The 45,363-nt window shown below is 60.1% G+C and carries 37 protein-coding genes; 22 read left to right on the top strand and 15 right to left on the bottom strand.

The window, feature by feature from the left end; all coding sequences use genetic code 11:
• Positions 1–467 precede the first annotated feature (467 nt).
• The 3 genes from DWV58_RS08155 to DWV58_RS08145 form a co-directional block, all read right to left on the bottom strand.
• On the bottom strand, positions 468–689 hold the full coding sequence (locus tag DWV58_RS08155; protein WP_117776781.1) for a hypothetical protein: 222 nt from the start codon (positions 687–689) through the stop codon (positions 468–470).
• A gap of 32 nt (positions 690–721) precedes the next feature.
• A complete protein-coding gene (locus DWV58_RS08150; RefSeq protein ID WP_117776780.1) occupies positions 722–1,504 on the bottom strand; it encodes an ADP-ribosylglycohydrolase family protein in 783 nt (260 codons plus the stop codon).
• Between the two features lie 63 nt (positions 1,505–1,567).
• On the bottom strand, positions 1,568–2,716 hold the full coding sequence (locus DWV58_RS08145) for a YhcG family protein (RefSeq protein WP_233540544.1): 1,149 nt from the start codon (positions 2,714–2,716) through the stop codon (positions 1,568–1,570).
• A gap of 68 nt (positions 2,717–2,784) precedes the next feature.
• Here DWV58_RS08145 and DWV58_RS08140 point away from each other — a divergent pair, with 68 nt between their 5' ends.
• A complete protein-coding gene (locus tag DWV58_RS08140; RefSeq protein WP_117773055.1) occupies positions 2,785–3,054 on the top strand; it encodes a hypothetical protein in 270 nt (89 codons plus the stop codon).
• Between the two features lie 92 nt (positions 3,055–3,146).
• Here DWV58_RS08140 and DWV58_RS08135 read toward each other — a convergent pair whose 3' ends face one another.
• The 4 genes from DWV58_RS08135 to DWV58_RS08125 form a co-directional block, all read right to left on the bottom strand.
• A complete protein-coding gene (locus DWV58_RS08135) occupies positions 3,147–4,997 on the bottom strand; it encodes a phosphatidylinositol-specific phospholipase C (protein ID WP_158564549.1) in 1,851 nt (616 codons plus the stop codon).
• Between the two features lie 100 nt (positions 4,998–5,097).
• The gene (locus tag DWV58_RS09890) at positions 5,098–5,682 is read right to left on the bottom strand and encodes a hypothetical protein (protein WP_158564548.1); all 585 of its coding nucleotides are present in this window, start codon (positions 5,680–5,682) and stop codon (positions 5,098–5,100) included.
• Positions 5,683–5,989: 307 nt separating this feature from the next.
• The gene (locus DWV58_RS08130) at positions 5,990–6,583 is read right to left on the bottom strand and encodes a hypothetical protein (protein WP_117757781.1); all 594 of its coding nucleotides are present in this window, start codon (positions 6,581–6,583) and stop codon (positions 5,990–5,992) included.
• 242 nt (positions 6,584–6,825) lie between these two features.
• Entirely contained in the window at positions 6,826–7,425 is a 600-nt protein-coding gene (locus DWV58_RS08125) for a hypothetical protein (RefSeq protein WP_117776777.1), read from the bottom strand.
• 377 nt (positions 7,426–7,802) lie between these two features.
• Here DWV58_RS08125 and DWV58_RS08120 point away from each other — a divergent pair, with 377 nt between their 5' ends.
• From DWV58_RS08120 to DWV58_RS08090, 7 genes are all read left to right on the top strand, one after another.
• Positions 7,803–8,435 carry a cyclodeaminase/cyclohydrolase family protein gene (locus DWV58_RS08120; protein WP_158551631.1) on the top strand — a complete coding sequence of 211 codons (633 nt, stop codon included), beginning with the start codon at positions 7,803–7,805 and terminating at the stop codon, positions 8,433–8,435.
• 2 nt (positions 8,436–8,437) lie between these two features.
• Positions 8,438–9,292 carry a bifunctional 5,10-methylenetetrahydrofolate dehydrogenase/5,10-methenyltetrahydrofolate cyclohydrolase gene (locus DWV58_RS08115; protein WP_117776776.1) on the top strand — a complete coding sequence of 285 codons (855 nt, stop codon included), beginning with the start codon at positions 8,438–8,440 and terminating at the stop codon, positions 9,290–9,292.
• Between the two features lie 354 nt (positions 9,293–9,646).
• Positions 9,647–11,170 (top strand): C69 family dipeptidase, encoded by a 1,524-nt coding sequence (locus tag DWV58_RS08110; protein WP_117776775.1) that lies wholly within the window; start codon positions 9,647–9,649, stop codon positions 11,168–11,170.
• A gap of 99 nt (positions 11,171–11,269) precedes the next feature.
• Entirely contained in the window at positions 11,270–11,686 is a 417-nt protein-coding gene (locus DWV58_RS08105; RefSeq protein WP_117583986.1) for a hypothetical protein, read from the top strand.
• 8 nt (positions 11,687–11,694) lie between these two features.
• Positions 11,695–13,458, top strand: a complete 1,764-nt coding sequence (locus DWV58_RS08100; protein WP_117776774.1) for an AarF/ABC1/UbiB kinase family protein — start codon at positions 11,695–11,697, stop codon at positions 13,456–13,458.
• Between the two features lie 583 nt (positions 13,459–14,041).
• Complete coding sequence (locus DWV58_RS08095; protein ID WP_117776773.1) at positions 14,042–19,402, top strand: InlB B-repeat-containing protein; 5,361 nt, start codon at positions 14,042–14,044, stop codon at positions 19,400–19,402.
• A 9-nt stretch (positions 19,403–19,411) separates the two neighbouring features.
• The gene (locus DWV58_RS08090) at positions 19,412–20,287 is read left to right on the top strand and encodes a DUF4430 domain-containing protein (protein WP_233540543.1); all 876 of its coding nucleotides are present in this window, start codon (positions 19,412–19,414) and stop codon (positions 20,285–20,287) included.
• Between the two features lie 159 nt (positions 20,288–20,446).
• On the opposite strand, the gene DWV58_RS08085 is transcribed toward DWV58_RS08090, so the two are convergent.
• The 3 genes from DWV58_RS08085 to DWV58_RS08075 all read right to left on the bottom strand — a co-directional run bounded on the left by DWV58_RS08085 (position 20,447) and on the right by DWV58_RS08075 (position 23,463).
• Positions 20,447–20,854 carry a GtrA family protein gene (locus DWV58_RS08085; RefSeq protein WP_055250894.1) on the bottom strand — a complete coding sequence of 136 codons (408 nt, stop codon included), beginning with the start codon at positions 20,852–20,854 and terminating at the stop codon, positions 20,447–20,449.
• A 218-nt stretch (positions 20,855–21,072) separates the two neighbouring features.
• Positions 21,073–21,468: a GtrA family protein gene (locus DWV58_RS08080; RefSeq protein WP_117776772.1), complete on the bottom strand. Its 396-nt coding sequence runs from the start codon at positions 21,466–21,468 to the stop codon at positions 21,073–21,075.
• 78 nt (positions 21,469–21,546) lie between these two features.
• On the bottom strand, positions 21,547–23,463 hold the full coding sequence (locus DWV58_RS08075; protein ID WP_117776771.1) for a fructose-1,6-bisphosphatase: 1,917 nt from the start codon (positions 23,461–23,463) through the stop codon (positions 21,547–21,549).
• Between the two features lie 320 nt (positions 23,464–23,783).
• Here DWV58_RS08075 and DWV58_RS08070 point away from each other — a divergent pair, with 320 nt between their 5' ends.
• Positions 23,784–24,674 (top strand): DegV family protein, encoded by an 891-nt coding sequence (locus tag DWV58_RS08070; RefSeq protein ID WP_117634925.1) that lies wholly within the window; start codon positions 23,784–23,786, stop codon positions 24,672–24,674.
• Between the two features lie 80 nt (positions 24,675–24,754).
• On the opposite strand, the gene DWV58_RS08065 is transcribed toward DWV58_RS08070, so the two are convergent.
• Positions 24,755–25,846: a hypothetical protein gene (locus DWV58_RS08065; protein ID WP_117583993.1), complete on the bottom strand. Its 1,092-nt coding sequence runs from the start codon at positions 25,844–25,846 to the stop codon at positions 24,755–24,757.
• 190 nt (positions 25,847–26,036) lie between these two features.
• Between DWV58_RS08065 and DWV58_RS09885 the strand changes: the two genes are divergently transcribed.
• Positions 26,037–26,207, top strand: coding sequence for a hypothetical protein (locus DWV58_RS09885; RefSeq protein ID WP_158550943.1), 171 nt, complete (start codon positions 26,037–26,039; stop codon positions 26,205–26,207).
• 24 nt (positions 26,208–26,231) lie between these two features.
• On the opposite strand, the gene DWV58_RS08060 is transcribed toward DWV58_RS09885, so the two are convergent.
• The gene (locus DWV58_RS08060) at positions 26,232–27,335 is read right to left on the bottom strand and encodes an RsmB/NOP family class I SAM-dependent RNA methyltransferase (RefSeq protein ID WP_117776770.1); all 1,104 of its coding nucleotides are present in this window, start codon (positions 27,333–27,335) and stop codon (positions 26,232–26,234) included.
• Between the two features lie 59 nt (positions 27,336–27,394).
• Positions 27,395–29,545 (bottom strand): methionine--tRNA ligase, encoded by a 2,151-nt coding sequence (locus DWV58_RS08055; protein ID WP_117776769.1) that lies wholly within the window; start codon positions 29,543–29,545, stop codon positions 27,395–27,397.
• Between the two features lie 133 nt (positions 29,546–29,678).
• On the opposite strand from DWV58_RS08055, the gene DWV58_RS08050 reads away from it, so the two are divergent.
• The 3 genes from DWV58_RS08050 to queA all read left to right on the top strand — a co-directional run bounded on the left by DWV58_RS08050 (position 29,679) and on the right by queA (position 32,113).
• Positions 29,679–30,245 carry a DUF3267 domain-containing protein gene (locus DWV58_RS08050; protein ID WP_117776768.1) on the top strand — a complete coding sequence of 189 codons (567 nt, stop codon included), beginning with the start codon at positions 29,679–29,681 and terminating at the stop codon, positions 30,243–30,245.
• 10 nt (positions 30,246–30,255) lie between these two features.
• A complete protein-coding gene (locus tag DWV58_RS08045; protein ID WP_117776767.1) occupies positions 30,256–30,831 on the top strand; it encodes an epoxyqueuosine reductase QueH in 576 nt (191 codons plus the stop codon).
• Positions 30,832–30,901: 70 nt separating this feature from the next.
• Entirely contained in the window at positions 30,902–32,113 is a 1,212-nt protein-coding gene (queA, locus tag DWV58_RS08040) for a tRNA preQ1(34) S-adenosylmethionine ribosyltransferase-isomerase QueA (protein WP_117776766.1), read from the top strand.
• A gap of 332 nt (positions 32,114–32,445) precedes the next feature.
• Here the strand turns inward: queA and DWV58_RS08035 are convergent, their stop codons facing one another.
• The gene (locus DWV58_RS08035) at positions 32,446–34,209 is read right to left on the bottom strand and encodes a hypothetical protein (RefSeq protein ID WP_117776765.1); all 1,764 of its coding nucleotides are present in this window, start codon (positions 34,207–34,209) and stop codon (positions 32,446–32,448) included.
• 294 nt (positions 34,210–34,503) lie between these two features.
• Here DWV58_RS08035 and DWV58_RS08030 point away from each other — a divergent pair, with 294 nt between their 5' ends.
• The 3 genes from DWV58_RS08030 to DWV58_RS08020 all read left to right on the top strand — a co-directional run bounded on the left by DWV58_RS08030 (position 34,504) and on the right by DWV58_RS08020 (position 37,851).
• On the top strand, positions 34,504–35,304 hold the full coding sequence (locus DWV58_RS08030; protein ID WP_006235414.1) for an SDR family NAD(P)-dependent oxidoreductase: 801 nt from the start codon (positions 34,504–34,506) through the stop codon (positions 35,302–35,304).
• Positions 35,305–35,740: 436 nt separating this feature from the next.
• Positions 35,741–36,880, top strand: coding sequence for a tRNA guanosine(34) transglycosylase Tgt (gene tgt / locus DWV58_RS08025; protein WP_055250876.1), 1,140 nt, complete (start codon positions 35,741–35,743; stop codon positions 36,878–36,880).
• A gap of 212 nt (positions 36,881–37,092) precedes the next feature.
• Positions 37,093–37,851 carry a TIGR00730 family Rossman fold protein gene (locus tag DWV58_RS08020; RefSeq protein WP_117776764.1) on the top strand — a complete coding sequence of 253 codons (759 nt, stop codon included), beginning with the start codon at positions 37,093–37,095 and terminating at the stop codon, positions 37,849–37,851.
• 168 nt (positions 37,852–38,019) lie between these two features.
• Here DWV58_RS08020 and DWV58_RS08015 read toward each other — a convergent pair whose 3' ends face one another.
• A complete protein-coding gene (locus DWV58_RS08015; protein WP_158564547.1) occupies positions 38,020–38,880 on the bottom strand; it encodes a DegV family protein in 861 nt (286 codons plus the stop codon).
• A gap of 156 nt (positions 38,881–39,036) precedes the next feature.
• Here DWV58_RS08015 and DWV58_RS08010 point away from each other — a divergent pair, with 156 nt between their 5' ends.
• The 6 genes from DWV58_RS08010 to pstB all read left to right on the top strand — a co-directional run bounded on the left by DWV58_RS08010 (position 39,037) and on the right by pstB (position 45,206).
• Complete coding sequence (locus DWV58_RS08010; protein ID WP_117776762.1) at positions 39,037–39,699, top strand: HAD hydrolase-like protein; 663 nt, start codon at positions 39,037–39,039, stop codon at positions 39,697–39,699.
• Positions 39,700–39,753: 54 nt separating this feature from the next.
• Complete coding sequence (locus DWV58_RS08005) at positions 39,754–41,190, top strand: M20 family metallopeptidase (protein WP_117776761.1); 1,437 nt, start codon at positions 39,754–39,756, stop codon at positions 41,188–41,190.
• A 355-nt stretch (positions 41,191–41,545) separates the two neighbouring features.
• Positions 41,546–42,484: a phosphate ABC transporter substrate-binding protein gene (locus DWV58_RS08000; RefSeq protein WP_117776760.1), complete on the top strand. Its 939-nt coding sequence runs from the start codon at positions 41,546–41,548 to the stop codon at positions 42,482–42,484.
• Positions 42,485–42,509: 25 nt separating this feature from the next.
• Entirely contained in the window at positions 42,510–43,418 is a 909-nt protein-coding gene (gene pstC / locus DWV58_RS07995) for a phosphate ABC transporter permease subunit PstC (RefSeq protein ID WP_117776759.1), read from the top strand.
• Positions 43,411–44,337, top strand: a complete 927-nt coding sequence (pstA, locus tag DWV58_RS07990) for a phosphate ABC transporter permease PstA (protein WP_199586050.1) — start codon at positions 43,411–43,413, stop codon at positions 44,335–44,337. The genes pstC and pstA overlap by 8 nt, the downstream gene beginning before the upstream one ends.
• Positions 44,334–45,206: a phosphate ABC transporter ATP-binding protein PstB gene (pstB, locus tag DWV58_RS07985; protein ID WP_199586048.1), complete on the top strand. Its 873-nt coding sequence runs from the start codon at positions 44,334–44,336 to the stop codon at positions 45,204–45,206. The genes pstA and pstB overlap by 4 nt, the downstream gene beginning before the upstream one ends.
• Positions 45,207–45,363 lie beyond the last annotated feature (157 nt).

Here is a 45,363-nt window from a genome sequence, read left to right as displayed (position 1 = left end):
GTGCGGATGAATGTGGGAAGTGTTCGGATGAAGTTGCCAATCAAGGTCTTGATTGGCGGATGTAAATAAACGGTGGAACGGCTGTAAAAGAGCCTTGCCACTGGGTAAAATCAGGATGTGCCGCGGAACCCGCTCCTCAGTCGGTCAACTTTGGAAGCGCGGGCAACGCAGGTACTATCGTCTAAAGGGCCGGGTGCGACCGGCCCTTTGCATGACTCCCTTCGCTATCCGTTACTGCTTATATTCCCGCCAGATCGAGTAGAGGTTCCGGACGATGCCGGTTACATACATCGAGAGGCGCAGGATTTCAAGAAACAAGTTCATAGGCTTCACCCCAATCGGAGATCGGAGCGTTGCCCGCAGGCGGATTCCGCGGCAGTCGTAATTCTACCTCACAGGCCGCGGCGGGAGACATCCTACCCGCCCCATGGCTTGGAGCAGTGTCGATCTAACGGGCAATCAAGCCTCTAGTTCTCTTTGAATTGAGCAAGCATCTGCCCGAAGAAGCTTAGTTCGGATGGCTCATAAATGATCGAACCGCCGTCCGCGGTCCTGTAGACCCCGCAGGGGAGGTAACGCCCGTCGGGGAGGACATAGAGGCTGGTTTCCTCCTTCAGTCCTACTGGAAATAGCGGAATTCCGTTTTCGTCCACTTGGAACTCGTCTATATTTGCGATCTTCCTCTCCATGATGCCTCCTGCCTTATTTCTTGAATGGCGCCTTAAAACAGGCAGCTCTCAATCAGCTCTTTGCCGCGCAGAGTGTCGATCCACTCCTGTGGGATGGCTTTGAGACCGTATGCCGTGCCGGCGAGGGCGCCGGCTGCGGTGGTGTCGGTGTCGTCGCCTAGGTTGACGGCGGCAAGCACGCAATCTTCGTAGCTGTTAGTGTTGACGAAACACCAGGTGGCTGCCTTAAGCGTGTCGCGCACGAAGCCACCCGACCTGATCTCCTGCTCAGGCACGCCTTTCAGATGGAGCGCCCACGAGGGGAGCACGTCGTTCATCACATCCCTCATCAGCTCGACAAATATGATGCATGCGTCGGTCGACGTTCTGTGGGCGTGCGTAATCGCGGAGACCTTGCTGACCTCTTCGTCTGTCGCATCGGTGAACGCCAGGGGAGCGATGCGCATGAGCGATCCGTTGCCGTTGTCGCGCTCGCCGGAGCCTCCTTTGCCGGTGCGCAGGGCGCGGGCGGTCGTACCGCCGTAATCGAAAACGCCGTCGATCGTATACTCGCCACGGGCAATCCAGCTTACGAACTTGTCGCGCATGTCCGCGGTGTCGATGTGCCCGAGCTCCCTAATCGAGTCGCAGGTAGCAAGCGTCATAGATGTGTCGTCGCTCCAGGTGCCGGCGGGTTGCCCATGCGTGCCGTAGCCGATCATGTCCGTGCATTCGAACGTACCGCGGGGCCTGAACTCGTAGGGAACGCCCAGCGCGTCACCGACGGCAAGCCCGTAGATGCAGTCGCGCAGTGTTGTTTTCGGTCTGTCTGTCATGGAAAGCTCCTCTTATCCCGGGTGATGTGGAGCGCCGTCGGGGGTATCGGTCGCAACGTGCCGCTACCCTTGCGCTTCGCCATTAGTCGCTTCGTTGATGGCGCGGTACTCGGCACTCAGCTCGCGCGCCAGCTCTTCCTTGCTTGGAAGATACGGCAGGTATTTGGCGGCAAACACTTGGTCGTTGTCTTCGGGCAGCGTGTACTCGACGATCGAATCGCTTTTGTCCGCGCAGAGCACGATGCCTATGGGCGGATTGTCGCCTTCGTTCATGAGCTCGCGCGTGTAGTAGTTCACATACATTTGCATCTGGCCCAGGTCCTGGTGCGTAAGATCGTCCGTCTTAAGGTCGATGAGCACGAAGCAGCGCATCAGATAGTTGTAAAACACAAGGTCAATATAGAAATGGCGCCCATCAAAGGTGATGCGCCTTTGGCGCGCCTCGAAAGCGAAACCACGGCCAAGCTCCAGCAGGAACTTCTGAAGATGCGTGATGAGCGCCTGCTCTAGATCGCTCTCGCGAAACGCAGTATCGTCCGAGAAACCTAAAAACTCCAGTACATATGGGTCGCGGATGATATCCTCGGGGCGACGAGCCGGGGCGCTCTTTTGGATTTCCTGGGTGACGGCCTCCTTGTCCTTGCTGGCAAGCAGGCGCTCGCGGAACATGGTGTTGATCTGGCGCTCGAGCTGACGCGTGCTCCAGCGAGAATCGGCACATTCGTTCATGTACCATGTTCGAGCATCAGGGTCGGTTATACGCGATAACCTGCGGTAATGTGTCCAATTCAATTCGGAACGCAGCGCGTTCCGAATTGGGAACGCAAGATAAAACTGACGCATGTATCTTAAGCTTCTGGCGTTGAAGCCTCTGCCAAAATCCTTAGTCAATCTAACGGCAAGTTCGTCGATCAGTGCATCGCCATACTTGGCGCGCTCCTCTCCGCCCTGTTCATCAACAATACTCTTGCCGATCTCCCAATATGCCTCAACCATCGCAAAGTTAACGGCGGTATAGGCCTTGTCGCGAGCGGCGTTGAGAATCGAGGAAACCTGCTTGTAAAAAACTTCTGGCACGATTGCCGATTCCCCGCGGTTTGCCAGTTCACTCATCAATATCGCCCGACTTTCCTCTTGAGGACGCATCTTTATTGCATTTAGTTTAAAGACTCGTACGGACACGAATCGCTGCGCTGTCTGGCAACTTCGCATGGAGGCCTTGCGGTGACTAAAATTTGGCAATAGAGACAGTTTTCACGAACCCCATGGGAGTGACATGCATGGACAACAACACCTTGCTGTTTCAGGACAAGGGCTCGGGTAGGTTTAAAGACGTCAAGATCTACCCCAACCGTATCGAGGTGCTCAGGAAGGGCACTTTCGGCGGCAAGCACACCGAGATTGTCTATCTTAAGGACATCACGGGCGTCAATAGAATCAAAGGCCGTGATGTTTTTCTGCGTAACAGGCTGTTGACCGCTTGCGTCTTTAGCCTGAGTAGCCGTGCGAAGGCCCAGGAATTTGTGAACGCGCTGAACATGGTGATGTAGCCGATAACGGCGTTCGGTCCAAGGTAAAAATCGGGGCGCAGAACGGTATTCTGCGCCCCGATTGAGTTGATGCGCCCAAAAAACTGGCTTGCCTATTCGTTAACGTCCTCGGTATTGTCGTGGTCACTGGCAAGCATTGCTGCGCCGGCGACCGTCGTCGCTACGGCGGCGGCAGCGAGCCCGGCGGCAACGCCAGAACCGTCGCCCGTGTTGGCGAGCTTTCCGCCCGAGCTCTTGCCCTGGTCTCTCTTGTTGCCCTTGCCGTTCTTGTCGGCGCTGCCTGCGTTGGAACCCGTGCCGCTGCCGTTGCCGCCCGCACTGCCCGAGGCCGCTACGGTAAAGCTTGCGGCTCCGTCGCTGGCGAGCGTGTAGTTCTGCGCCGCGTCGCCCAAGAGACCGTTCACGCGCACCCAGTACGTTCCTGCGGCAAATGTTTCGCCCTCGGCCATTGCCGTGCCCGGAGCGCCGTCCGCGTCGTGCACAAACTCGAGCTGGGCCGTGCAGGCATCGGTTTCGAGCTTGCCCTCGAGTGATGCCGCAATCTTGGCGCGCACGTCCTCGCCGGCCTTAAGGCCTTCGAGCCCCTCAAAGTGGGGTGTCAGCGCGCGTGGATTGATATCGATGGGCACGGAGCCCCGCAGCTCCGTAACGGTCTCGTTGCCCAAGGCGTCGACATCCACATATTCGATGGCAAACGCATGGCCCGAAGCCGTCACGTTGAGTACGTTGCTGCTGTCGACAAGGCGGAAATGGCCCTCGCCAACGGTCTTGCCATCCTGGAGCGAGGCATCGCTCAGCGAGTCGCCGTACGTCATGCGCATGCGGTTCGGGAGGTAGTACGAAGCTGTCTGCTTGTGCTGTGTATCGTAATCGTAATTGCGCTGGTAGATGCTCCGGGCCAGCGCCGCATCAACAAAGTCGGATGCGATGATGCCAATGTGCTTGAGGTAATCTGACTTTGTTTCCTCGTTGTCGCTGGGGTTGATGTACGGGCTCTTGTACAGATGCTCGTTGACTACTCGCGCTGCGGTAAATGGGTTGCTTCCTTGCTTGTGATTCGTGCAGCTGGTGTAGTTGATAGACCAGCAGCGCTCCAGGACTTGCTCCTTGGCCCCGTTATCGTCCTCGACATCTACCTCGTTGCGGGTGAGCTTAGCCGTCTCCTGCAGGGCCATATCGACCCAGCTGATCTTGTCGGTTCCGGTGCATTCGTAATGGTCCTGGGCATATACCTTGGTGCAATAGGCTTTTTTGTCGCCTGTTTCCCCTGCGGCTTCAAAGCCTTGCGCGTTTTGGACGAGACACATAGAGGAGCTGCTGGGGTGTGCTGCGATTTTGTTGTCCCATTCGGTTAGGTCGAGGCCCCACGTGTGGCCGCTTACGCTGTCGCCGGCGAGTCCAAATCGGCGCAGCAGGACGATCTTTCCGCGCACCTCGTTCAGTGTGGGAACGCGGCTCGACGTATAGAACAGTTTGGGGTTGTCGTCCAAAACCTTGGCGAAAGCCGTCGTAAGGCTCTCGTCAGTAGCCTCGTTGTTGCCTCGGGATACAAGCATGATGAGCGCTTCTGACGGATTTTCGTTCAAAAACTTTTTGAAGTAGCCAACGACATCGGAGAGATGCATGAAGTGCCCGTCTTTTTTGAGCAGGTAGCAACTTCCATGGTCGATGCCGGGGTCGTTGCCTTTTCCGAGTCGGATATCAAAATAGCGAATGCCTTCGAGCAACTGCGTGGGGATGTAGTCCTGCTGGCACTTTGCTTGCGAGGATTGGGGTTCGGTGTCGTTGTCCGCGCTGCAAGTTCCCGAATCGTGCGTGCCCGGGATGCTCAGCTCGTCGAGGTACTTGTTGCCTTCGACGTGGCTCATCCAACATGGTCCGTCGACGTAGCTGCTATACGTGGTCCAGTCGATGCTGCTAACTGTGGCATTGGTCTTGTCCATGCTGTAGCCGACAAGCTCGAGCTCCCACGGAATGGAATATTTCTTTTGGCAAATCTTGTTGTTGTCTTGGTCTTTGCCTTTCGATTCTATGGCCAGGTAGTTAATACCGTTTTTCGTGTATATGCGGTCTCGAATAATATATGCGGTCTCGAATAATATAAGTTCCGTCGAACTGGCTGCGGTCTCGAATAATATAAGTTCCGTCGAACTGGCGGTCGAACGTATAGGCGCGGCTGTCCTTATGGTCGTACTCGCCACTCCATACGTGGATGACCTTTCCATCTTTGTCCGAGTCGCCATCGACCGACCAAATGCTGTAGCCCGTCTTCTTGTGCTCTTCGAAATTGAGCAGGGTGCGGATGGCATACCAGTTTGTGCCGTCCGCATCGGTCCCTACGTGCTCAAGGATGAGCTTGCTGGACGTGCCGTCATTAAACAGGTGGCAGACGTTGCCGATGACGTTGCCGTCTTCGTTGACGCTCGCGGTGCGAAAATAGCCCGCGGGGCGAAGGCGAATGACGAAATTGTCGAGGGTGGCCGCTGACTCGGCCGTGCCGTCCGCAAAGGCTGTCCGCGGGCTAATGCCCAGCGTGGCGGTTTCGGGCAGGCTTGCAAGTGGCGACAACGCCGCGAGTCCAAGGCCCAGCGTAAACGCTCGGCGACTGGTGGCATGATGTTCGGTCATAACTCCTCCATTCGCAGGGTGCGGTTATGCACTTATTTTGGTCACTTTACTGCCCGGATGTTTAAATGTGTCGGCTCAATTGTCTGCGCGGCGCTATAAATCGGCGAGCGGACGTGCTGGGGTGCTTGTTCATGTTGTGCCGTTACCGCGCTGGGGGGGCGGTTTTGCCGCCCGGCATCTTCGCGTTCGTCGGCTGCCGGCATAAGAAAGGGAGGGTCGGTTTACCGGCCCTCCCTTAGTACGAAGCGCTGGGGTACCGTCGCTTGTTTGCGCTGCGCTCGTGTTTCCCGCTGCGCTCGCCAGTCGCTTAGCGCTTGATCTCGATATCCTCGAGCTTGACGTCCATGGCCTCGGTCTTGGCCTTGGCGATATCATCGGCAAATTCCAGGGACTTCATCATGGTCTCGACGGCGTCCTTGTGCTCCTCGACGTTGTCGATGCGCACGTAAACGCTGCCGCCTTCAACGTCGGTAAAGCACTCGGTCGTTACGCCGCCCGAGTGCGTAAAGTAAGCACTGCGCCAGGTCTTGCCGTTGTATTTAACGGGGTCGCTCTCGGTCCATCCGGAGTTGGCCTTCCACTTTGCCTCGTAGTCGAACAGTTCGTCGGCGTTCTTATCGGGGTCGAAGATGGGTATGAAGCGGTCGCTCGCATGCTCGCTCTCGGTGAACTTAAACTGGGCCCTGTCGGCGGTGTCGCCGGCAACGTCGGTGATCTCGACGCCCTCGGGAACCTCGACCTTAAACCAAATGAAGTCGGTCCTCATATCCACGGCTGGCTTTTCTGCTCCGCCGCCACCGCCACTGCCGGTAGCGCCACCGCTGCCACCGCAGCCCACCAGGGCAACTGCGGCAAAGAGACTGATGCAGAGGGTGAGAATCGCAAAGGCCTTCTTTTTCATGGTCGTGTCCTCCTCGATCTGTAACCGCCCATGGATTACCTGTCTTTACTGTACGCGTGGACGGCTCGCTAGGGTGGGCCATGTGTCCCATTCTGAGGGCTGGAATTGCGCCGACAAGTGGCAATATGCGCGGGTCCAAAAGAGGGGAGGGCCGATGCTGTCGGCCCTCCCCGGGGCTGGGTGCCCGTTGCTTTAATGGGGCGCATATGCGCAGGTGCGCGTAGGCGCGTGCGGGTGTTCCGTTACTTGAGCTCGATGCTCGAAATCTCGACTTCGCGCGCCTCGGAAACTGCCTCTGCCATGTCATCGGGGAATTCGATGGAGTTGAGGAGCGCCTCGGCTTCTTTCTTGTGCTGGTCGAAGTTCGAGATGAGGACGTAGACGCTTCCCGGCTCAACGTCGGTAAAAAGCATGGTTGAGACGCCGCTGTTGTCCTCGTACGTTCCGACGAGCCACGTCCTGCCGTTATACTCGACGGACCCGCCATCCTTCCACTGGAACGTATCCCCCTTCTTTTCCGCCTGGTCGGCGTGGGATTCCTCAGCTGTCAGCGCTTTTTTCCAAACGGGGATAAAACGATCGGCCGAGGCGTTCTCGTCTTCGGGGAAGGTGAGCTGGACCCTGTCGGCATTCTTGCCGGCGGAGTCGCTTACGCCGACGCCCTCGGGCATCTCGACCTTAAACCAAATGAAGTCAGTCTTCTTGGCGACGGGAGCTTTTTCCTTGCTCTCGCTCTTGGGGGCGCTGCCGCCGCCCGATGCGCTCCCGCCGCAGCCGACAAGGGCAAACGCGGCAAAGAGGGCGATGCAAAGGGAAAGGATCGATAGGCTCTTTTTCTTCATGGTGGCGTCCTCCTTGTCTGCCGATGACATCACGGCGCCGCATGCTGTTGGGGTACTGATTGCGCTGGCGGCGGATGTCTCTGTGTGCTGTGCGGCTTATGCCTCCGTTCATTGCTTGTGGCCGTTGCCCGGCCGTGCCCCAACGGGTTCCTTACTTATAGATATGCCCCAGCTTGTGCTGCCCGGGAGTCTCGAAAGGTGGGCCATGTGTCCCATGTTTGTGTCGCTGCCGCCTATCGTGTGCCATAGAAATCCGCGATGGCCAGGTGCGCTGACGCTCATGTGCTTATGGGCTAGACTTAGCACCATTACGTGATCGATGCGGTCGGTCGGCGGTTGCCACCCGACCGATGTATATGACTTGAAGGTGCATGTGCATGAGCCAAGAGATGATGGACAAGACCTGCCGCGGGTTTGCCGAGGCGCTGGCCGCGCGCGAGCCGGTTCCCGGCGGTGGCAGCGCGAGCGCCTTTGTGGGCGCGCTGGGCGCCTCGCTGTGCGGAATGGTTGCCCGCTACGGTGCGACCAATCCCGCGCTTGCTGATCGTGCGGATGACCTGACGCGTGCGTTTGCCCATGCTGATGAGCTGGCCCAGGAGCTTGTCGAGTTGGTTGCCGAGGACGTTCGTGCCTATGGGCAGGTGTCCGCGGCGTACGGTATTCCGCGTGACGATCCGGCTCGAGCGACCGCGATTCAGGATGCGCTGCATGTGGCCGCTATGCCGCCGTATCGCATTATGGATGCCTGCGGGCGTGCGCTGGCGCTGCTCGAGGACATGGCCGACAAGGGTTCGCGTCAGCTGCTGTCCGATGTGGCGTGCGGCGCCGTGTTCTGCCGTTCCGCTATGCAGGGCGCGAGCTTGACGCTCTTTGCCAACACCACGTCTATGAAGGACCGGGCGCGCGCCGAGGAGCTCGAGACCGCGTGCGATGAGCTGCTGGACACGTGGTTGCCGCGCGCCGATGCGCTGGCGCGCCGCGCCGCCGACGCTGCAAGGAAGAGAGGATAGCCATGGCTGAACTGCTGAAGGGCGCTCCCGTCGCCCGCGCGTTGACTGAGGAACTTGCTGCTCGCTGCGTGGCTTTGCGCGAGCGCGGCGTTGTTCCGACGTTGGCTATCGTGCGTGTGGGTGAACGCGAGGACGACCTATCCTACGAGCGCGGTGCGCTCAGGCGCTGCGAGAAGGTTGGCATTGAAGCTCGCCGCGTTTTGCTTCCCGCCGATGTTTCGCGGGACGAGCTGTTGGCGGCCATCGAGGACATCAATACTGATTCGTCTGTTCATGGCTGCCTGATGTTCCGCCCGCTGCCCGCCGGCCTTGACGAGGACGCGGTTGCCGCGGCACTCGATCCTGCCAAGGACGTTGACTCCATGACGCCGGCTTCGCTGCTCACCACGCTTTCGGGGCGCGGCGAGGGTTTTGCCCCCTGCACAGCCGAAGCCGTGCTTGCTTTGCTGGATCATTACGGCGTTGAGCTGGATGGGGCCAAGGTCGCGGTGGTCGGGCGCTCGCTGGTGATCGGGCGTCCTGTTGCCGCCATGCTTACGGCGCGCAATTCGACCGTGACAACGTGCCATACGCATACGCGCGACCTTGCTGCCGAGTGCCGTGCTGCCGACATTGTGGTTGCCGCCGTTGGACGCGCGCGTACGATTGGCGTGGATGCGGTTCGCGAGGGCCAGACGATCATCGATGTTGGCATTAATTGGGACGAGGCCGCTGGCAAGCTGGTGGGTGACGTCGATTCTGATGCTGCGGAGCCGGTCGTTAACGCCATCACGCCCGTGCCGGGCGGCGTGGGCGCTGTGACGACGGCGATCCTCGCCAAACACGTGATCGAGGCGGCCGAGCGCGCATCGAAATAGGCGTTTTGGGCTGTTTGAGGGGTTAGTTCTATACCCCGTGGACAAAAAATGCCAAATATGAGTACTGTTGCCAAGATAGTCACATATATTTTAGGTCAAATAGGCTCTCTAACGATATTTATTATCGATAGAGAGCCTATTTTATTGGACCTATGAGGAATTACATCATCTAATTTTTGAACAAATGTAGATTTTTGACATCCATGCGTAGCAAAATTGCTGTTACTAAATTGGTGACAGTACTCATATTTGGCATTTTTTGACCACGGGGGTTGCCAGCGCCGTGGTTTCGCCCTTTCTGCGCCGAAGCGATACACTGTTATCGTTTGATTTCTTCGCTCAAGGAGGATGCGCATGCCGTGCACAACGATTTTGGTTGGTAAGAACGCGAGCTACGACGGGTCGACGTTGGTTGCCCGCAACGAGGACTCGTCCAACGGGGTGTTTGAGCCCAAGCGTATGCGCGTGGTGCATCCCGACGAGCAGCCGCGCGTCTACACGAGCGTCTTGAGTCACCTGACCGTTGAACTGCCCGATAACCCCATGCGCTACACGAGCGTCCCCGATGTTGTCCCGGGCCACGGCATCTGGGCCGAGGCCGGTTTCAACGAGCTCAATGTGGGCATGTCCGCAACCGAGACGCTCACCACCAACGAGCGCGTTCGCGGCGCCGACCCGCTCGTCGACTACGTGCCCGCCAAGGGCAACGAGGGCGAGGACGGCTATGTTCCGGCGCAGCCCGGTGGCCTGGGCGAGGAGGACATGGTGACCCTGGTGCTGCCGTATGCCAAGTCCGCCCGCGACGGCGTGCGTATCCTGGGCAACCTGCTCGAGCGCTACGGCACCTACGAGAACAACGGCATCGCCTTTAGTGATGTGGACGAGATCTGGTGGCTCGAGACCATCGGCGGTCACCACTGGATCGCCAAGCGCGTGCCTGACGACGCCTATGTGACCATGCCCAACCAGCTGGGTATCGACAGCTTTGACCTGGATGACGCCGAGGGCGCCCAGGCTGATCACATGTGCTCCGCCGACCTGCGCGCCTGGATGGCCGAGTGGCATCTGGACCTGACGCTGGGTGTCGAGGGCGACGGCCCGGCGACGGTATTCAACCCGCGCGAGGCCTTTGGCTCGCACAGCGACAGCGACCACGTCTACAACACGCCGCGCGCCTGGTACATGCAGCGCTGCCTCAACCCCAGCGATGTGTGGGACGGCCCCGACGCCGACTACACGCCCGAGAGCGACGATATCCCCTGGAGCCGCGTGCCCGAGCGCAAGGTGACCATCGAGGACATCAAGTACGTGCTCTCCAGCCACTACCAGGGCACGGAGTACGACTGCTACGGCAGCAAGGGCACGCCCGCCACGCGCGGTGCCTATCGCCCCATCGGCATCAACCGCAACAGCCAGCTCGCCGTGCTGCAGCTGCGCCCCTATGCACAGCCGGCCTACCGCGCCGTGCAGTGGATGGCCTTTGGCTCCAACTCGTTTAACGCGCTGGTTCCGCTGTACGCCAACGTCGAGACCATGCCCGAGTACTATGCCGACACGCAGGCTCGCGTGACGTCCGAAAACTTCTACTGGGCCAACCGCCTGATCGGCGCGCTGGCTGACGTCCGCTTCCATGAGTGCGGTCGCGCTGTGGAGGATTATCAGGAGAAGGTCGGTGGCATGGGCCACAAGCAGATCCATGACGTCGACGCTGCCGTAGCCGTTCTGCCTGAGGCCGAAGTGCCTGCCGAACTTGCACGCGCCAACGAGGCCTTTGCCGAGCGTGTTCGCGTGGAAACCGATGCCCTACTGGGCAAGGTGCTCTACACCACGAGCTGCGCCATGAAGAACTCTTTCGCGATGAACGACAACGTGAGGTAGGGATTTCCCGTCGATCGAATAGCGCTAAAACGCTTTGTCGCTTTCACTCGATCTTGGGTACAAGAACGCCAATGCAGTTGTTTATGATTGGAGACAACCATGGTTATGAAACTCGATCAGCTTGTTAACGGCGCCATCAACGTTGGCTTTGGCGCTGCCGCCGTTGCCGTCGAAGGCGGCAAAAAGGTCCTCGACGACCTTAATACCAAGGGCGAACAGGTCCGCAAGGACACCGCCACCCCCGATATCGCCCGCAGCGTGTCCGACATGTTTGAGCAGGCCGGTGGCACCATCTCCGATCTGACCGAGCGCTTGGGCATGCAGGGCGAGACCGCGGCCCAGCGCGTGCTCGACGAGCTCATCCTTGCCCGCGTCCGCGTTATGACCGCCCCCGAGCGCACGGCCTTCCTGGCCCATGTGCGCGACATCGTCGATTCAGTCGAGGACAACGTGACCTCGGTGCCCGTCGAGTCCGTTGAGCCCGACGATGCGAAGGATACCGAAGAGGCCGAGTAGCAGCGCAGATGGCAGATTCAACCACCGATTACAACAATCTAGATCCTCTGGGTGACGAGGCGGCGGTTGTCGATGAGGTCGATGCCGCCGTCTCGGGCGCTCGCAAGAAGCCGCGTGCTGTCGATATGGTGCCCGAGGAGCCCGACGCGATGGCGCCGGACGAGGAATACCAGCTCACGCCGGCGGGTCGTCGCGAACGCATCGGGCAGATTGTTCGTCTGGTCAAAAAGTACCGCGTGTGGGATAACCTCACGCCGGTTCGTTTGCGCCGCCTGCTCGAGGAACTCGGCCCCATGTTCGTCAAGATGGGGCAGATTCTGGCCAACCGGTCCGAGATTCTGCCGCAACGCTTTTGCGACGAGCTGCGTCGTCTGCGCTCCGACGTGGAGCCTGTGCCGTACGAGGTCGTACTCAGTTGTCTGGAAGAAGAATACGGCCTGCGCCTGGGGGAGATGTTCGATGCGATCGACCCCAATCCGCTCGGTAGCGCGTCGCTCGCGCAAGTGCACCGCGCTCGTCTGGTGACGGGCGAGGACGTGGCCGTCAAGGTGCAGCGCCCCGGTGCGCAGCAGGTTATGGCGCAGGACATCGATATCATCCGCTCGGTGGTGCGTATCGTTTCCAAGTTCGTCAACACCGATCAATTCGTTGACCTGCATGGCGTAGTCGAGGAGTTGTGGACCTCGTTTCGCGAGGAGACTAACTTTTTGGCCGAGGCAAAAAACCTCAACGACTTCTACGAGTTCCATAAGAGCGTTCATGGCGTGACGTGCCCTAAATCCTATCTGGACCTGTGCACCGAGCACGTGGTGGTTATGGACTACGTCGACGGCATTTCGATCGCCGATCCTGAACGCTTGGTGGCCGAGGGCTATGACTTGGAAAAGATCGGTGCTGCAATCGTCGAGGACTACTCGACGCAGGTGCTCGACGACGGCTTTTTCCATGCCGACCCGCATGCGGGAAACATCATTCTCAAGGACGGCATCGTTTACTTTATCGACTTGGGCATGGTCGGACGCATGTCGAGCCACGATCGTGGCATCGTTAAGGACATGATTTTCGCCGTGGCCGAGGGTGACGTGCCCAAGCTCAAGGATTCGCTCATGCGCTTTGCCGTGACGCGTGGCGATTCGGCCGAGCTCGATCATTCAGCGTTTTTGTCCGATCTTGACTTTATCGTCGCAGACTTTGCGGGCCTTGACCTGAAGGATCTGGATATCGGCGAGTTTTTGACCTCGCTGTTAAACCTCGCGCGTAAGAATGACGTTGAGCTGCCGAGCGTGGTGACGATGTTCGCGCGCGGCATGGTGACGCTCGAGGGTTTGCTGACCGAGTACATGCCCAACGTCAACATGATCCAGATCATCCAAACCCACATTAAAAACGAGAAAAGCACCTATGCGCGCGTGCGCGACATGGGGCGCGATCTTGCCGCGAGCAGCTATCGCGCGGCAAAGGGCTCACTCGAGGCGGCCGAGTACCTGGGGCTGGCTTCGCGAATGCTCACGCGCGGGCAGCTTAAGGTGAACACGCAGATCATGAGCAGCGACAAGACACTGCGACAGCTGGGTGGAATTATCGACCGCATGTCGATGGCAATTGTGATCGCCGGTCTGTTTATCGGTTCGTCGGTGGTCTACTACGCGCGCATCGAGCCGGTTGTGTTTGGTATCCCGGTCATTGGCTTTATGGGCTACGTGAGCGCGCTGGTGCTGGCGCTGATGCTGGGCCGCGAGATCTGGCGCAACAGCCACGGCGGCAAGCGTTAGCGATTTCCCGGGGTCGGGGAATCGGGTTATTTTGCCTTGCGTCGCGCCGGTGTGGACTGGTCCGAACAAAACTATGCCGGTTTACGGGGCTGGAGTGCCGAACCTCGACCATGCCGGAATCCGTGCTTTTAAAACCGCAGGTAGATGAGTCGTTGGTTTTCGAAAATGGCAGATATGGTTGCGAAGTGCTGAATCAGCCCCGTAATCCGGCATAGTTTTGAAACGGGCTGTTCTTGCAAGGTCCGACGACAGTCCTTCCTATCTCAAACCATAGCTTTTACCTTGGGCTTCGCTTGTGTGCGGGGCCCTTTTGCGTGCTACCATATTGACGATAATAATCGATGGCCTAGATGGTGGTGCGGAGACGCACGAATGCGCGGTTTTCCTGCGCGTTTGGGAGAATCGGGGTGCAAGTCCCCGGCTGTACCAGTAACCGTAATTCCTCTTGGCTCGGGATGTTCGCGTCGCAGATCGGACGGCGCACCCGGGTCGGTAAGGTTAAGTCGGATCGCCTCCCATCTTGTGCGCGGCCGCGGCGTATGCCGCCGGTACGTGTTGGGCTCTGGAGGGAAGGGGGACCCCGATGGGGGTACTCGAGCGCAATATGCGCGATGATGTGGGGCAGCCGCTGGGCAATGCTCCAAGTACAGACAATGGGGGACAAATGGATATGTTTGAGGACGAGTGCCAGCGCGCCTCGTGGCGTCGTCATGGAGCGATTGCCCGTGGCGTAGCCAAGCGCGGTCTGGTGGCATTCCTGGCCTTCGCGATGGCCTTCAGCACCACGCCCGCTCAGCTGTGGGCTGATGGCGCCGAGGGCATTGCCGAGGCTGTGGTTGCTGCGACGCCGGGTGAGGGCGCAGAGTCCGCGGATGGCGCTGTAGATAGCACCGCGCCTGCTGCCGGCACAAACGATTCGGCCGCCGACAAATCCTCCGAAGCTGGAGATATGAGTTCGGATGCGCCTAACAACGCGGGCAATGATGCGCCGGGCGACCCCGCCGCGCCAGACTCCGGCTCGGCTACTCCGGCGAACGAGGCGTCCGATACCAGCGCTGAGGCCGGCGACGCGGCTGCGGTTGACAGCGAGGCCAATGCAGTCGAGGCCGCTTCTCGCGCCGCTGCCACGTTTTCCTCCAAAAATGGCGTCAGTGTCGGAACGAGCAGGTCGCCTGGTCGTTGGGCTGGGTCTAACTACTCCGCCTTTATTCAGAATGCGACCACGCTTTATGCGAATGTCTGGACTTCGTCCAGCAAGCGCGCCAGTGTTTCGGGCTGCACTTATCAGTGGCTTGCTGCCGATATCAGTAACAGGAACGATGCGGACAACTCTGCGTTTGTTGCTGTCGAGGGCCAGACGGGCGCATCGATCGTCTTGGACGATGCCCTGCGCACTCAACTTAACGGCAAGTGCCTGCGCGTACGCATTACCGATGCAAGTGGTAACGTCGTCTACGGTCCGACTAAGAGCTGCAACAACCAAAAGCTAACGGCGACGAACACTATCAAGGCGCCCGTTCCTACCAAGACGGCCCTGGATGCAAAGTCTTATGTCCTAATTCAGTCTTCGGCAGACGATTCGAGCTCGTATTCGTCTGTTAAGGCCGAGATGCTGAACCCTGGCACTACGCTTTGGGCGAATGCCTACGACGGCGAAGCAGTCCCCAATAAGCGTATTGCGGCACAGGCTGTCTGGACCTATCAGTGGCTTGCATCTGATTCGCGCGATGCCGAGGATTCTGCCTACCAGGCGATTCCCGAACAGACCGCCCAGTCGCTAACGATCACGGACGAACTCGCTTCGCAACTTGCAGGCAAGTACATTCGCGTTAAGGTTGTCGGCGACGGTCAGGAGCTGTACGGTCCGAGTGGCTCTTTTAACACGCCCTCGTCTGTTGGCTACAATACGCCGGGTCCTGTTGCCGCGAGCGACCAGATTGCGTTGGGTCATATTGTTCTCGCCTATAACGGCGCCGAATTTGGCGACGATTACGAGAGCGTCCCCAGCGCTAACGTCGGTGACACGATTAAAGCTGCTGCCTACTATCTCAACTACGACACGCCGACTGACCTCTATGGTTCCGACAAGGTCGATTTTTCGTGGTGGGTGGCCGATTCTGCTGACGGCTCGTTCGAGCAGGTTGCAACTGGTGACACCTACACGGTTGCCAAGGAGTGCGCGAACCGTTACCTCAAGGTGGTTGCCAAAGCCAAGAAGGGTATCCCCGGCTCCGATGGCTGTGAAACCAAGGCGGGCCGCATCCTGCCCAAGGGCGCGACAACGCTAGACTCGGTTGTATTTACCAATGCGAGCAAGGGCGCTAAGGACACTGGTTCTACGATTGAGGCGTGTGCCTACAAGGCGGCTGATTACTCGACTGAGCCGGTTACCGAGGGCGTTGCCTATACGTGGCGTTGGTCGTTCGTCGACCCATCCTCCTCTGCCTTTGATGCGAAGAACGACTGGCATGTGGTCGAGGGCAAGACCGGCGGCAGCTTTACGATTCCCGATGACTACGCCAAGCGCTGGGTGAGTGTGTCGGCCACTGCGGGTGATAACACCGTAGAGGCGACTACTGCCGTGGCTGTTAAGGCCGCGGGTTCGCATGAGCTGTTCCTGACGTATCTCAAGAAGGTCGTCGGCAATCAGAGCGATGACGCTCGCTTTGTCTATAAGAGCGGCGAGAAGATCGGCGTTACCGCATTCGAGAAGACGGCTGCGGGAACAAAGGGCGCCGAGCTTGCATCTGATCAGCTGACTTATACGTGGCAGATTGCCGATAACGCTCAGGGCCCGTTCACGACGCTGACGGATGAGAACGCGCACAGGCCGTCGTTCGTTATTTCGCAAAAATACGTCGGCAAGTACCTCAAGTGCATCGTCGACGGTGGCTACAACACCGACTATGCCTCTACGCGTAATGCCATTGTTAAGGGCGAAGATGCCAAGGTATATACCCTGACGTCGGTTAATGTCGCCTCGAGCGGCAACCTCGCACAGGTCGGGGGAACGCTTACCCCTACCGCCAATTACATGGCAACGGGTGACTGGGGCGATTATGAGACGGCGCTCCCCGAGGGCTCTCTCGTCGATTACCGCTGGTATCTCGCCGATGACGCTGAGGGTACAAACGCCCACGAGCTGTTTGGCGCCGACGAAACGACTGGCGTAGTCACGCTTCCTCCCTCGGCTGAGGGCAAATATGCCTATGTCGTGGCAAACGCCGGCAACAACGATGTCAAGAGCGCTGCTTGGCTCGTTAACTCTTCCGATGAAAAGTCTCTTTCCGTTAACGTCAGTGTTGTAGGCGTAAGCAAGCACGATGCCGGTCAGTCCTATGATTTTGTGGACTGGGTGCCGTCGACTTCGTTTAACTGGTCGAGTATCCAAAAAATGTCTGCCTGGGACATCTTTGCGAAGGTCCTCGATGATGCCGGCTATAGCTATAGCACTGAGGGCGGCGTTCCCTATTCGGTTACGACCCCCGATAAGACGCGCACGCTTGCAATGGAGAGTACGGCTTCGGGCTATAAATACTGGCGTTTCGACATTAACGGTAAGCCCGCGAGCACCTATGCTACGAGCTGCTATCCGACCGATGGCGACACCATCGAGCTGGTGTACGAGGATCCCACGGGCACGCCTTCGAGCCAGGTAACGGTCACGATGGAGATTATTGGCAAAAAAGCCGAGATAGCTCAGCGTTGGACGAACCCGTCGATCCAGGTGTTTGTTAAGGGCACGTCGATCAAGGATGCCTCCGCTGCTTACTTCGATGCCCTTGGCATAAAGTCAAAAATGTACGACGAATTTGGCTATTGGGGCGTCTATAGTCTCGTATCTCCGCTTGATGGCATCGAGCTGTCGGGTGCATGGTCGTTCTTTGTCAACGGCGTTCCTGGGTCTCAGCTCGATAGCGATTATGTGCTCAAGTCTGGCGACAAAATCGTCTGGGCTTTTGCTCCCGGCGATACTGTGCCCGGCGTCGACAGTGTTGTTGTTGACCCGGGTGCCGCACGTCCTAACTGGGATAGCGATTGGCCTGGTTATACGAGCGCCGACAAAGTAACCGACGCTCCTGTGCCCACGAAAGACGCTGAGGCAAAATGGGTGAGCGAGCTCAAGGGCTCGAACGAATGGAGCAAGGGTATTTCCGACCCGTTGCTGGTCGGTGACTACCTCTACGTGGCCGTTGGTTCCAAGCTGCTCAAGAAAGATGTCGACACGGGTGAGACCGTTGCCGAATCGCCTTTGGCGGCAAAGATCGATTCGACCTCGCGTATGGTATACACTGGCGGCGTGATGCTCGTGCCGCTTTCGAGCGGTCGCCTGCAGGCGCTGACGGTTGATGCTCTGGCGACGGTTTGGGTAACCGATGAGTTGCCTGCTGGCCCCGATGGTGCTCAGCAGTCTCTTGCGTCCATTACGGTTCGTGACGGCTTTGCCTACTTTGGGACGGCATCGGCCAGCTGGTCCGACTCGAGCGACGGCTACCTGCTCTGCGTGCGCATCTCCGATGGCAAGGTTATGTGGCAGCATAAGAACGAGAACAGCAAGGGCTATTACTGGGCCGGCTTGGCGTTCTCGGGCAATTATGGCGTCATCGCAGATGATTCCGGTACGGTGAGCACGGTCGACCCCGAAACTGGAAAGACCGTTGCGTCGCTCAAGATTGCCGAGCGCGTGCGCACGACGGTGCTGGTCGATGGATCGATTGCCTATGTCGTGAGCGCCGATGGCGTTTTGCATAAGCTTTCGGTTGGAACGGACGGAACCCTTTCTGAGCTTGGCAAGGTGACGTTTGGTGGCAGCTCGACCTCGACGCCGGTGCTGGCCAACGGCAAGATTGTGGTCGGAGGCTCATCGACCGAATCCTTTATGGGCGGTTATCAGAACAAGTACACGTATCACTACGGTCAGCTTGCAGTGATTGATGCCGAGACGCTTTCCGTGGACTATTCCATTTGCAAGGCGGACGGTAGCTATATTCGTCAGGGGGCTTCGGGCGGCGGTGATGTAAAGTCGCAGCCGGTCGTTTCTGTCCAGAATGGCGAGACGTACGTCTACTTTACGTCCAACAACAACCCGGGCGGCATCTATCGTTACCGTATTGGCGATGACGAGGCCGAACTGCTTTATACGCCCGTGGCGGGCGACCAGCAGTACTGCATGGCTTCTATTTCGGTCGGATCCGATGGTTCACTCTACTATGTCAATGACTCGGGCAAGCTGTTTGCTGTCAAGGGTAATGGCCAAAGGGTCAAACGCTATACCGTGACGTTCGACGCCAACGGTAAGGATGCGGCGATGCCCGATTCTCAACGCGTGAAGGAAGGCAAGGCGGCGACGGAGCCCTCGACTCAGCCACAGTGCAAGGGCTACACTTTCGGCGGTTGGTTCACCGATGAGGCTTGCACGCAGGCGTATGACTTCAGTACGCCAGTGACGGCCGATCTGACGCTGTATGCCAAGTGGACCAAGAATGCTGTTAACCCTGGCGGCAATGGTGGTTCTGGCACTAATGGTGGCAACGGTGGCGCTGGCAACGGTTCCGGTGCTGGCACGGGCACGGGTTCCGGCTCCGGCACGAAGGGCCAGCAGGCCGGCGGCGCTATCGCCCCGGGTCATAAGCCGACGACCAAGACGACGGTGTCGACCAAGACCGAGACCAAGGACAACAAGTCCGACAAGAAGGACACCGATAAGTCCGATAAGAAGGACGAGAAGAAGTCTGACAAGAAGTCTGACAAGAAGGACAGCAAGTCCGACAAGAAGTCCGATTCCAAGTCCGATACGGGTGCTGCTTCCACGACCGCTGCTAAGAAGTCCTCTAGTGCCTCCGAGCAGGAGGCTGGCACCAACCCGCTCGCCATTGTTGGCGTTGCCGCCGGCGTCATCGGTCTCGCCATCGTCGGCGTGTTCGTGTTCACCAAACGTCGGTAGGTGAGGGCTGTGTCCAATAAATCCAAGGACGCTGACCCCAAGCAACCAGATTCCTCGTTCATTCAGTTCGACGATGCAAAGCAACAGGGCGCCGCTTCGGCGGCGTCCGCCCCTCGTCGCAAGGCGCTCCTTGGCGTTTTGACTGCCGCGTGCACCATTCTGATCGTCGTCTCGCTGGGCTTCGTCCATCCTTCCGAGAGCGGCGCCTGGTCCATCGACTGGATCATTCAGGCCGTGACGGGGGAGAGCGTCGTCACCAAGGACACCAAGGCGTCTGGCTCGACTATGGCTTCGGGCGAGGCCAGTTCCGAGGACTCCAAGTCATCGAATGACGCAAAAGATGAGTCCAAGTCCAAGGACGATTCCGAGTCTTCAAACAAGGAATCGGACAAGAACTCGGATAACAAGAAGTCCGAGGACCAGGACGGCAAGAAGTCTGGCGATAAATCCGCTGCCCAAAATACGGGAGTCGGTGATACTTCCAATGCGTCTGGCGGTGGCCAGTCGTCTGATGGAGCCTCATCCTCTAATGGTGGAAACGCCTCCTCGGGCGGCCAGGGCGGCTCGCAGGAGTCCAGCTACGTAACGGTGACGGTTTCGGTCACATCGAGCGCTGTGGGCAATCCTGTGTCTTCTGGTGGCACCTTTACCTTTAACGAAGGCGCTACCGTCTACGATGCCCTGTGCGCGCTGGGCCTTTCTGTCAACGCACATGGCTCGTCGTACGGCACGTATGTTTCTGCGATTGGTGGTTTGGCCGAGAAACAGTACGGCGGCACGAGCGGCTGGATGTACTCCGTCAACGGCACAACGCCCATGACGGCCTGCAGCAACTACGTTCTCTCCAACGGCGACAACGTGGTCTGGTATTACGTTACAGGCTAGAGGCTTCGACATAGCGCGCCAGACGGGCGGTTCCGACAGACATCCGGGCCGCCCGTTTTTCATGCGAATGGGATTGGGTCGCCGGGTCTCTCGGCAAACAAAAAACCGGTTGGAATGGGAATTCCAACCGGTTATACATTCAAGCAAATAGCGAATCGACTACGACCGTGCGCCCTCGAGGAAGAAGCGGCGGCTGAAGTAGTTGTACCAGGTGACGAGGAACGTGGCGATGGCCTTCATGGCCTGGTAGCCGATGCTCAAAAACGTGACGCCCACAAACATGTACAGGTCGTTGAGGCCCAGGCCGATCACCGACAGGATGGTGAAGATCGTGAACTCGCGCTTGCGGCTCATGCCCTCGCGATGGTCGAACACGTACTTCATGCTGAGCCAGTAGTTGACCACGACGGACGTGGTAAACGAGACCGTGGTGCTCATCAAAAAGTCGAGGTGAAACAGCTCGACGAGCGCAATGAGCATACCCCAGTCGATGCCAAAGGAGATAAGACCCACGACAGCGAACTTGAGGAACTGCTTGGTATGAGGTTGTGCCAGTGCCTTGCGCACGTAATCACATCCAATGCGTTGATGAATCGAGCAGAGGATACTTTAGAGCTTTTGCAAGGGAAACGTAAGGTCCTTGCCAAGAACTATACGAACTCGCCAAATTTTCAAGAGCTAATCCGCAAACGTTGAAAATTTGCCCGTAAACGAGCAAAGCCCACGAACGACACAGCGCTCGACGTGCGTCATCCGTGGGCATCGTAAAGCTGTAAGGTTGCGAGTTACTTGGTCTCGTCGCCTTCCAGGAAGATCTTTCGGGTCACAAAGTTGTAGACCATGACAAGCGCGGTGGCGCAGATCTTGGCGATATTGGCCTCGAGTCCCAGACCGGCGTTGAGTGTCAACACGATAGCGTCGTTGAGTACCAGGCCGATCACGGACAGCACGACAAAGATAATGAACTCGCGGCGGCGGCTCATGCCCTCCTTGTGCGCAAACACGTACTTCATGCTGGCGAGGTAGTTAAAGATGAGTGAGATGATAAAGCCGCTGGTGTTGGCGATTAGGATGTTGAGGCCCAGACCGTAGTGGAGCAGATTCATAATGCCAAAGTCGATGACCGTGGCAATGACGCCGACGACGCCAAACTTCATGATCTGCGCGAGGAGCTTTTGCATGGTACCTGCCTTAAGGTGGCGCCGAAGCGCCGCGGGGATGACAAACTCAGCAAGTTTAGCCAATCCCCGCGGGTGGTGCTAGGCGCGCTCCTCGATAGCACCGTTTCTATATGCATCGAGCAGTTGACGCAGGTCCTGGATCTGGCTGCGGATCTTGACACCGGAATCGGTGTCGCTCACCATGCGGCGACGGTCTGCTTGGTCAAAACGATTGGTCTCGCTCTCGATGTCCACGTTGCGTGTGAGTGCCTCGGCAACCGTCGTAAAGGCCCGGTGCGACTTGAGGCGGCAGCCGCGCGAGCTCGAGATGAGCGTATAGCCGGCGATACCCGTCTTGGGATGGTAAGCGCGGCAGAAGCCGCCATCGATGACCAGCAGCTTGCCCTCGGCGCGGATGGGCTGCTCGCCCTTGGTGGTTTTAACGGGCGTGTGGCCGTTGATGATGTGGCCGGTCGGTGAACATGCCATGGGCGCGACACCAAACTCGCGCATGATGTCGTCGCAGACCGAGGGCGACTTGGTAAGCGTAAAGTACGGGTCCATCGGCTCGACCCAGGTGCTCTTATCGGCGATATAGGCGCGCTCAAAGGTGCGCACCAGGCGTCCGCTGGCGGGTGAGTTAAAGCCAATCCACAGGTACCACATCCAGTCGAGAGCGTCGCGGTCGCCCACGCGCCAGGCGCGGCGGGCGATGTGGTCGCAAAAATCGAGATAATCGCGGCCAGCGTGCCAGGTGCCCAGGCATTTCATGCTGCTAAAGGTGCCGTCTTCGTTGAGTGGCACGCAGCCATGGAACAGTAGGTTGCCGTTGGCGACCTTGTACATCGAGCCGTGGGAATAGAGGAAATCGATATGGCGATGCAGGTGATCGGCGGTGATAAACTCGGACACGAGCTTGTCGATGATGTGCTGCTCCTCGGGCGTGAGCGTATAGGGGTCCGTCGGGTCGACGGTGGGGAAGTCGTTGGTCGTGAGCGGCCACACGCTGCCGTCGGCGAGCGTGACCGTGCCGGCGTCGTGGTCGATCTTGTCGAGTAGCAGGCGGTCGGTCATGTCGAACTCGGGGTGGCGCTGGATAATCTGACCCTCGAGCTTAAAGAGCAGCACGTTGATGGCCTTGATCAGCGGGGTGATGGACTCACCGGCGGTGTAGGTGGCATCGGCAAAGGCGACAAGCTCACGCAGCGAGATGCCGTACTCGTTCTCCAGGATCTCGTAATTGTCGTAGCGTAGGTTGTTGCGCAGCACCGTGGCGATGCAGGCGGGCTCACCGGCCGCAGCGCCCATCCACAGCAGGTCGTGGTTGCCCCACTGGATGTCGAGCGAATGGTAGGTGAGCAGGCGGTCCATAATCTTGGCCGCGCCGCCGCCGCGGTCGAAGATGTCGCCCACCAGGTGCAGGTGGTCGACGGCCAGGCGCTTGATGAGCGAGGCAAGCGACTCGATAAAGTCGTCGGCGCTGGCGGTCTCCAGTATGGACTCCACGATGCGCTCGTGATAGCGCACGCGATAGTTGTTCTCGTCCGGATGCGTGTGTAGCAGCTCGTCGATGATGTAGGCGTAATCGCGTGGGATGGCCTTACGCACCTTGGAGCGCGTATAGCGGCTCGAAAGCGAGCGGGCAACCATGATGAGCTGATCAAGCATCGTCTTGTACCAGGTGGGCGAGTCTTCGCGCTGGCTGCGGACCAGGTCGATCTTCTCGCGCGGATAGTAGATGAGCGTGCACAGCTCGCCCTTTTCGTCAAAGGTGAGCGTGTCGCCAAAGATCTCGTCGACATGCTCGCGCACGACGCCCGAGCAGTTGTTGAGGATGTGCATAAAGGATTCGTACTCGCCATGCACGTCGCTCATAAAATGTTCGGTGCCCTTGGGCAGGTTGAGAATGGCCGAGAGATTGATGATCTCGGTAAACGCGGATTGCTCGGTGGGAAATTGTTTCGACAGCAGACGCAGATACTTGAAGTCTTGCGGATTGCGATCGAATGCGACCATGAAACACCTTCCGATGGGGTTGGTAAAACTGATAAACAGCGTCAAACGTTTATCAGTATGCGCCGCTTTTGTTTCGATTTTGCGCCAGCGGCTGAATTGTCGGCTGAACGGTTTGGTAAATCGATTTAGTTGAGGTAGATATGGCGGTTGAGTGGAGACGACAGAAGGTGTTTTCTCAGATATTTATGCGTGGGCCCGGTGGAGACGATGGTGGTAAAGATGTTCGCTATTTTTGGTTCGATTTGGTAAATAGTGGACATATGTACCGTATGTAGGCTCACTGTGCGATAATTTGCGCAGCAATGAGTAAGGAGCCTCATATGAGTGATTTTGTCCTGACCTGTGAATCCGCCGCCGACCGAACCCGTGAGTTCTTTGCGTCGCGCAATATCCCTGTCGTGTGTTTTCATTACGAGATCGACGATGTTGTCTATACGGACGATCTGTATCAGTCGATTACGCCGGACGAGTTTTTTGCCCAGATTGCCGCAGGCGCCATGCCCAAGACGTCTCAGGTGAGCGTGGGCGAGTACGAGGAGTTTTGGGAGCCGTTTGTTGCCGAGGGTAAAGACGTGCTGCACCTGACGTTGTCGTCGGGTATTTCGGGCACGTATGGATCGGCCTGCGTTGCGGCGCAGATGCTCGCGGATCGCTATCCCCAGGGCGGCAAGGTGCGCGTCATCGATTCGCTGGCAGCGTCTTCGGGCTTTGGCCTGCTGGCGGAATGTGCCGCCGACGTGCGCGATAGCGGGGCTTCACTCGACGAGACGGCCGCCTGGATCGAGGAGCACAAACTCAACCTGCACCACTGGTTCTTCTCGACCGATCTGTCGAGCTACCTGCGCGGCGGTCGCATTTCGGCTGCGAGCGCAATCATCGGCACGGCGCTTAAGATTTGCCCACTTATGACGGTCGATTGCGAAGGTAAGCTGTCGCCACGTGAGAAGATTCGCACTAAGAAGCGCGCGATTTCCGAGATGGCTAAGACCATGATGGCACACGTGCAGGACGGTGCGGATTATTCGGGTAAGTGCATCATGTCGCACTCGGCGTGCCGCGAGGATGCCGAGGCAGTTGCGGCGCTGATTGAGGAACAGGTTCCGCAGCTTAAAGGCAAGATTGAGATTAATAACATCGGTACTCTGATTGGCTCGCATACCGGACCTGGTACGGTGGCGCTCTTCTTTATGGGCGACAAGCGCGTGGATTAATTTGCCCCATCACATCGCCGCATGATTGCTCAAACGAAAACGGCCCGCCTCACGTTTGTGGGGCGGGCCAGGATGTTTTGCTAGCGTTTCTTTCCGCGGAAGAAGAAGCCGTGCAGCGAGGGCTTGAGTCCACGGTTGGCGCGACGCTCCTCGATATGATCGTGGATCGAAGCAACGCGCTCGATGACTTCGTCGGGAATCGGCACGTCGGGATTCATGTTCTCGACCTGACTGACCTCGGCGGCGGCAACCTGGTCGATAATGGGTACATCGTCGTGCGAGATGACGGGCGTGGCGTCTTCCTTCATCTTGCGGTAGCGCTGCATCATGTCGGTCTGCAGCTGCTGGGCCGAAGGCGGCGTCCAGATGATGGCGTTGGCACCGGCGGCGATGGTTTCACGGATGCTCTCGGGCGTCTTGCCGCCCGGTGCGATGAGCGGCAGGTTGGGATAGTGCTCGCGCAGCTCGCGCAGGACCTGTGGCGTGTTCTTGCCGGCCGCGATGTTAAGAATCTTGGCGCCCGCGCGCACCTTTGCGTGAGCATCGTCGTCGCAACGTACGACCGTGGCGATGACGGGGATGTCGGCGATGTTGGTGATGTGCTCGACCATCTCGGCGGTGGCGGGGGAGTTGACCACACAGCCCGCCGCGCCCTGCATCTCGGAGACGGCTGCCATCTGAACGGAGCGCTTGCCGGTGGTGGTGCCACCGCCCACGCCTACGAAGACCGGGCACTCGGCGACGGTCAGCAGCGCCTGCGTAATGGCCGGCTGCGGCGTGAAGGGGTAAACGGCAAAGACGGCATCGGCATTGGAGTTGCGGATGACCGCGACGTCGGTGGTGTAGATGAGCGATTTGATACGACGGCCGAAGAGCGTGAAGCCGCTGGCCTCCTCAATCTCGTCAGGCATGCGAAGGGCCGCCTTGCGCAGGCGCCCGTCGATGGGCAGCGGCTCCATGGGAAGCAGTCCGTTGGGGGTCACGGCTACCTGGGGTTCGGTGAACTCGTCTGCGAGCTCGACCTCGGAGAAATCGACCGAGGCGACAATGTCCTCGTGAACCTCGGCGGGCACATCGATGGGGGCTTGGTCGTTTGCCGCGGCAGGCGTGTCGAAGGAGCTGGTGCCGACGAAGGCGTCGACGCGCTCATTTAGATCGTTGAGGGTATCCATGGAGGCTCGATTCTATGTGATGACGGCCGGCAGGGTGCCGGCAGCGTTGTGCTTGCTAAATCGTTTGACGAGTTGATTTTTCCCCGCCGCGTCCTCCGTTAGACCGAAGGGCGGCGAACGTGAAGGAGCTGTGGTGGCGGGGATCGAGGTGCTATCTTGAAAGTCCCGTTTAAAAGAGAGGTGACGCGGTATGGAATTTTCGGCAATGTTGGGCTCGATTGGCCTATGCGTGGGCGCAATCGTTGCCGCCGCGGTCATCTACTTTGTGGTCACGGCCATTAAGGGCAAAAGGGCCGAACGCAAGGAGCGCGCGATGCTTAAACAGCATCGCGACCAGCAGGACAAACGCGCACGGAGATAGCTTGTTGAGTTTTGGATCCGTACGCTAGCTGCGTTTTCGGATCAGGGCAATGTAGAAGCCCTCAAATTCGCGGCTGGGCGGAATGGTGAGCGTGCCGGGCAGGCCGTTGGCGATGGCCGATACCTGACCCGCGGCAATGGCCTCGGTCAGGGCGTTGGACTCGATGCGCGGCTTCTCGCCAGCTTCCTGGGCGCGGCGTGCCTCACTTTCGCTCGGCGTGCCATCGAGGGGGATAAGCTCGCAGTCCATGTGCTTGTCGAGGGCCTCTTGCAAGGCGTCCTCGTTTTCCTGCGGCATAATCGAACAAGTGGAATAGACGAGCGTGCCGCCCGGTTTGAGGGCACCCATGGCGCGGTCCAGAAGTGCTCGCTGCGAGCGGGCGCACTTGCAAAGCAGCTGCTCGGTCAGGCCGCGCAGACTCTTCTCGTTGCCGCTGATGACGGTGCCCGTGCCGGTGCAGGGAGCGTCGAGCAGGATACGGTCAAAGCGGAAGAACTCGTCGAGCTCGCGTGCGTCAATACGCATGACGGGCACGTTTTTTGCGCCTTGGCGGTGGAGGTTGGCTTCGAGCTTCTCGGCTCGGGGAATGCTCATCTCGCAGGCGGTAAGGTGCGCCTGGCCCTGCGTGAGGGCGGCGATCTGCGTCGTCTTGCCGCCGGGGGCCGCGCACATGTCCAGGATGTCCTCGCCTGCCTGGGCGCCCAGGACCAACGGCGGCATCATGGACGTCAGGCTCTGCAGGTAGATCTTGCCGTCACGGTAGATGTCGAGGTCCCACAGGTCGGAAACCTGGGCCTCGGGCAGGATGAAGGCGTCCGGATACCAGGTAACGGTTTGGTGCGCGATGCCGGCCTCGTCGAGTGCGGCGCCGATGTCCTCGGCGGTTGCCTTGAGCGTGTTGGCGCGCAGTGTGACTGGGCGTGTGGCTGCGGCGCCAAAGCCTTCGATCATGAGCTGAGCGTCAGTGGGGGCATAGGCGCCGGCGACCGTGTCGACCATAAAGCGCGGCAGGTCGGCGGCGGAGGGTTGGGCGGCAAGCTGGTCGGAAAGCTCGGTGGCGGCAAACTGCCTGAGCTTGAGCTCGGCCTTGACCTGCTTTTTCTGCTTACGACGACGCGGCTTGGACATCCGTCTTTCCTTCCCGTCCCAAATTGACTACTTTCCGGGCACGCCGCTGCTGGCGTGCTTTAGTACTGGCTCTCGTGCTTGCTGAAGAAGTCGAAGCGCGGGGGTAGCGGCTTCACGCGGTGCTCGCCGGGCTTCTCGCCCAGGATCTCCACGAACTCGTCCGTGGAGGCAAAGATGCTGTCCCAGCTAAAGAAGGCGACCGGGTCAACGTCGAAGTACTCGCAGATGAGCTCGCAGCCGGCCGGGACGATACCGTGCATCAGGACGGTCGCCACGCGCAGCTCGGTAAAGGCGTCGACGAGGGCCTGCGTCATTGCGGCGTTTGCCTCGTTACCCTCGAGCTTGTTGGCGGCCTTGGAGGCATCGCTCCAGCGCTTGTTGGCGGCGCGCAGGTAGTCGTCGCACACGGCAAGCGCGCGGTGCGTCTCGAACTTGTACATGGCCTGCTCAAAGGCGAGGGCTGCCTGCTGGGCGGCTTCGACCACGGTGTCAGAAGCGGCACCGGCGGGGATGCAGCCGTTGCGGTAGGGGCTCTCGTCGCCCTCCTTGACGGCGACGCCGTAGAAGCAGCTGCGGGCCAGACGGTTGAACACGCCGGTCAAAAGGGCGCTCTCCTTAAGGGCCGGATCGATGACGCGCTTGTCGTCGCAGGCGCACACCTCGTTGCCGTCCTTGTCCTTGCCGGTCACGCGGGTGTCGTATGCCTTGGGGCTAAAGCTCACTGGCTTTTCGGACAGGCCGAGCGACAGCCAGTGAGCGCGCATCTGCTCGCAGGTGTAGTGGTTGAGCAGGTCGTCTGCCGGCGGGGGAGGCGTCTGCGAGGACGAGCTGGCCTTTTTGCCCATGTAGAGCAGGTGGTAGCAGGCGCTGACGGTGCTCTGCGTAAGGTCCCAACCCAGGGCCTCCCACATGGCGGTTTGCGCGATGCAGTAGAAATAGATGTTGTCCTGACCGATGAACTGGTAGATCTGCGCGTCGTCAGAGCACCACCAGTCGCGCCAGTCGAGCGAGCTGTGCTGGTAGGTGGGCGCGGGGACCTGCGTGGAATCGGCGGCGGGCTCGCCCATGAGGGCGGCATCCTGGGCGGCGACGCCCTCGGTCACGCCGGCGGCCTTGGCATCGCGTGCGAGCACGGTGCGAGTGTAGCTGATGGGCGCCCACAGGCTCTCGGGCCAGCACCAGCAGGTGACGTCGGTCACGCCGTCGACCTCGGGCACCGGAACGCCCCAGTCGATGTTGCCGGTGATGCGGAAGGGCACGAGCGCCTTGCCGCTGCGGAAGCGCACGCCGCCGTTGGCGAGCACCGCGTGGGCGTCGTCGCGCTCCTTCCAGCTGGGGAAGGTGACGGTAAAGCTGCTCTTGTTGCCCTCGGGCTCCAGCACGGTGTGCTCGGGGAGCTGGTCCTCGACGGCATCGAAGGCCTCGCGGAACTTGTTCTGGATGTAGAGCTGAGCCGGCAGCAGCCACTCCTCCATGGTCTTGGAGACCACGGAGCGAACCTGCGGGTTCTGGGCGAGCTTGGCGGTATAGGTCTTCATAAAGTCGAGGTAGGCCGGCAGATCAAAGTAGAGATTGTCGACCGGGCGCAGCTCGGGCACCTCGCCGGTGAGCTGGCTCTTGGGCGCGATGAGCTCCTCGGGCTCAAACTGGTGACCCAGGTCACATTCGTCGGCGTAGGCTTTCTCGGACTTGCAGCCCTGGATGGGGCAGCGGCCGATCACCTGGCGGCCGTTGAGGAACGTGCCGGCCTTGGCGTCGTAGAACTGCAGCGTGGAGCGCTTGGAGATGGTGCCCTGCTCGTGCAGGCGCTTGATAATCTCCGCGGTCACCTCGTTGTGAATCTGCGCGGCCGGCTCAAGGCCCGAGCCGCCGTAGATGTCGCAGCTGATGTTGTAGTTGTTGAGGGTCGCGGCCTGGCGGGAGTGATTGGACTCGACATACTCGCCGATGGACTTGTCGTAGCCCTCGTTCTCCTTGAGCTTGCGGTAGCTCTCCATGATGGGCGAACCGTAGCAGTCGGTGCCCGAGGTGAAGATGACGTTTTCGCGGCCCAGGCGGTCGCGCAGGAAGCGGGCGAAGAAGTCGGCCGGGACAAAGACGCCGCCGACGTGGCCAAAGTGCAGACCCTTGTTGCCGTAGGGCTCGCCGGCGGTAACGATGGCGCGGCGCGGCCAGCTGGGACGGTCGTTCATGGAGTATTTGGATGCCATGGGACTCCTTCGCATATAGGTAAGAGCGCGGCCGGGCACGGGGTTCGGCGGCGCGGTGGTCAATTCGTGCATATCGTTCGACATTATCGCACATGCGGGCGGGTGCGTGGCAGGGGCGCTATCCTAAGATGCTATGAATGAGATTTCCAACATACATGCGTTTGAGGACGAGGATTTTCTACACGCTTGCTTCGTGTGGGGGATGGCTGTGATCGCGGTGTTTGCCGTGTGCCTGGTGCCGGTGTTTATGCTGCTGGGCGGGCCTGCGGACTTGGACGCGGCTGAGGCGGGCGGCTGGATGGCTGTCGTGGGCTGGATAGTCGGCTTGGCTGCGGTTTCGGCGGCGTCATTTGCCGTGCACGAGCTGGTGCACGCGGTGTTCTTTAAGCTGTTTGCGCCTGCTGGTGCTCAGGTGACCTTCGGAGCAAATCTCGAAACCTGCATGATTTACGCCTGCGCCGAGGGCGTTGTGTATTCGCGCCGGCGGTACATGGCGGTTTGCCTGGCGCCGACGGTTATTGTGACGGCGGCGTTTGCCCTGGGGTTTACATGTTCGGGCTATCCGCTGCTGTGCTACCTGGCGGCCGGCTTGCATTTGTCGGGCTGTGTGGGCGACTGGTATTACGTGCGGACCATTTTGCGCGACCGCCGCATTGTCGCCTGCGAGGACACGTCCTTTGGCGTGCGCTTTTTCGGGTGAGGAGATGTCGATGAAGTCGTTGTTGCTGCATGCGTGCTGTGCACCATGCTCGCTTGAGCCGGTTCGCCTGCTGCGCGAGGAGGGGTTTGAGCCCACGATTTGCTGGACCAATCCCAATATTCAACCGCGCGATGAATGGCGGCGGCGTCTGGACGAGCTGCGCCGGTGGTGTGCCGATGGCGACATCGAGCTCATCGAGGCGGGGGAGGACCGCGAGCGCTGGGAGGCCGGCGTGGCCCCGCTGGGTGCCGATCGGCCCCGTCGCTGTCGCTCGTGCTATGCCTTGCGCTTGGCCGAGGCATGCCGCGTGGCCCAGGAGCGCGGGTTTGAGTTTGTGGGCACGACGCTCGCCGTCTCGCCGTATCAGCTGTTCGATACCTGCAATGACGTGCTTGAGCGTTTGGCGGCCGCCCATGGGCTCACCCCGGTGATTCGCGATTTTCGCCCGTACTACCCCGAGGCTACGCGCCGCTCGCGCGAGCTGGGCATGTATCGGCAGAACTATTGCGGCTGCCGTTTCTCGGCGGTCGAGGCGGCCATGGATCGCGCCCGCATCCGCGACGAGCGCAAAGCCGCCAAAAAGTAGTTCATTTGGGACGTCAGCCTGCTAGGATGTAGAGCGGACTTTAGCTATATAAGGAGTATCCGACGTGTCTATGCGTACCGATGATTTTGACTACAACCTTCCTGAGGAACTGATTGCCCAGGCTCCTGCCGAGCCGCGCGACTCCTGCCGCCTGCTGGTGGTGGATCGCAAAGGCTCCCAGGCGGGGAAGCCGCTGGAGCACGGCGGTACCGTTGAGCACCGCATCTTCCGCGACATCATCGACTATATCGAGCCGGGCGATGTGCTCGTCATCAACAAGACGCGTGTGATGCCGGCCCGCCTGATCGGTCGCAAAGCCGGCTCGGGTGGCGTGGTCGAGACGCTGCTGCTCAAGCGCCGTGAGGATGTTGACCCGCTGGGCCACGTTTGGGAGTGCCTGGTCAAGCCGGGTAAGCGCCTGAAGCCCGGTGCTCAGATTGAGTATCGCGCCGGCGGCGCCCATGCGCCCGAGGGCGCGCCCGTGGTGCTGACGGCCGAGGTCGTCGACTTTGTCACCGACAGCCGCGGAGGCCGTCTGGTGCGCTTTGAGCCGGCCGGCTGCAATGCCGCCGGCGAGCCGCGCACGCTCGACGAGGCCATTCATGCTGCCGGTCACGTGCCGCTGCCGCCCTACATTACCGATTACGAGGGCGATCCCGAGAAGTACCAGACCGTCTACGCCATGAAGGAGGAGCACTCGGCTGCCGCTCCCACGGCGGGTCTGCACTTTACGCCCGAGCTTATGGCTGCCATCGAGGCCAAGGGTGCCAAGTTTGCCGCCGTCGAACTCGAGGTGGGCATCGATACCTTCCGTCTGGTGGAGGAGGACGACCCCACGCAGCACGTGATGCACACCGAGCGCTACCACGTGTCGCAGGAGGTTGTCGACGCCGTGCATAAGGCTAAGGCCGAGGGACACCGCGTGATTGCTGTCGGTACCACCGCAGTGCGCTCGCTCGAGAGCGCCTTTGACGCTGAGGCACCGGTGTCCGATCCGGCCGTGACGGCGCGCTATTTTGAGGGCCGCGAGGACGGGGCCGATACACTTGGCCGCGGTGACATCGTGGTGCGCGAGAACGCCACGACGCAGCTCTACCTCATGCCCGGATCGACCTATCACGTGGTCGACGCGCTGATCACAAACTTCCACGTGCCGCGCTCCACGCTCATGATGCTCGTGAGCGCGCTTGCCACCCGCGACCAGATCATGGATGCCTACGCCGCTGCTATCGAAGAGCGCTACCGCTTCTTCAGCTTTGGCGACGCGATGCTCATTTTGTAGGTTACGGCGTTTTACAAACGACGTAACCGGCCGACGCTGCAAATCCGCCAGAGCGGCAATCTGACGTTCAATCGTCGGGCATGACCAGAAGGTCAATGCCCTCCTCTTTCACGTCACCTTGCTCGCTTAGGGGCGTTTTCGCTGACTTTGCCAAAGCATCGGCAGGTACTCATTGGGGACGTACTTAAATGAGTGCCTGCAGAATGAGAGTGGATAATCTCCCGTTTTTGGCCTGCTTGGGGGCTCAAAGTGGGAGATTATCCACTCTCGTCATTGGGCTAGTCGTTGGGGACGTTCTTGTTTGACTAGTCGTTTAAGAACGTCCCCAATGACTACTTGCTCGCGAACAGCCAGATGAGGACGATCGCGAGGACTACGGCGACAATGCAGATGATGGCGCCGGTGAATTTGATGCGTGAGTCGCGGGTACGCTCGCGCACCGCGTCCTCGGTGGCCTCGAGCTGGGCGACTTCTCGCTCGGTCTCGGCGTGTTCGGCTTTGTCTCGGGCCAAGGATCCTGCAAGCGACTCAGTGATCTCTGGGTGGTCGTGCACCTCGGTCGCCTGTTCGATGATCGACTGCGCATGTGCGGCATCTGCTTGGGCATTGGCGATGGCCTGCTCCTGGTCGCGGCGTGCCTTGTCCTCGGCGGCGATCTTCTCGCGCAGTTCGCGCTGGCGCGTCGTGGCGGCAGTTTTCGCCGTCTGCAGCTCGTCGCGCGCGGCATCGGCCTCAGTCGTCACGGCTTGGTGTGCGCGTTTGGCTTCGGCAATGGGGGCTTGAGCCTGCTCGACGGCCTGCTCGGCTGCGGCAAGCGAGTGCTCAAGGTCGGCGGTGATGCGCGGGACATCTTCTTCGGCTTTACGCAGGGCATCTGCCGTGTCGGAGATCTGCATCGAGAGCTCGCTGGTGCGCACCGTATAGTTGGCGGGATTTGCCGAGGGATTGCGTTGCAGCTCGGCATACTCATGACGCAGCGTCTCGAGCTGGGCGCGCGTGGCGTCGACGGTTTGTTGTGCGGCCGCAATGCCGGCGTCTCGCTCGGCCTTCACCTTGTCGCGGATGCGCTTGGAATCCTCAAGACGTCGAACGAGGCGGTTGCCGGTCTCGCGAGAGCTCGCCTCGCGGGCCTCCACGGCGTCGAGCGCGGCCTTCAGGCGGAGCTCACTCGCGTCATCCTCTGTCTTCATTTGTTCGAGCTGACCATTGAGCTCTGTCGCTTTGGCGGCGTGGGCATCACGGTCAATCTCGGCTGCCGCAGCGGTCTTTTGCGCTGTGGCGATCGCCTGACGCTGGTCGGCGACGATCTGGTCGTAGCGGCCTGCGATATCCTGGCGCGTCTCGAGTTCCTCGGCCTGATCGGCAATGCGCTGCTCAAGTTCGGCCAGGTGGGCGCGGGCATCGGTAAGTGCCTTTTTCGCGGCGTTCATCTCGCGCATGGCCGAGGCGCCCTGGGCGATAAAGGTGCCCACGGCGTTCGCAGTGTTCGAGACAGCGGTCCCCAGATCGCGGCTCGCGGCGGAGGAGTGCGGGGCGGTCGGGCGAGCGGTGTCGGCAGCGTCCGCATCGGCAGCCTGCGGCACGGCGATATTGCCGGTACCGCCCTCGATCACAGAAAAGCCTGCTGCGTGCGGGTCGACCGCATCGGCGCCAATCGTGGGATGCTCGAGCTGCAGAAACGAGGGCATGGTGCTGCCCTGGTCGGCAACCGGAGTCTCGCCGGGTACAAAGGTCGAGGCCGCCTCGGCGGCCTCCTCTTCCTCGGCGTCAACGTCAGCGTCGGCCACGGCGTCTTTCATCGCTTTGACGGCATCCATCATGGAGTCCATGACGGCGTCGAGCTCTTCTTCCGAAGAAACCTCGATAGGGCCCGCAGCTTGCGGAGCAGTATCCTGTACGGGGTGGTCGTCCTGAGCGGGCGCATCGTCGTTTTGCTCGCCTGCATCTTCGGCGCCGGGGGTTTCCGCCGTAGCGCTTTCGTCTAAGATGGGGTCGTCGAGGCCAATATCATCGCAGGTCACAGCGTCAGCATCTGCAGTGACGTCTGCGGAATCATCAATATGCTGTTGAGTCTGGGGGTCCAGCTCGTCTGTCATAGGCATGTGCTCCTCATCGTTGTTTGTCACCCTATGATAAAGTCTCGCGCCGACATCCCGCGCGCTGCAGCAAAGTTTCAAAACGTGTTCGATGGCTCGCGTCGATAGCAAAAACTCGGCCACTTTATCCAGTTTGTACTTGACAATCCCTTCGCCGAAAGACGTTATGCCGTTCGCCTGCCGAGGCCTTTTCTTTTCACTTGAACCCGTTAAAGTTGCATTTCAGCTTTTGTCGCGTTTATTTGGATGCGCGCAGTCGGCGGGTGCGCCCGTCGCGATTTGAAAGGACTTTATATGGGACTTTTCACTGGTAAGACCGTGATCGTCACCGGCGGTGGCAAGGCCACGCTCAAGGACGGCTCCGCTGGCTCCATCGGCTACGGTATCGATATCGCTTTTGCCAAGGAGGGCGCAAACCTCGTCATTACCGGCCGCAACGTTGCCAAGCTCGAGGCTGCCAAGGAATCCCTCGAGGCCGAGTACGGCGTCAAGGTTCTGCCTGTTCAGGCCGATGTCTCGGCTGGTCAGGACAACGAGGCCGTCGTCCAGAACGTCATCGACAAGGCTATTGAGGAGTTCGGCCGCATCGACGCCGTCGTCAACAATGCTCAGGCCAGCGCCTCGGGTGTTACCATCGCCGACCACACCATGGATCAGTTTAACCTGGCCATTTATTCCGGTCTGTATGCCACCTATCTGTACATGCAGAAGGCCTATCCGCACCTGAAGGAAACCAAGGGCTCCGTGGTCAACTTTGCCTCGGGCGCCGGCCTGTTTGGCAACTATGGTCAGTGCAGCTATGCCGCCGCCAAGGAGGGCATCCGTGGTCTGACTCGCGTTGCCGCCAACGAGTGGGGCAAGGACGGCATCAACGTCAATATCGTTTGCCCGCTTGCTTGGACCGCCGCGCTCGAGAACTTCCAAGATGCCTATCCCGAGGCGTTCAAGGCCAACGTCCACATGCCGCCGGCAGGCCACTACGGCGACGTCGAGAAGGAAATCGGCCGCGTGGTCGTTCAGCTCTGCGGTCCCGACTTTAAGTATATGAACGGCGAGACCGTCACCCTCGAGGGTGGCATGGGCCAGCGTCCTTAGGGGTTCCGCCGTTCTACCGAACGGCGGACCGGCCGACGCTGCGCGGGCCGCATTTGGACAATCTGCCGTTCAATTTCAAGGGCGCGACCAGAAGGTCAGCGCCCTTTCATTTCACGGCACCTTGTCTCAAATGCGACCCGCTCGCTGACGTTGCCAAAATATCGGCGTTGCCGTGGCTGGTAAATAGCTCCACTCATCGGGGACGTACTTAAATGAGTGCCCGCAGAATGAAAGTGGATAATCTCCCGTTTTTGGGCTGTGCTTTGGGCAAAAGTGGGAGATTATCCACGCTCATCCGGTAAGCGTCCAAAAATCCACGCTCATTTGCCGTGTCCCTGCCGTATCCTCCTCGCGCCAGTTTCTGTCGAGTCGGTGCTTCTTGCGGGTTGCCCGTATAATGGTTTGCGTATGAACCGCAACCAAGGAGTTCCAGTTTATGGACCAGAACCTTTTTAAATTCGACCTGATCGCCGAGGACCCGACGACGCACGCGCGTGCCGGCGTACTGCACACCCCGCACGGCGACATCGAGACGCCGATTTTTATGCCCGTGGGCACCAAGGCAAACGTCAAGGGCATTCCTACCGAGACTGTCAAGAAGCTCGGCGCCCAGATCGTGCTCGCCAATACCTATCATCTGTCCATGCGTCCCGGCGAGGACACCATCGCCGAGCTGGGCGGCCTGCACAAGTTCATGAACTGGCACGGCCCCATCCTCACCGACTCGGGCGGTTTCCAGGTCTTCAGCCACAACGATGCCGTCAAGCTCACCGACGAGGGCGTGCGCTTTATCGTCAACGATTACGACGGCCGCCACGTGTTTTGGACGCCCGAGGACAACATGGAAATCGCCATGAAGCTCGGCTCCGACATCTGCATGCAGCTGGACCAGTGCCCGGGCTATCCCGCCACGCGCGCTTACGTTGAGCGTGCCGTCGAGCTGTCGAGCATGTGGGCCGAGCGCTGCTATAAGGCGCATACCCGCGACGACCAGGCACTCTTTGGTATCGTTCAGGGCGGCATGCACCTGGATCTGCGCCTGCGCTCGCTGCGCCATCTGGAGGAGTGCGGCGACTTCCCGGGCTATGGTATCGGTGGCTATTCGGTGGGCGAGGATCACGAGACCATGTTCGAGACCCTGGCGCCGCTCGTGAGCGAGTACATGCCCAAGCATAAGCCGCGCTACCTGATGGGTGTCGGCAACCCGACCACGCTCGTGCGCGGCGTTGGCGTGGGCATCGACATGTTTGACTGCGTGCTGCCGACGCGCACCGGCCGTATGGGCACGGCATTCTCCAGCGAGGGTCGCCTCAACTTCCGCAACGCTCGCTTTGCGCACGACGACGGTCCCATCGATCCCACCTGCACCTGCCCGGTGTGCACGGGCGGTTACAGCCGTGCGCTCATCCGTCACATGGTCACGCAGAAGGAGATGCTCGGCGGCATTCTGCTTTCGATGCACAACATCTACTACCTGCTCAACCTTATGCAGCGGGCCCGCCAGGCCATTATCGAGGGCCGCTACGGCGCGTTCGTGAGCGACTGGATGAACAGCCCTGCGGCGGTGGACTACTAAGAGCGACAGACACGCTTGCAGAGCGTGGGCACGGCAATGGTCGAGCGCCAGCCGGTCGTCACATTCGCTGACACCGGTTGCGCGACCGCTGACCGATAGCTTGCAAGTGCTTGATGCATCGTGGGTACCATACCGAATAGTTGATGTTCGGGCGGGTGTTTGACGCATGGCGTCGACCCCGCCCGCTTTTCTTTTTCTCGATAGGAGTACCCATGATTAAGAATGAGAACGTCGAGGGCGAGCCTGCCTACGACGAGACGTACCGCCGCGGCCCCGTGGTCATGCGCGGCCCCATGATTCCCAAGGACAACACCTACGCCAACCTGCTGGCGCCCGAGGACTCGACCGACTGGTTGCACACCGACCCCTGGCGCGTGCTGCGCATTCAGGCAGAGTTCGTTGATGGTTTTGGCGCACTTGCCGAGCTTGGTCCTGCAGTGACCATCTTCGGCAGTGCCCGCACGCCCAAGACCGATCCGCTCTACAAGGCGGCACGCGCCGTTGGCCGCAAGATCGCCCAGCGCGGCGTGGCGGTTATCACCGGCGGTGGTCCCGGCGTCATGGAGGCGGCCAACAGGGGAGCGGCGAGCGCCAACGGCAAGTCGGTCGGCTTGGGTATCGAGCTTCCGCACGAGCACGGGCTCAACAAATATGTGAACCTCGGCATGGACTTCCGTTACTTCTTTGTGCGCAAGACTATGTTCGTCAAATACAGCTCCGGCGCTATTGTGTTTCCCGGCGGGTTTGGCACGCTCGACGAGATGTTCGAGGTTCTCACGCTGGTGCAGACGCACAAGGTCAAGCGCATGCCGCTCGTGCTGGTGGGCACCGAGTACTGGCAGGGCCTATTCGACTGGCTCAACGGCCCGGTGATGAGCACCGGTATGATTAGCCCGCTCGATCCGGATCTGGTACACATTACCGACGACCTCAACGAGGCCGTTGACATTGCCCTGAGCGGGCTGATGTAGAGTAGCTAAAATGGGACGGGGTTAAAAAGACCGGTGCGTAACGTTACGTGCCAGTCTTTTTAGCCCCGTCCCAAATGAACTGCTTCCAAGTTGCGGTGGAATAGGGATTGATTGGCGGCTGATAAGCCAAAAACAGTCCCTATTCCACCGCAAGTGGTAAAGGTGCCCCTAGTGGATGGGTTGGTAGCGGGGGCAATAGCTGATGGCTATGGCGTCCACGCCTACGTGGGTGGCGATGGTGCAGCCGATGGGGCCGGTGCCGGCGTCTACGTAGTCCCGGCCTGCGAGCGCCTGGTTAACAAGTTCCTGCTCCTCGGCGGCGCCGGTTGTGAGCACGCGCACGCTGGAGCCTGGATGCTCGGTCAAAAATGCGAGGCAATCGGCCATGGTGTTGGCGACGATGCGCTTGGCGCCGCGGCCCTTTTTGACGGCCTTGATCTCGCCCGATTTCCACTCCGGCGAAACGGCCAGGCGAATGTTGAGCATCTGCGTCAGCTGGCCGGCGAGCTTGGGCGCGCGGCCGTTCTTAACGAGGTTCTCGAGCGTGCGGGGAATTAGCAGCAGGTGGGCATCGGGCAGGGTCGCTCGGATCTGCGCCTCGGTCTCGTCCAAGCTGCGGCCGTCCTCGCGCATGGCGAGCGCATACTCCACGAGCAGGCCCTCGGCACCCGAGCCGGTGCGCGAGTCGATGCAGCGCACGTCGAGCTCGTGGGTGTCGGCCACCTGGCAAGCGTTGGCATAGCAGGCGGACCACTCGCTGCACAGCGAGATAAAGATCGCGCTATCGTGGCCGTCGGCGAGCACACGGTCAAAGAGTGCCTTGAACTCGCCGGCGCTCGGCTGCGACGTGTGCGGCAGCTGCTCGGAGCCAGCCATGCGCTCGACGTACTCCTGAGCGGTAATCTGCACCTGGTCGAGTAGGTCCTCGCCTTCGATAATCACATGCAGCGGAATCACGTAAATACCGAGCTCTTGGGCGCGGGCGGGAGAGATGTCCGACGTGGAGTCGGTTATGATGGCAAAAGACATAGTTGCACCTTTCGTTGGGGCGCTCATGCGCCGCCTTCTGAGAGCAAAGTGCGACAAGTATAGTGGAGTTGCTCTACATTGCTAGGTTTAATTGTTGAATAGTCAACAGTTTGAAGCGGTGGTGTGGAAATCATCAACTGGGGAAGAGGGGTGCCGATGGCGGCATTGCAACTTTGCGAGCGGCCGGTCGTGCTGTTTGATTTCGATGGCACGGTGGCCGATACGGGTCGGGCGGTGATGACCTCGACACGCAAAACGTTGGCCGCGCGCGGGTTTTCGGAGGCGCAGATGGGTGACCTGCGTCGCATGATCGGGCCTCCGCTGTGGAAGAGCTTCCACGACTTTTACGGCTTTACGCGCGAGGAGTCGCTCGTGGTGGCCGACGAGTACCGTGCCTTTTTTGACGAGCTGGGTCCGGAGGAGTATCCCGTGTTCGACGGAATCCCCGAGCTGCTCGATGGCTTGGCGGCGCAGGGTCATCGCATGGCCGTGGCGACGTCTCGCATGGAGGCAAAGTGTATCGACATGGTGCATGAGCTGGGGCTTTCTCAGTTTGAGGCGGTGGTTGGCATGAATCCGCCGCAGGGACGCGAGACTAAGGCCGATTCGGTCCGCGACGCCCTGGCGGCGCTTGGCGCGACTGCCGACGAGGCCGTGATGATCGGCGACCGCTTTAACGACGTGGAGGGCGCGCACGCGATGCGCGTGCCGTGCATCGGCATCTATTCGGGCGCGGCGGCGCCGGGCGAGCACGAGGCAGCGGGTGCCGATGCGGTGGTGCACTCGGTGGCAGAGCTTGCTAAACTTTTCGCTATCTAATGACGTAATGTGAGGGACGGGCGTGCCCGTCGCTCATTGCTAAGGAGGTCGTCCATGAATCAGGTGGAGCAGAGCGTCGCCGAGTATGTCGACGAGGTCTGGGATGATGTCGTCGCCGATATCGAGCAGCTGGTGAGTTATCCGTCCGTGGCAGTTTCTGCCGATGCGGAGCCCGGCGCGCCGTTTGGCCGCCCGGTCCGTGATGCGCTCGATTGCGCGCTCGGCATTGCGCAGAAGCTCGGCTATCAGACGAGCGACGACGAGGGCTATGTGGGAATCGCCGATATCCCGGGCCGCGGCGACAAGCAGCTCGCGACTATCTGCCACGTGGACGTGGTTCCCGCCGGCCCTGGCTGGAACACCGACCCGTTCGCCATGGAGCGCCGCGAGGGCTGGCTGCTCGGTCGCGGCGTGATTGACGACAAGGGCCCGGCGGTGCTGTCACTCTACGCCGGCGCTTACCTGCTCAAGCACGGCATTGTTCCGCGCTACACCTTCCGCGCACTGCTGGGCTGCGATGAGGAAGTGGGCATGTCCGACGTTCACCATTATCTGGAGAACCACGCAGACCCCGACTTTCTGTTTACGCCCGATGCCGAGTTTCCGGTCTGCAATGCCGAGAAGGGCCAGTTTGGGGCGACGTTCGTGAGCCCCAAGATTGACGGCGGGCGCATCGTGTCGTGGAGCGGCGCCGAGGCGAGCAATGCCATTCCGTCGCAGTCCATCTGCGAGCTCGCGATTGCCGCCGATGAGCTGCCGGCGCCCGTCGAGAACGCCGACCGCCTGGAGATCACGGCGCTCGAGGGTGGCCATGCGCAGGTTTTCGCCCACGGTATTGGCGGCCATGCCTCGATGCCCGAGGGAACGATCAATGCCGTCGGCCTGATCGTGGCGTATCTGCGCGAGGCCGAGGACGCGTTTGGTGCCCGTGACGAGCGCTTGCTGACGCCTGCCGAGCACGAGTTTGTCAAATTTCTGGCCTTTGTGCATGCGGACGCCTATGGCCGCGGCCTGGGTATCGACGCGACGAGCCCCGCGTTTGGCCCGCTCACCTGCAACCCTGGCGTCATCCGTGTGGCGGATGGCCATATCGAGCAGGTCATTGACGTGCGTTTCCCCGACAGCACGAGTGCCGACACCATTTGCGAGCAGCTCGAGCCGCTCGTGGGCCGCTTTGGCGTGACGTGCCGTTTGGGCCGCGCGAAGGTGCCGTTCTCGGTCTCTGCCGACGATCCGGCCGTGAAGGCGCTTATCGACACCTATAACGAGTTTACGGGCAAGCATGCTGAGCCCTTTGCCATGGGCGGCGGCACGTACGCACGCAACTTTGCCCGCGCCGTCTCGTTTGGCCCCGAGGAGACCGGCCTGGAGCTGCCCGCATGGGGCGGCCAGATGCACGGCCCCAATGAGTGCGCCAACGAGGAACAGCTCAAGCAAGCGCTCAAGATCTATATCGTTGCGATCTTACGTTTGAACGAACTCGAGCTTTAGGTTACGCGGTTTTACAACTTAGCATCTCGCGGAATGAGAGTGGATAATCTCCCGTTTTTGGTCTGTGTACAGGCTCGAAATGGGAGATTTCCACTCTCGTTGGGTAGTCATTGGGAACGTTCTTAAACGACTAGTCAAACAAGAACGTCCCCAATGACTAGCTTGTAAAAGGCTGGTCATGCTTGGTGGCGGGTTTGTTATCCGTTTGTAAAGGCTGGGCAGAGCTTGCGGTAAGGGTCTATCAAATGTCCGTAAGAAACCGCAGATAAGGCGGTCGTCGCCCGATCGAGACCGTATCTTTCCAAACAGCAAAGCGGGCAGGGTGCCCGCGATTCGCATGTATGAAAGGAAGATCATGCTCGATCAGGCTTATTCTCGTCGTCAGTTCCTCGGCCTCGCTGGTGGTCTTGCCAGCATCGTCGGTCTCGGTCTCGTTGGTTGCGGCGGCTCCAACGCCGCCAACACCGCTGCTGAGGGCAGCGCCGCTGCTGCCGAGTCCGTCTCGGGCGAGGTGACCTACGACGGCGCTTCCTCGTTCCAGGCTCTCGTCGAGGCTGCTGCCGAGAAGTTCATGGATGCCAACCCGGACGTCTCCGTCTCTGGCTCGGGTAACGGTTCGGGCAAGGGCCTGACCGCTGTCGCCGCCGGCACCGTCACCATCGGTAACTCCGACGTCTTCGCCGAGACCAAGCTCGAGGCCGACCAGGTCAAGAACCTCGTCGACCACGAGGTCGCCGTCGTGGGCATGGGCCCCGTCGTCTCCAAGAACGTCAAGGTCGACGACCTGTCCCTCGAGCAGCTCAAGGGTATCTTCTCCGGCCAGATCACCAACTGGAAGGAGCTCGGCGGCGACGACGCCAAGATCGTCGTTCTCAACCGCAAGGCCGGCTCCGGCACCCGCGCCACCTTCGAGGCCGCCGTCTTTGGCGACGAGGCCGTCGACTTTAAGGGCGACGCCGAGCTCGACAAGTCCGGCGATGTCCAGACTCAGATGGGCAGCACCGACAACGCCATCTCCTACCTCGACTTCTCGCACTTCGATGACTCCAAGTTCAACGCCATCATGGTCGAGGGCGTCGAGCCCAAGAGCACAAACGTCACCGACGACTCCTTCAAGATCTGGGCGACCGAGCACATGTACTGTGCTAAGGACGCCGACGAAGCCACCAAGGCCTTCCTGGAGTTCATGCTTTCCGACGACGTCCAGGGCAAGCTCGTCGAGGAGCAGGGCTTTATTCCCGTCTCTGCCATGAAGGTCGTCAAGGACGCCGGTGGCAAGGTCTCCGCTAAATAAGTAATCGCCCCCGGAAAGGTTTGCAATGGCAAAACAGCTGCCAAAGCGCGAGCTTGAGAACGTGGGCCTGGGCGTCACGGGTGCGTGCGTAGCGCTCGTGACGCTTGTCGTTGCCGCGCTCATCTTTATGGTCGCCCAAAAGGGCCTCTCGGCTTTTTTCAAGGACGGCGTCTCGATCGTCGAGTTTTTTACCGGTACCAAGTGGGACCTGGCCAACACGGCCGAAAACGGCCTGCCCTACACCGGCGCCCTGCCCTTGATCGTCACCTCGTTTGCGGTCATGGCGCTCTCCACGCTCATCGCACTGCCCATCGCCATCGGCTCTGCCATCTTTGCGGTCGAGATTCAGCCTAAGTTTGGCTCCAAGGTTTTTCAGCCGCTTATTGAGCTTTTGACCGGCATCCCCTCGGTCGTCTTTGGCCTGATCGGCTTTCACGTGGTCGTCGGCCTTATGAAGAGCGTTTTCCACGTGAGCACGGGCCTGGGCATCTTGCCCGGCGCCATCGTGCTGGCCGTCATGATTCTGCCGACGATGACTACGCTTTCGGTCGATGGTCTGCGCGCCGTGCCCGACAGCTACCGTCAGGGCTCGCTCGCGCTGGGCTACACCCGCTGGCAGACCATCTGGCACGTGGTGCTCAAGAGCGCCATGCCGTCGCTCATGACCGCAGTCATCCTTGGCATGACCCGCGCCTTTGGCGAAACGCTCGCCGTGCGCATGGTTATCGGCGGCATCGAAGCCATGCCGACGTCGCTGCTGTCGCCTGCGTCCACCATCACCACCACGCTTACCGCGTCCATGGCGGTCTATGCCGAGGGTTCGGCCCAGGACGACGTCTTGTGGGCGCTCGGCCTGCTGCTGATGGGCATGAGTCTCATCTTTATCCTGATCATCCATCTCATCGGCCGCAAGGGGGCGAAGGCTCGTGGCTAGCACGCGCATCCTTATCGACGAGGCGAGACTCGGGCGTGTCCAAAAGCAGGACCGCATCGCCACGGGCGTGCTGACGGCAATCGTCGCCATCGTCATGCTCATCGTCGTCTCCATGGTGGCCTATATTCTGTTCGAGGGCATCTCGACGCTGTTCCAGCCGGGATTTCTCACGCAGCCCGCACGCGCCAACGGAACGCAGGGCGGCGTGCTCTACCAGCTGTTCGACTCGTTCTACCTACTGCTGATCACCTTAGGTATCTCGGTGCCCATCAGCCTGGGCGGCGCGGTCTTCCTGGTCGAGTACGCGCCGGACGGCCCCATCCGCGACATCGCCTCCACCGCCATCGAGACGCTGTCCTCGCTGCCCTCCATTGTCGTAGGCATGTTCGGCTTTCTGGTGTTCTCGGTGCAGCTGGGCTGGAAGTACTCCATCATCTCCGGCGCCGTTGCGCTCACCATGTTCAACATCCCCATCCTGGTGCGCGTGATTCAGCAGGCGCTCGAGGACGTGCCGCAGGCCCAGCGCGATGCGTGCCTGGCCATGGGCCTCACTCGCTGGGAGGCCACACTGCACATCCTGATTCCCGAGGCCATGCCCGCCATCGTGACCGGCATCGTGCTTTCGGCCGGCCGCGTGTTTGGCGAGGCCGCGGCGCTGCTCTTTACCTCGGGCATGAGCTCGCCGGTTCGCCTGAACTTCTTGAGCTTTAACCTGTCGAGCCCCACCTGCGCCTGGAACGTGTTCCGTCCCGGCGAGTCGCTGGCCGTGCACATCTACAAGATCTATGGCGAGGGCAGCCCCGAGGCCCAGCAGATCGTCTGGGGCACCGCGGCACTGCTGATGATTTGCGTGCTGCTGTTTAACGTAGTCGCCCGTATCGTAGGCAAGCAACTGGCAAGGAGGATGACGGCCGAATGAGCGAGATGAATGCGACGCCCGCAACCGAGGCGGCATCGTCCGACACCCAGGACTTTTTGTCGAGCGTGGGGGAGAGCGAGAAACGTGTTCGCGTGAGCGGCAAGGCCGTGAGCGACGAGGTCGTGGTCTCCACCAAGGACGTCAATGTGTACTATGGCGACCACCATGCGCTGCACAATACGTCGCTCGACTTCCACAAGGGTGAGATCACGGCGCTCATCGGGCCTTCGGGCTGTGGCAAGTCGACCTTTTTGCGTAGCCTCAACCTAATGAATCGCGAGATTCGCGGTTGCCGCGTGGAGGGTGAGATCAACTACCGCGGGCGCAACGTGAACACCAAGACCGAGAACACCTACGAGCTGCGTCGGTCTATTGGCATGGTGTTTCAGCAGCCCAATCCGTTCCGCAAGTCCATTCGCGACAACATCACCTTTGCGCCCAAGCGCCACGGCATCACCGACCGTGACGAGCTCGACCGCATGGTCGAGGAAAGTCTGCGCGGTGCCGCGCTGTGGGACGAGGTCAAAGACAAGCTCGACAAGAGCGCCTACGCGCTTTCGGGCGGTCAGCAGCAGCGTCTGTGCATTGCGCGCACGCTGGCGCTCAACCCCGACGTGATCCTGTTCGACGAGCCCTGCTCGGCGCTCGACCCCATCTCGACGTTGGCGATCGAGGACCTGATGTCGTCGATCGTTGCCGACCGTGCCATCGTCATCGTGACGCACAACATGGAGCAGGCGTCGCGCGTGTCCAACCGCACGGCGTTCTTCTACATGGGCGATATGGTCGAGTACGACGAGACCGACGAGATTTTCCAACGGCCCAAGGATAAGCGGCTGAATGATTACCTCACCGGTATGTTCTCCTAGTCCGGGACATGCTTGAGGCCCGCGGCGGCCACGGTTGTCGTGGGACTGATTGGAGAGGCGGGTCATCTCTTTTGCGAGATGGCCCGCCTTTTTGCTCTGCGACCGAAACGACCACCACAAAGGGGACAGTGAACTGCCTCCCATTTCTTGGACATCG

Source organism: Collinsella sp. AF11-11 (assembly GCF_003465485.1).
Lineage (GTDB): Bacteria > Actinomycetota > Coriobacteriia > Coriobacteriales > Coriobacteriaceae > Collinsella.
Note: the sequence above shows the minus strand (reverse complement) of the source record. Positions and strands in the feature narration are given on the sequence as shown.

What these genes read in the sequence shown, in the direction of transcription:
- DWV58_RS08045 (WP_117776767.1), top strand. Translation starts at nt 30,256, where the DNA reads ATGAAGTCGTTGTTGCTGCATGCGTGCTGTGCACCATGCTCGCTTGAG.
- DWV58_RS08155 (WP_117776781.1), bottom strand. Translation starts at nt 689, where the DNA reads ATGGAGAGGAAGATCGCAAATATAGACGAGTTCCAAGTGGACGAAAAC.
- pstB (WP_199586048.1), top strand. Translation starts at nt 44,334, where the DNA reads ATGAGCGAGATGAATGCGACGCCCGCAACCGAGGCGGCATCGTCCGAC.
- DWV58_RS08120 (WP_158551631.1), top strand. Translation starts at nt 7,803, where the DNA reads ATGAGCCAAGAGATGATGGACAAGACCTGCCGCGGGTTTGCCGAGGCG.
- DWV58_RS08095 (WP_117776773.1), top strand. Translation starts at nt 14,042, where the DNA reads ATGGGGGTACTCGAGCGCAATATGCGCGATGATGTGGGGCAGCCGCTG.
- DWV58_RS09885 (WP_158550943.1), top strand. Translation starts at nt 26,037, where the DNA reads ATGGAATTTTCGGCAATGTTGGGCTCGATTGGCCTATGCGTGGGCGCA.
- DWV58_RS08015 (WP_158564547.1), bottom strand. Translation starts at nt 38,880, where the DNA reads ATGTCTTTTGCCATCATAACCGACTCCACGTCGGACATCTCTCCCGCC.
- DWV58_RS08145 (WP_233540544.1), bottom strand. Translation starts at nt 2,716, where the DNA reads ATGCGAAGTTGCCAGACAGCGCAGCGATTCGTGTCCGTACGAGTCTTT.
- DWV58_RS08080 (WP_117776772.1), bottom strand. Translation starts at nt 21,468, where the DNA reads ATGCAAAAGCTCCTCGCGCAGATCATGAAGTTTGGCGTCGTCGGCGTC.
- DWV58_RS08000 (WP_117776760.1), top strand. Translation starts at nt 41,546, where the DNA reads ATGCTCGATCAGGCTTATTCTCGTCGTCAGTTCCTCGGCCTCGCTGGT.
- DWV58_RS08030 (WP_006235414.1), top strand. Translation starts at nt 34,504, where the DNA reads ATGGGACTTTTCACTGGTAAGACCGTGATCGTCACCGGCGGTGGCAAG.
- DWV58_RS08135 (WP_158564549.1), bottom strand. Translation starts at nt 4,997, where the DNA reads ATGGACAAGACCAATGCCACAGTTAGCAGCATCGACTGGACCACGTAT.
- DWV58_RS08035 (WP_117776765.1), bottom strand. Translation starts at nt 34,209, where the DNA reads ATGACAGACGAGCTGGACCCCCAGACTCAACAGCATATTGATGATTCC.
- DWV58_RS08060 (WP_117776770.1), bottom strand. Translation starts at nt 27,335, where the DNA reads ATGTCCAAGCCGCGTCGTCGTAAGCAGAAAAAGCAGGTCAAGGCCGAG.
- DWV58_RS08055 (WP_117776769.1), bottom strand. Translation starts at nt 29,545, where the DNA reads ATGGCATCCAAATACTCCATGAACGACCGTCCCAGCTGGCCGCGCCGC.
- DWV58_RS08010 (WP_117776762.1), top strand. Translation starts at nt 39,037, where the DNA reads ATGGCGGCATTGCAACTTTGCGAGCGGCCGGTCGTGCTGTTTGATTTC.
- DWV58_RS08065 (WP_117583993.1), bottom strand. Translation starts at nt 25,846, where the DNA reads ATGGATACCCTCAACGATCTAAATGAGCGCGTCGACGCCTTCGTCGGC.
- DWV58_RS08105 (WP_117583986.1), top strand. Translation starts at nt 11,270, where the DNA reads ATGGTTATGAAACTCGATCAGCTTGTTAACGGCGCCATCAACGTTGGC.
- DWV58_RS08050 (WP_117776768.1), top strand. Translation starts at nt 29,679, where the DNA reads ATGAATGAGATTTCCAACATACATGCGTTTGAGGACGAGGATTTTCTA.
- queA (WP_117776766.1), top strand. Translation starts at nt 30,902, where the DNA reads ATGCGTACCGATGATTTTGACTACAACCTTCCTGAGGAACTGATTGCC.
- DWV58_RS09890 (WP_158564548.1), bottom strand. Translation starts at nt 5,682, where the DNA reads ATGACCGAACATCATGCCACCAGTCGCCGAGCGTTTACGCTGGGCCTT.
- DWV58_RS08005 (WP_117776761.1), top strand. Translation starts at nt 39,754, where the DNA reads ATGAATCAGGTGGAGCAGAGCGTCGCCGAGTATGTCGACGAGGTCTGG.
- DWV58_RS08070 (WP_117634925.1), top strand. Translation starts at nt 23,784, where the DNA reads ATGAGTGATTTTGTCCTGACCTGTGAATCCGCCGCCGACCGAACCCGT.
- DWV58_RS08130 (WP_117757781.1), bottom strand. Translation starts at nt 6,583, where the DNA reads ATGAAAAAGAAGGCCTTTGCGATTCTCACCCTCTGCATCAGTCTCTTT.
- tgt (WP_055250876.1), top strand. Translation starts at nt 35,741, where the DNA reads ATGGACCAGAACCTTTTTAAATTCGACCTGATCGCCGAGGACCCGACG.
- DWV58_RS08110 (WP_117776775.1), top strand. Translation starts at nt 9,647, where the DNA reads ATGCCGTGCACAACGATTTTGGTTGGTAAGAACGCGAGCTACGACGGG.
- pstC (WP_117776759.1), top strand. Translation starts at nt 42,510, where the DNA reads ATGGCAAAACAGCTGCCAAAGCGCGAGCTTGAGAACGTGGGCCTGGGC.
- DWV58_RS08100 (WP_117776774.1), top strand. Translation starts at nt 11,695, where the DNA reads ATGGCAGATTCAACCACCGATTACAACAATCTAGATCCTCTGGGTGAC.
- DWV58_RS08115 (WP_117776776.1), top strand. Translation starts at nt 8,438, where the DNA reads ATGGCTGAACTGCTGAAGGGCGCTCCCGTCGCCCGCGCGTTGACTGAG.
- DWV58_RS08140 (WP_117773055.1), top strand. Translation starts at nt 2,785, where the DNA reads ATGGACAACAACACCTTGCTGTTTCAGGACAAGGGCTCGGGTAGGTTT.
- DWV58_RS08125 (WP_117776777.1), bottom strand. Translation starts at nt 7,425, where the DNA reads ATGAAGAAAAAGAGCCTATCGATCCTTTCCCTTTGCATCGCCCTCTTT.
- DWV58_RS08020 (WP_117776764.1), top strand. Translation starts at nt 37,093, where the DNA reads ATGATTAAGAATGAGAACGTCGAGGGCGAGCCTGCCTACGACGAGACG.
- DWV58_RS08075 (WP_117776771.1), bottom strand. Translation starts at nt 23,463, where the DNA reads ATGGTCGCATTCGATCGCAATCCGCAAGACTTCAAGTATCTGCGTCTG.
- DWV58_RS08150 (WP_117776780.1), bottom strand. Translation starts at nt 1,504, where the DNA reads ATGACAGACAGACCGAAAACAACACTGCGCGACTGCATCTACGGGCTT.